Raw genomic sequence first — 56,382 nt, forward strand, 5'->3', positions numbered from 1 at the left:
CTATGTCGGCACGTTTTCCAAAGCCATGACCTCGGACATCCGCCTCGGCTATCTCGTCGTTCCGCCGGCCCTGGTCAACACCTTGGAGATCGCACAACGGCACATCGGGCTGATCGCCCCGAGCCACGTCCAGGACGCGCTGGCCGAGTTCATTGCCGATGGGCATTTCCTGGCGCATCTGCGCCGGGTGCGCCGGATCTATCATGCCCGCCGCGATCACCTCGTGGAGGGACTAGAGCGTCATTTGGGCGACGTGCTCTCTGCCGAAGTGCCCCCCGGTGGCATTCAGCTCGTCGCTCGCCTCAAGCGTGGCCGCGCCGATCGGGCGGCGGTCAAGCGGGCTGGTCGAAGCGGGCGTCGAAACGCGCGCCCTGTCCGGCTTGGCACTGGGCAGGCCGCGCGATCGCGGCCTGCTGCTCGGCTTCGCGGCCTGGCGCGAGAGCGAGATCACCGCGGCGTTGCGGACGATGGCGTCCTGCTTCTAGCGCAAGCGCGCTAATCCACGGCCCTGGTCACGATCCGGATTTCCGAGGTCAGCGTCCGGTGCACCGGGCATTTGTCGGCGATCTCCATCAGTTTCTTGCGCTGCTCGGCATCGAGCGCGCCGTCCATCGCGATGTCGCGCTCGATCTGGTCGAGCATGCCGTCGCGCGTCTCGCATTCCGCGCAGTCTTTTGCATAGATCTTGGAATGCTTCAGTGAGACGGTGACACGATCGAGCGGCAGCGACTTGCGGTCGGCATAGAGGCGCATGGTCATCGAGGTACAGGCCCCGAGGCCAGCGAGCAGGAGATCGTAGGGACCAGGGCCGGCATCCTCGCCGCCGGCGGCGACCGGCTCGTCTGCGATGAGGCGATGCGGACCGACGGAGATGACTTGGTTGAACTTGCTCTTGCGGGTCTCCTGCACCACGACCCGGCGCGGCGCCTCGGGGAGATCCAACGCCTTCGCAGGTTTTGCCGTGTCGATGTACCGGCTCGCCCAGGCCGCGATCACGTCGGCTGCGTAGAGCGCGTCGGCCGGCTGGGTCAGGAGATGATCGGCATGATCGAGCGAAACGAAGCTCTTGGGATGCCGGGCGGAGACGAAGAGCTTCGTCGCATTGTCGATGCCGACAGTATCGTCGACTGGAGAATGCATGACCAACAGCGCCTTGTGCAGGCCCGTGACGTCCTTCATCAGCTCGTGCTCGGCGATGTCGTCGAGGAATTCGCGCTTGATCCGGAACGGGCGTCCCGCAAGCGAGACTTCGACCTCACCTTGGGTGCGAATGTCGTCGAGATGCTCTTTGAACAGGCCGGTGACGTGGGCGGGATCGGATGGTGCCGCAATGGTCACAACCGCCTTGGCTTCCGGGATTTGTCCGGCTGCCGCAAGGATCGCGGCGCCGCCGAGGCTGTGACCGATCAGGATCGACGGCGCCTTGCGGACGCTACGCAGATGATCGGCAGCGCGTACGAGATCGGCGACGTTGGAGGAAAACGTCGAATTGGCGAAATCTCCTTCACTGGAGCCGAGCCCCGTGAAGTCGAAGCGCAGCACGGCGATGCCTTTGGCGGCGAGCGCGACCGAGATGCGCTTGGCGGCCAGCGTGTCCTTGCCGCAAGTGAAGCAATGCGCGAACAGCGCGAAGGTCGTGGGCTCGCCGTCGGGTAGCTCCAGCGCGGCCGAGAGTTGATGACCGCCTTCGCCGGTGAATTGAAAGCGCTCTGTCGGCATGGGCTTCCCCCGTCCTTGCTTGAACCTAATCGCCCGAATAGCGCTGCTCTGCCCAGGGATCGCCGCGATTATGATAGCCGCGGACTTCCCAGAAGCCCGGCGCGTCCTCGGTCAGGAATTCGATCGACTGAACCCATTTGGCGCTCTTCCAGAAATACAGATGCGGCACCACCAGCCGCACCGGGCCGCCGTGCTCGGCCGAGAGCGGTTGGCCGGACCAGCTATGGGCGAGCAATGCGTCCTCGGCGGCAAAGTCCTCCAGCGCGAGATTGGTGGTGTAGCCGTCATGGGAATGCAGCACGACGAAGCGCGCGTCCTCGCGCGGCTGGCAGGCCGCGAGCAGCTCGCGCGTAGCGAGCCCCTCCCACTCATTGTCGTAGCGCGACCAGGTCGTGACGCAGTGAATGTCGGAGGTGAACTGCGCCTGCTTCTGGGCGGCGAACTCGGCAAAGGTCCAGAAAACCGGGTTCTCGACCGCGCCGTAGACGTCGAGCCGCCAGCGCTCGCGCGAAACCGGCGGCACGACCCCGAGATCGAGCACCGGCCAGTCTTTTGTCAGATGCTGGCCGGGCGGCAGGCGCTGGTCTTCCGGCCGCGTGATCTTGCCGGTCAAGAAGCGGCCTTCGCGCGCCCATTTTTCCTTGGTGCGCGTCAGCTTGCTGTCGGGCGGCTCGTTGTCTTCGACCATCGGCTACTCGTGGCGGTGCATCGCGGAGGCGTGCTTGGTGTCGCGCATCGTGGAATAGATGATCAGCGACAGGCAGATGATACCAGCGAGATAATAGTAGAACCACTCCTCATGCCCGATGCTCTTGAAATAGAGCGCGATCGCCAGCGCCGTGTCTCCGAACACCGAGACGTTGATCGCATAGGGCAGGCCTAGGCCGAGGTTGCCGATCGAGCCGATGAAGATCGCGTTGATCCGCGCAGGGCGCTGGCGATATCAAAATGCTCAGAGGCCGGTTTGATTGCTTGCTCAGTCACGTCCGGCCTCTCCGCATCGCTGTTTGGAGAGGTCTACATCGCCTTTCCAAGCAAAAATGGCAACTGGCGGGGACCTCTGACGGTTCCCTGTGACCAGGTCACCGTGCCCGCCGGATCGAGGGCGAAGTCCGGAATTCGCTTCAGCCATTCCTCCAGCGCAACCTGCATCTCCATGCGCGCAAGGTTCGAGCCGACACAGCGGTGGATGCCGAGGCCGAAGGCGGCGTGGCGGTTCTCACGACGGTCAATCACGACCTTGTCAGCATCCGGAAACATTTTCGGGTCACGGTTGGCGGCCGGGAAGGACAGCAGCACCATGTTGCCTGCCTTGACCGGGCAGCCGGAAATCGTGGTCTCCTTGACCACTTCGCGCGCCATCGTCACCGGCGAATAGGCGCGCAGCAGCTCCTCCACCGCGGTCGGGATCAGTCCGGGCTCGGCGACCAGGCGCTGGCGGTCGGCCGGCGTCCGGGCGAGGTGCCAGAGCGAGGAGCCGATCGCGCTCCAGGTGGTGTCGATGCCGGCGATCAGGAGCAGTCGCAGCGAGCCCAGCACATGCGAATCCTCGAGCGGATTGCCGTCCTTGTCCCGGGCATTCATCAGGTAGGAAATGAGGTCGTCGGTCGGCTTGTTCTTGCGCGCCTCGATATGGCCGCTGAAATAGACGGTCATCTCCTGCACCGCCTGGAGCAGCGTGTTTTCGTCCTTGATACCAAGTTCCAGGATCATGTGGATCCAGCGGATGAAAAGATCGCTGTCTGTCTCGGGGATGCCGAGCATGTGTGCGATCGCGCGAACCGGAATGTGCTTGGTGTAGCGCTCTGCCGCGTCCAGTCGGTCTTCAGCGATGAAGCCGTCGATCAACTCGTTGCAGATCGCGCGCACCCGCGGTTCCAGCTTCTTCATCGCGTCCGGCGTGAACGGCGGCAGCAGCAATTGCTTGGCTGGCTTGTGCACCGGCGGATCGGACGTGATCGGCGGGGCGGAGTTTCTGCTGGTGATCTCCGGCCGAACGTCGCGGACGATGATGCGGCGCGAGGAGAAATGCTCGCTGTCGTTGGCGATCTGGCGCACCGCTTCATAGGTTGTCGGCAGGTAGCAACCGAGGAAGCGGTCGGTATGCACGACCGGGCTTGCGGCGCGCAGCTCGTCCCAGATCGGGAAGGGATCTTCCGTCCATTGCGGATCGGTGTGGTCGAAATCATGGACCCAGTCGGTCACGGGCGGATGGGCGGCGGGCTGGCTGACGTCGGACATCTCGAAATCCCTTGAAATCCCTTGGGGCTCGTGTGCGCGGAAGGCTCGCGGGCAGCGGCTGCGCTACTCCTCGATCACGTCGATCGCGATTTCCGGACAATTGGATTTGGCGAGCCAGGCCTTGTCTTCGAGGCCGGATGGGACGGTGCCGTCGCCGGCTTCGTGGGCGTTGCCGTATTCGTCCAGCTCGAACAGCTCCGGCGCCAGCGCCTTGCAGCGCGCGTGCCCCTGGCATTTGTCCGGATCGACGCGAACCCTCAGTCGCTCTGTCATGGCGGCTTCCTCGGTCGTATGCGCTCCGGCCCGAAGGCGGCGCGCGCTCCCATCTGAGTTCTTGTTCAAGTTATATGATATTACATTCGCGGCAAGCTTCCCCTGTCAAGCGCAAACTTATAGGCTCTGCGCAACATGCGTTCACAATTTGCCCGCAAGCCCGAGAATACCTACCACCATGGCGATCTCCGCGACGCCTTGATCAAGGCCGCGCTGCGCGAAGCCGAGCAGGGCGGGACGGAGGCGATCAGCATCAAGGCGTTGGCAAAGCAGCTGGGCGTCTCGCAGCCGGCGCCCTACCGGCATTTTGCCGATCGCGAGGCGCTGCTTGCGGCGGTGACGGCGGAGGCGTTCCGGCAGCTCAGCGCGCTTCTGCGGGCGGCGATGGCAAAGCCGTCGAAGCGGTCGAAGCTGTCGCTGCTGGCGCAGGCGACGCTGGATTTCGGCTTACGTCGCAACGGTGTCTATCGCTTGATGTTCGCCTCGCGCACGGTGTCGTGTGCGGCGAAAGGCAGCGAGCTGCACGAAGCAACCCGCGAGACCTTTGCGCTCGTGATCGAGGCGCTGGAAGCTCCGGCAGTTGATTACTTGCGCGAGCGGCAGGCGCTCAAGATCTGGGCGGCAGTGCACGGCGTGGTGATGCTGGCTGAGCAGGGACTGTTCACCGGCGAGGCGGCCCATGCCACGCGCGAAGACCTGGTCGAGGACTTTGTCAGCGAAACCAAGGCGGCGCTTGCGGCGGCGATCAAGGGCGCACGGCGGTCGAAAAAGCCTGGCGCTTAAGCCTTTGCCGCCAACAACTTCCTCAGCTTCTCGACGGCGCTGTCAGGCGTGGTCACGACGGGGCGGCCGGTAGCTTCTGCCACGACGGGCGCCGTTGCCGCGATGCTGAACTGCGCGAGCGCGATGACGTCGCAATCGCGCAAATCGCGTGAGGCTTCCACGATCAGCCGGTCATGCGTAGCGCGGTCGCCGCGGTCCAGCGCGGCAAGCGCGCCTTCGGCTAGTTTCGGCACGACCTGGACGGAGGAAGGAAACTCCGGCGGCATCGAGGCCAGCGTCGGCGCGAAGGTCGAGAGCAGGCCGATGCGCCGGCCCATCGTCACTGCCCGTTCGATCATGGCTTCGTTCGGCTTCAGCACCGGCATCGGCGCATGCGTGCGCGCGACCGCCTCGATGCAGGGACCGAAGGCCGAACAGGTGAACAGGATCGCATCCGCGCCCGTCGTCGCGGCGTAGCGGCCGAGCGCAAGAAAGCGCTCGGTCATGGCATCATCGAGCTTGCCGTCACGCGCCAGATCCGCCGACAGGCTATCATCGAGCAGGTTCATCAGCCGCACTTCCGGCCACGCCTTCGCGAACGCAGCTTCGATCGGGGCGACGGAATGCTTGAGGGCGTGGATCAGGGCGATACGCATGGTGTCTCCTCTCCCTCGCCCCGCTTGCGGGGAGAGGGTTGGGGTGAGGGGGAGTCTCCACGGGGGTGGTGAGAGTTGAACTTGCGGAAGCTCCCCCTCACCCGGATTGCTGCGCAATCCGACCTCTCCCCGCAAGCGGGGAGAGGTGAAGCATCGTCTACTTGAACGGCACCGCGTACATCAAGCCGCCCTTGCTCCAGAGGCCGTTGAGGCCGCGCTCGAGCTTGAGCGGGCTCGCCTTGCCGACATTGCGCTCGTAGATCTCGCCGTAATTGCCGGTGGCCTTGATCGCCGTGACCAGCCATTTGTTGTCGAGCCCGAGCCGCGAGCCGAGATCGCCGGAGGCACCGAGCAGGCGCTGGATCGCGGGCGTCTGCGACTTCGCCATCTCGTCGACATTGCCTTGTGTGACGCCAAGCTCTTCGGCCTCGATCAAGCCGTAGTGCAGCCAGGTGATGATGTCGCTCCAGACTTCATCGCCATTGCGGGTGAACGGGCCGAGCGGCTCCTTGCTGATGGTCTGCGGCAGCACGACGTAGTCGGCCGCGTTCGGCGCCGCGGTCGTCACGGCGCCTGCGAGCGCGGAAGCGTCCTGGGTCATGGCATCGCAACGCCCGCCGAAGAAGGTCTGGTACATGGTGTCGATGCGGTCGAACACCAGCGGCTTCCAGTCGATGCCATTGGCGCGGCCGTAATCTCCGAGCGTGACCTCATGCGTGGTCCCCTGCGCGACGCAGACGGTAGCGCCCTTGAGATCCTTAATCTCCTTCACGCCGAGGTCTTTCTTTACCACAAAGCCCTGACCGTCGTAGAAGTTGACCGGTCCCTGCCGCAGGCCCAGCGTGACACCGCGCAGATAGGTCTGCGTCGAGTTGCGGTAGAGCACGTCGATCTCGCCGGACTGCAGCGCGGTGAAGCGGTTCTGCGCGGTCAGCGAGACGTAACGCACCTTGTTGGCATCGCCGAGCACACCGGCGGCGAGCGCGCGGCAATAATCGACGTCGAGACCCTTGTAGTTGCCTTGCGAGTCCGGCGCAGAGAAGCCGGCAAAACCGGCGCTGACGCCGCATATCAGCGTGCCGCGGCTCTTCACCGTGTCGAGCGTTGCCGCCGACGCGACCACCGTCGATGCCGCGAGCACGCCGGCTACGATAACCACTTTCCTCATCATGCTATTCTCCCCTCAGTGATTGACACGACGCAATACGTTGTCGACGGCCGTGCCGAGCTTGTCGACGATCAGCTCGATCTCCTCCGGCGAAGCGATATAGGGCGGCGCCAGCAGTACGTGGTCGCCACGGATGCCGTCCACGGTGCCGCCGCCGGGATAGCAGCCGAGACCGTTGGCGAAGGCCTCCGCCTTGATCTTCTGGTTCAGCTTCAGCGCGGGATCGAACGAGGTCCGGCTGGCGCGATCGGCGACGAGCTCGATCGCCCAGAACAGGCCGCGGCCTCTGATGTCGCCGACATGGCGGTGATTGCCGAATCGCTCGGTGAGCCGCTGCTCGAGCTGCTTGCCGCGCTCCTTGACCCGGTCGAGCAGGCCGTCCTCGCGGATCACGTCCTGCACTGCGAGTGCAGCAGCGCAAGCGAGGGGATGCGCGAGATAAGTGTGGCCGTGCAGGAAGGCGCCCGAACCTGAGCGGATTGTGTCGATAATCCTGCCGCTCGCGAGCATCGCGCCGATCGGCTGGTAGCCGCCGCCGAGACCCTTGGCGATCGCCTGGATGTCGGGCGCGATGCCTTCCTGCTCCCATGCATGCGTGGTGCCGGTCCGGCCCATGCCGCACATGACCTCGTCGAGGATGAGCAGGGCGCCGTGTCGGTCGCAGATCTCGCGCACCGCCTTGAAGTAGCCGTTCGGCGCCGTCACAGCACCAGCGGTGGCGCCGACGACGGGCTCTGCGAGGAACGCGGCGACCGTATTGGGACCGAGGCGCTGAAACTCGGTTTCGAGCTCGGCCGCAAGCCGGACGACGAATTGCGTATCGGATTCGCCATCGTGCTTCTCGTGATAAGCGAAGGCCGGGGTCACATGGCTGAAGGCGTCGGAGAGCAGCGGCGCATAGGGCGCACGCCGCCAGGCATTGCCGCCCGCCGCGAGCGCGCCGAGCGTATTGCCGTGATAGCTCTGCCGCCGCGCGATGAAGTGCTGCCGCTCCGGCTCGCCGCGTTCGATGAAATATTGCCGGGCGAGCTTGATGCTGGCTTCGATTGCTTCCGATCCGCCGCTGACGAAATAGGCGTAGGCGAGGCCGCCGGGTTCATGGCCGACCAGCCTCTCGGCCAGCGCCTCGGCCGGCTCGGACGAGAAGAAGGATGTGTGGGCGTAGGCCAGCGTCGAGGCTTGCTTCGTCAGCGCCGCGATGACGCGTGGATGCTGGTGGCCGAGACAGGAGACCGCAGCTCCGCCGGAGGCGTCAATGATGCGCTGCCCGTCCTCAGCGAAGAGGTAGACGCCTTCGCCGCCGATCGCCTTGGGCGGCGTTTCACGCAGCGAGCGATGCAGCACGCGGCTGATGCGAGCGGCCATGGGTCAACCTTTCTCTGAAACGTAAGTTGAGGCCGCGGCGAGCCGCGCCTCGGTATTCTCCAGGCGCTTCTTCGCGGGCGTGCCGCCGAGCGAAAACGTCACGGCGGCGAGCGATTGGGCGATCGCAATGGCGCCGGTGAGGCTGGGGAAAAAGCCGGGAGAGGAGGCCGCCTCGAACAGCAGCACGTGGTCGGCGCCTTCGGCCATCGGCGCCGAAGGGCTATCGGCGACCGCGATCAGGGTGGCGCCAGCACGATAGGCGGCCTGCGCCGCCCGGACGCTCGCGTGTGTGTAGGGCATGAAGCCGATGACGATGACGGCTTCGCCGGGCCGGAACGCGCCGAGGTCGAGATCGTCGGGGCCGGACGCACCGACGAGTTGCACCTGTTCGGGACGAAACAGCCGGAGCTCGTAGTTCAGCAGTTCCGCGACGCTGCGGCAGCTTCGGTAGCCGGTGATCCAGATCCGCTTGGCATCGTGGAGCGCGCGGGCCGCTTCCGCAATCGGCTGGGCCGGGATGCGCGGAAGGCCGGCGGCCTCGGCCTCGAGCTTTTCGGTGACGAGCGCGACATCGGCATTCGGGCCATGGCGGCGGCTCCTGGCGCGGCCGGAGAAGGGCGCTATCTGCGAGGGCCGTCGCGCCTCCGTCAGTGCCGCGCGCAATTCATCCCAGCCCGAATAGCCGATCGCTTTGGCAAGCCGCGTGAACGCGGCGGGATCGGCGCCGGCAACCGCTGCGAGATCGCGCATCGAACGCGTGGTGGCGTCGTAATCGTTTGCCGCGACGAAACGCCCGACCTCCTGCAACCGCATCGGAAGCGAGGGCAATGCAATGCGCAGTTCGCTCAGGGGCGAGGATTTGGCGGGCTCGGCCATGAAACATTTGTTGCACGAAGTAGAGCTTGGTGCAACGCTTGACGTACGCCGCCGGAAATCGCCGTCTTGAGAAGGATTTTTGTGCTGTGACGTCAGACGCTCCGAGACCGCCGCCGCGCCGCCGCTTCTTCGGCGCTTTCGGACAACGCGAGCTGAAAGGCCTGTTCTGGCAGGCCCTGGTGGTGGGGATTGCGGTCGCCGTCATCGTCTTCCTCTGGTCCAACACGGTCACCAATCTCTCCGCGCGCCGCATCACGACCGGTTTTGCCTTCCTCGGCCGAGAGGCCGGCATGCCCATCGCCGATAGCCTGCTCGCCTATAATCCGAGAGACTCATATCTCTGGGCATTCGTCGTCGGCATCGCCAACACCCTGCGCGTCGCCGTGATCGGAGTCGTGCTTGCAACCATCCTGGGCACGGTGATCGGCATCTCGCGCCTGTCGGCCAACTGGCTGCTGTCGCGGCTCGCCGCGGTGTATGTCGAAACGCTCCGCGACATCCCGCTGCTGCTCCAGCTCCTGTTCTGGTACGTGCTGATGCAAGCGCTGCCGGCCGCGCGCGCGGCATGGCGGCCGATCGAGGGCGTGTTCCTGTCCAATCGCGGATTGATCCTGCCGGCGATTCCGATCGGGACGCCGCAACTTTGTGTGCTCGGCACGGCAGTGCTCGGGCTTGTCGTGTTCTATGTCATCCAGCGGAGGCTCATCGCGCAGCAAATGCGCGACGGCAAGCCGCGGCCGGCTTGGCCTTTTGGACTCGGGTTGCTCGTTGTGCTGCCTGCGGCGGTGTCCGTGCTGCTCGGCGTGCCCTGGACGGTCGAATGGCCTCAGTTGCGCGGCTTCAACTTCGTCGGCGGGCTCACGCTCGCGCCGGAATATTTCGCGCTGCTGATCGCGCTCGTCACCTACACCTCGGCCTTCATCGCGGAGATCGTGCGCAGCGGCATCCAGTCGGTGCCGCGCGGCCAGTGGGATGCAGCCAATGCGCTCGGACTGCGCCGCAGCTTCATGCTGCGGCAGATCATCCTGCCACAGGCGCTACGCGTCATCGTGCCACCGATGACGAGCCAATACCTCAACCTGACCAAGAACTCTTCGCTCGCCGTGGCGATCGGATATCAGGACGTGGTCTCGATCGCCAACACGACGCTGAATCAGACCGGACAGGCGATCGAGGCCATCGCTTTGATCATGGCGGTGTTTCTCACCATCAGCCTCGGCATCAGCTTTTTCATGAACTGGTACAATTCGCGCATCGCGCTGGTGGAGCGCTGACCATGACGGCGATCGCCGATATTCCGGAAGCACCGCGCGCCGCCCGCCGCCCGCAGATTGGCAACCCGGTGCTGCGCTGGCTGCGCACCAATTTGTTCTCGTCGATCCCGAACGGCATCCTCTCGGTCGTGTTGCTGGCGGTGCTTGCAAAGGGCCTCTTCAGCTTCGCGCAATGGGGCATCGCCAATGCGGTCTGGCTCACCCCGGCGAACGATTCCAGTGCCTGCCGCGCGGTACGCGGCGTCGGTGCATGCTGGGCGATCATCCCCGAAAAATATCGCTTCATCCTGTTTGGCACCTATCCATTCGACGAGCAATGGCGGCCGGCGCTGGCGGTACTGCTGTTCATCGCCCTGTTCTATCTCTCCACCCGCCGCGCCTTATGGCGGCGCGAACTGGCCTATCTCTGGATCGGAGCGCTCGCGCTGATCAGCATGCTGATGTGGGGCGGCATACTCGGCCTGTCGTTCGTCTCGCAGGACCGCTGGGGCGGCTTGCCCGTGACGCTGATCCTGGCGACCTTTGGTCTGGCCTTCGGCTTCCCGCTCGGCATCCTGGTCGCACTCGGCCGGCGCTCAAAGCTGCCGGCGATCCGCTCGCTCAGCGTGCTCTATGTCGAACTGATCCGCGGCGTGCCGCTGGTCAGTCTGCTGTTCATGGCCAGCGTGATGTTTCCGCTGTTCATGCCGAACGGATTCAACATCGACAAGCTCCTGCGCGCGCAGGTCGCGATCATTCTGTTCGCGGGTGCTTATCTTGCCGAAGTCATTCGCGGCGGCCTCCAGGCCGTGCCGCGCGGGCAATACGAGGCCGCCGACGCGCTCGGCCTGTCCTACTGGCGCAAGAATCGGCTGATTGTCCTGCCGCAGGCGATCCGCCACGTCATCCCGCCGCTGGTCAACACCTTCATCGCCTTCTTCAAGGACACCAGCCTCGTCTTGATCATCGGTATCTTCGACTTGCTGACGACGGCCAAGACCGCGATCATCGATCCGGCGTGGCAGCAATTCTCCGTCGAAGTCTACATCTTCGTCGCCGCGATCTATTTTGTCTTCTGCTTCGCGATGTCGCGGTATAGCCGCAGCTTGGAGGCGACGAGCGGAAGGTGAGGATTCTTCACCTCGCCCCGCTTGCGGGGGAGAGGTCGATCGCGAAGCGATCGGGTGAGGGGGAATCTCCGCGAGTTGAACTGTCACCGTCTTCGCGGAAGCAGCCCCTCACCCCAGCCCTCTCCCCGCAAGAGCGGGGCGAGGGAGTCTACCGAGCCCGCTGCGTCTTCCCCGTTCTAGTTCTTCACGCGCGGATCAATCGGCGTCGTGCCGCGCACGCCCAAAATATCCTCCAGCACCTTGGCGCCGGCGATCACATGCGCATCCGCGCGCGGAGCCCCGACGACCTGCAGGCCGACCGGAAGTCCCGATGCCGTGAAGCCGCACGGCAGCGACAGCGCGGGACAGCAGGCGAGCGTGATGGCATAGACGATGCCGAGCCACTCGACGTAATTTTCAAACGTCTTACCGGCGCATTCGGCGACATAGCGATGCTCGATCGGGAAGGGCGGCACGATCGTGGTCGGTACCAGCAGCAGATCGTAGCTCTTGAAGAACTCGACCGCACGCGCGGTCATGCCGACGCGCTGCGCCTCGGCGCGTTCGAGCTGCTCGATCGTGAGCTTGAGGCCTTGCTCGATGTTCCAGATCACTTCGGGCTTGAGCAGGTCGCGCTTGGTGCGCAACAGATTGGCCTTGCTGATCGCAAAATCGAACGCGCGCAACGTGTGGAAGCACTCGTGCGCCTCGCGCCAGTCCGGGTGCGCCTCCTCGACGATGGCGCCGGCTTCGGCAAAGCGTTCAGCCGCCTTGCGTGTGATCGCTTTGACTTCGGGATCGACCGGCGTGATGCCGAGATCGGCCGAATAGGCGATGCGCTTCGGTTTGCTGCCTGACTGCGCCGCCGAGAGAAACGACGTCAAGGGCGCCGGCAGCGACAGCGGGTCGGCGGCATAATCGCCGCTCATGGCATCCAGCAGCAGCGCGAGATCTTCGACGTTGCGGGCCATGGGGCCAACAACACCGAGATTGCGGTCGATGGCTGCTTTCGGTGTGTGCGCGACGCGGCCGATGCTCGGCCGCATGCCGACGACGCCACAGAACGCTGCCGGGCTGCGCAGACTGCCGCCCATATCGGAGCCCTGCGCGAGCCAGGCCATGCCGGTCGCGAGCGCCACCGCCGCTCCGCCCGAGGAGCCCGCGGCGGATTTGGATGTATCCCAGGGATTGAGAGTCGCGCCGAACACCTCGTTGAACGTGTTGGCGCCTGCACCGAACTCCGGCGTGTTGGATTTGGCGTAGACGACCGCGCCGTTACCTTCGAGGTTCTCCACCATGAGGTCGGACTGCTTGGGCACATTGTCCTTGAAGATCGGCGAGCCCTGGGTGTTCAGCACGCCAGCAACATCGGTCAGGTCCTTGATTGGCACCGGCAGGCCCGCGAGCAATCCGCGCGCACCGGCCGGCTGCCGCATCAGCGCCTTTGCGTTATCCCGCGCGCGATCGAAGCACAGCGTCGGCAGCGCGTTGACCTTGCCATCGACTTGGCCGATGCGCTTCTCCAGCACATCCAAGAGCTCCAGCGGCGAGACGTCGCCGGACCGCAGCTTGTCGACGACGGTGCACGCGGTTTCGCGGATCAGGTCTTGAGACAACTATTTTACTCCTGTGCTTGTTCTAGGCTCCGTCATTGCGAGGAGCGAAGCGACGAAGCAATCCAGACTTTTGCCGCAGATACATTTCTGGATTGCATCGCTTCGCTCGCAATGACGTGGACAGACTTAACTTAACCCCATCCCGCGCTGATTCCGCCATCCACCGTGTAAATCACGCCCGACGTATACCCCGCGCGATCGGACGCGAGGAACGCCATAAGATCTCCGATCTCGCGGGCGTGCGCAGGCCTGCCGAGCGGCAGGCTCTTCTGGAATTCCTTGTAGCGGCTCTCGTCGCCGAACTGGTGCTTTGCCCGGGTCTTCAGCAAGGTGACGTGACGGTCGGTGCCCACAGGGCCGGGATTGATTCCGACCACGCGGATGTTGTCCGCGAGGCTCTTGCCCCCGAGCGCGCGGGTGAAGGCCATCAGCGCGGCATTGCCGGCGCTGCCGCAAATGTAGTTGGCGTCGAATTTTTCGCCGGCGGCACCGATGTCGTTGACGATCACGCCGCCGCCCTTCGCCTTCATCTGCGCATAGATCTGTCGCGTGAGGTTGATGTAGCCGAACACTTTCAATTCCCAGGCATGGCGCCAGGTCGCCTCGTCGATCTTGTCGATGGAGCCGCCGGGAATGTCGCCGGCATTGTTGACGAGCACGTCGATGTCGGCGGCTTCCTTGGCGAGCCGCGTCAAATCCTCGCTCTTACGCAAATCGACGATGCTCGTGGCGGCATCGATCTGGTGCGCCGAGCGCAACCGCTCGGCCAGAGCCTTGAGCTGATCGCCGTTGCGGGCGGCGAGGAGGAGATGGCAGCCTTCCTCGGCAAAGGCCTCGGCGGCAGCTGCGCCGATGCCCTTGGACGCGCCCGTGATCAGGACGCGCTTGCCACGCAGATGCAGATCCATGGGAGTTACTCGCAGGAGAGGAACGGGAATAAAATCAGTAGGCGGTCGGCCGCGCCATGGTCAACATTGCAGTGCAGCGTTGCACTGCCGCCGCGTTTGGTCCATTGCAGTGCGGTCAAAAAGGCGGCGGCTGCCGGAGCAATCAAGGACGTTCTCGATGAGCAAGAAACAATACCGGATCGCGGTCATTCCTGGGGACGGCATCGGCAAGGAAGTGATGCCGGAGGGTCTGCGCGTTCTGGAGACCGCGGCGAAGAAGCACGGGGTGTCCCTTCATTTCGATCATTTCGACTTCTCGTCCTGGGACTATTACGAGAAGCACGGCCAGATGATGCCGGACGATTGGAAGGATAAGATCGGCAAGCACGATGCGATCTATTTCGGCGCGGTCGGCTGGCCGGCCAAGATTCCGGATCACGTCTCGCTCTGGGGCTCGTTGATCAAGTTCCGCCGCGAGTTCGATCAGTATGTGAATCTGCGCCCGGTACGGCTGATGCCGGGCGTTCCGTCCCCGCTGGCAAACCGCAAGCCCGGCGACATCGATTTCTGGGTGGTGCGCGAGAACACCGAGGGCGAATATTCCTCCGTCGGCGGCCGCATGTTCCCGGACACCGACCGTGAGTTCGTGACGCAGCAGACCGTGATGACCCGCATCGGCGTCGATCGCATCCTGAAGTTCGCGTTCGAACTCGCGCAGTCGCGGCCGAAGAAGCACCTGACCTCGGCGACCAAGTCGAACGGCATCTCCATCACCATGCCCTATTGGGACGAGCGCGTGGAGGCGATGGCGAAAAAGTTTCCGGGCGTGAAGTGGGACAAGTACCACATCGACATCCTGACCGCGAATTTCGTGCTGCATCCGGACTGGTTCGACGTCGTGGTCGGCTCCAATTTGTTCGGTGACATCCTGTCCGATCTCGGCCCGGCCTGCACCGGCACCATCGGCATCGCGCCGTCGGGCAACATCAATCCCGAGGGCAATTTCCCGTCGGTGTTCGAGCCGGTGCACGGCTCGGCGCCCGACATCGCGGGGCAGGGCATCGCCAATCCGATCGGCGCAATCTGGTCCGGCGCGATGATGCTCGAACATCTCGGCGAGAAGCAAGCCGGCAAGTCGATCGTCGAAGCGATCGAGCGCACGCTGGCCGAGCGCACGCTGCGCACCAAGGATCTCGGCGGCAATGCCGACACCACGGCTTGCGGCAAGGCGGTTGCGGATATGGTGGATTAGGCAAGCGATCAACCACGGTGTCGTCCCGGCGAAGGCCGGGACCCATTACCCCAGGGAGTAGTTGCGGTACTCGCTGGTAACCGCGAGTCTTCGCCAAACCACTTCCTGTGGTTATGGGTCCCGGATCTGCGCTGCGCTTGTCCGGGACGACACCGGTTTATAGTGGCTCAGCCCGCGATTTTCTCGATCGTCGCCTCATCGAGCCCGAATGTTTTTCCAGCCAGCAAAATATCCCGCCAGGTGGTCGGATCGACCGGGATGCCTTCCGCCAGCCGCTTCTTCTTCGTCTCGCGCTCGGGCTCGCCGGCGATCTTCACCTTGTCGACGCCTGGGGCCGGAGGTGAGCCGGTGTGCCAGGCGATGAAGCTCTCGACTTCGCGCGCGAGATTCTCCGCGGTGCCGAGCTTGGTCGGATCGATGATGATCGAGAGCATGCCGTTGAGGACGTTGTACTTGCCATCGGACGGGCCCTTGACCACCTGCCCGCCGGAGAGCGCGCCGCCGAGGATTTCGCACACCAGCGCGAGCCCTGACCCCTTGTGCTCGCCGAACGGCAGGATGGCGCCGTGCGGCGGGATCACGGTGTAGCGCGGGTTGGTGGTCGGCTTGCCCTCATTGTCGATGATGGTGCCGGGCTCGAGCTCGACGCCCTTGTTGTGAGCGACGCGGGTTTTGCCCTGCGCGATCCTGCTGGTGGCGAAGTCGAGCACGATGGGGTCCTTGCCCGCGCGCGGGACGCCGACGCAGAAAGGGTTGGTGCCGTGGCGCCCATCGCTGCCGCCCCACGGCGCCACGATCGGGCGCGAGATTACGTTGACGAAGTGAATCGAGACCAGTCCGTGGTCGATGCACTGCTCGGCCCAGTGGCCGATCCGGCCGATATGGTGCGAGTTGGAGAGGCCGACGAGGCACACGCCGTTGCGCTTGGCCCGCTCGGCAGCCAGCTCCATCGCTTCATGGCCGATGACCTGGCCGTAGCCGGTGAGGCCGTCGAGGGTGAGCAGCGGACCGGTGTCGAGCACGATCTTGACGTGCTGGTTCACGGCGAGGCCGCCCGTGGTGACGCTCTGGACATAGCGCGGGATCATGCCGACGCCGTGGGAGTCGTGTCCCTTGAGATTGGCCTCGACCAGATTGGTGGATACGAGCTCGGCCTCGCGGTCCGTGGAGCCGCCGGCCTTGACGATGGCACTGATGGCTTCGATGAGCGGCTGTGCCTTGATGGTGCGATAGTCGGCCATTGTTGGTGCTCTTATCCCTTTACGATTCTGCGGCAGTGCTCCCACGCCGCATGAATGAGGTTCTCGCTCGCCTCCGGGGTCCGGAACGCCGAATGCGCCGACAACGTCACGTTCGGCAGTTTTGTCAGCGGATGATCGCCGGGCAGGGGCTCGATGTTGAAGACGTCGAGGCCGGCATGGCGGATGTGGCCCGACTTCAGCGCGTCGATCATGGCGGCCTCGTCGACGACGGCGGCGCGGGCGGTGTTGATGAGAATGACGCCTGGCTTCATCTTCGCGATCATCTCGCGGGTGATCATGCCGCGCGTTTCGTCGTTGAGCAGCAGATGCAGCGATACGACATCTGCTCTCGCCAACACCGTGTCGAGATCGGCGAATTCCACGCCCGGATAGCTCTTCGGCGAGCGGTTCCAGGCGATCACCTTCATGCCGCTGCCCGAGGCAATGCGCGCGACCTCCGCGGCAATACCGCCGAAGCCGATCAGGCCGAGCGTCTTGCCGGTGAGCTGCATGCCGTCTTCGCGCAGCCAGTTTCCGCCGCGCATCTCCCGGTCCATCATCGCGATGACGCGGGCCGAAGCCCACATCAGCGCGATCGCGCATTCCGCGACCGCAGTGTCGCCATAGCCCTTGATCAGGTGCACGGAGATGCCGAGCTCGGCGAGCTCCTCCGGGTTCATGTAGCTGCGCGCGCCGGTGCCGAGGAACACGACATGTTTCAGGCCTGTGCACTTTTTTGCGACATCGGTCGGCAGCGCGGTGTGGTCGACGATCGCGATCTCGGCGCCGTCGAGGATTTCAGGATATTGCTCGGGCTTGATGTCGGGATCCCTGTGGATCCGCACCTTGGGATCGCCTGATAGCTCCAGCCGCTCCATGATCACGGCCAGGGCTTCGTTGGCGTCGACGAAAACTCCGCGCATGACTCTCTCTCCGATCAGGATGCGACGCCGGCGATCGCCAGCACCGTGTGCATGAGGACATTGGTGCCCGCGGCGCAATCGGGCTGCGTGGCGTCTTCCAGCTCATTGTGGCTGATGCCGTCCTTGCAGGGTACGAAAACCATTGCGGCCGGCATGATCGTATTGAGGTTGCAGGCGTCATGGCCGGCGCCGGAGGTGATGCGGCGAGAGGAGTAGCCGAGCGTCTTCGCCGCGTTCTCGACGGCCGCAATCAGCTTGGGATCGAAATGCGTCGGCGGCTTGCGCCAGACCAGGTCGATCTTCACCTCGACCTTGCGGCGTGCGGCGATCTCGGCAATCGCGCTGCGCAGATCGCGATCGAGCGCATCCATGATCGCGCCGTCCGCGCTGCGGCAATCCATCGTGAAGGCGATCTCGCCGGGGATGACATTGCGCGAGGGGTTTGCGATCACGGCTTCGCCGATGGTGCCGACTGCCTTCGGTCCGTGCTTGCTCGCGATGGCTTCCATCGCCAGCACGATCTCGGACAGCGTCGCCAGCGCATCGCGCCGCAGCGGCATTGGCGTCGACCCGGCATGGCTCTCGAAGCCGGAAATCTTGCCGTCGTACCAGAGCACGCCCTGGCCGGAATCGACCACGCCGATGGTCTTGCCTTCGGCTTCCAGGATCGGGCCCTGCTCGATGTGCAATTCGACGAAGCAGCCGAGCTTCTGGAAGCCGACCGGCTTGTCGCCGCGATAGCCGATGCCGTCGAGCGCCTGGCCGACGGTGGTGCCGTCGGCGTCCTTGCGCGACAGGATGTCGTCGGTGGTGAAGTCGCCGACATAGGCGGCGGAGGCCATCATCGCGGGAGCGAAGCGCGAACCCTCTTCGTTGGTCCAGTTGACGACGCAGATCGGCGCCTCGGTCTCAATGCCGGCGTCGTTCAACGTGCGGATCACTTCGAGCGCACCGAGCGTTCCCAGAATGCCGTCATACTTGCCGCCCGTGGGTTGCGTGTCGAGATGAGAGCCGATGCCGACCGGCGGCTTCGACATGTCGCGTCCCTTGCGCAGGCCGAACTGCGAACCGAGCGCATCGGTGTGCACCTCCAAGCCGGCGTCCTCGCAGGCCTCGCGGAACCAGTCGCGCACCAGCTTATCCTCCGCGCTCAGCGTCAGCCGCCGCACGCCGCCCTTGGCCGTCGCGCCGAACTGCGCGGTCTCGTGGATGGAGCCCCAAAGGCGGGCGGAATCGATTTGCAAATTGGTGGCGGCTCGGCTCATGCGGTCAGTCTCTCAATTGTCCGGCGCCTGTTTCAATGACGCGCCGGCGCGGGCGCGTCAACTGTAAGGCTGCCCTGCGCAATCTGACATGCAAGCTCTGCGACCCGCTCCACCGCCACGACGTCGGGCGAGGCGAGCCAGCTGGCGGTGAATGTCAGCGGCGCGATTTTGAGATCGGTGTCGAGCAGTTGCAGCCGCCCGTCTGCAAGCTCGTTCTCGACGATCGCGTCGGGGATCACGGCGATGCCGAGGCCCTCGACCGCCATGTGAATCACGGTCGCAAGCGAGGCGGAGGCGTGCAGCCGGATCGGCGGCAGCTCCGGCCGGTCGAACACTTCGCGCACGACCTCGTAGGGCCGCGTCTTCCGCGGGAAGGTAATGATCGGAAACCGCGCGAGCTCGGCCCGCGTGACCGGTCCATGGCCGAGGCCGAGCGAGGGGCTGGCGAGAAAGCCGATCGGATAGTCGGCGAGAACGCGATTGTGCACCCCGGAGGCCGAGAGCGGACCGACGACGAAAGCAAGCTCGATCTCCTGCGCGAGCAGGCGCGCGGTCAGGTTCGGCGTGATGTCGACCTCGATCTCCAGCGACAGGTTCGGGTAGACTTGGTTCATGCTCTTCACGAGCCGCGGCAGCCAGGTGTGCACGATGGTTTCGGCGACGCCGAGCCGCATCACGCCGCGCATCGCGGAGCGATCGCCGATCTCGGCGATCATCGCGGCGCGCAGGCCAATCAGCTTCTCCACGTAGACCATCATCTGCCGGCCGCTCGGCGTCGGCGAGGCCACGCGATGGTCGCGATTCAGGAGCTTCACCCCCATCTCGCGCTCGAGCTGGGCGATGCGCTGGGAGATCGCCGGCTGGGTCGTGTTGAGGCGTGCTGCGGCGCCGCGAAAGCTGCCCAGCTTCACAACCCAAAGGAACGTCTCGATTGATCTGAAGTCCAGCATTGGAAGGATTTTCCCGTCCGATAAATAAAATTTATCGATATTGATTAGAAAGGAAGATTAGACTTTATAGCACGCGTGGTGTTGGCTTGTCTTTGTCGAGTTTATAGGCAGGTCGATCCCATGACTGTTTTGGTGGCAGTGCAGCAAACTGAAACGCCCGACACGCTCCCGAGCCGCAAGGCGCGGCTTGCCTACCGCGAGGGGCTGGTCGCCTCCACCGCCGGCGTCGCCCCCGGCTTCGTCCAGGGCAATCTGGCGATCCTGCCGGCGGAACATGCGGGCGCCTTTCACCGCTTCTGCCAGCTCAACCCCAAGCCGTGCCCGATCATCGGCATGTCCGATGTCGGCAGTCCGCATATCCCGGCGCTGGGCGCCGATCTCGACATCCGCACCGACGTGCCGCGCTACCGCGTCTGGCGCGACGGCGAGGTCGTGGACGAGCCGACCGACGTGACAAAGCATTGGCGCGACGATCTCGTGACCTTCGTGCTCGGCTGCTCGTTCTCGTTCGAAGAGGCGCTGCTCGACGAGGGCATGCCGATCCGCCACATCGAGCACAATGTGCGCGTGCCGATGTATCGCACCAACATCGCCTGCGGCGAGTCCGGTCCCTTCGCCGGTCCCATGGTGGTATCGATGCGTCCGTTCAAGCCCGCCGATGCGATCCGCGCGGTGCAGATCACTTCGCGCTATCCGGCCGTGCACGGCGCGCCCGTGCATCTCGGTCATCCGCATCTGATCGGCATCAAGGACATCGCCAAGCCCGATTACGGCGATCCGGTGCCGGTCGCCGACGACGAGATCCCGGTGTTCTGGGCCTGCGGCGTGACGCCGCAATCGGTCATCAATGCCGCAAAGCTGCCGTTCGCGATCACGCATTCGCCGGGTCTGATGCTGGTGACGGATCTCAAGAACAGGACCATGGCCGTGATTTAGTGGGCAGCGTTTGCTGCTTCTTCGAGCTTTACCGCATCCATCAATCGCTTCATTCGATCAGCCGAAATTCAGTAACAGGGGACTTTGCCATGACGATCACTCGCCGCGACGTATTGTTGGGAGCCACCGCTACGGCCGCGCTGGTGCCGCTGGCAGCGCGCGCACAGACTTCGGAAGTCGTGATCGGCGTGATCTATCCGTTCTCCGGCGGCAGCGCACAGCAGGGCGTCGACGCGCAAAAGGCCTACGAGACCGCGCTCGAGGTCATCAACAAGGACACCGATTTCGACCTGCCGCTAGCGAAGGGCGAGGGCCTGCCGGGTCTCGGCGGCGCAAAGGTCCGTCTCGTTTTCGCCGACCACCAGGCCGATCCGCAGAAGGGCCGCGCCGAGGCCGAGCGCCTGATCACGCAGGAAAAGGTCTGCGCCATCATCGGCACCTATCAGAGCGCGGTCGCCGTCACCGTCAGCCAGATCTGCGAGCGCTATCAGATCCCGTTCGTCTCCGCCGACAACTCCTCGCCGAGCCTGCACCGTCGCGGCCTGAAATATTACTTCCGCGCCGCGCCGCACGACGAGATGTACTCGGCCGCGATGTTCGACTTTTTCGATGCCTTGAAGAAGAAGGGCACCAAGATCGAGACGCTGTCGCTGTTCCACGAGGACACCATCTTCGGCACCGATTCCGGCAACGCCCAGGCCAAGATCGCCGGCGAGCGCGGCTACAAGATCGTTTCCGACATCAAGTATCGCGCCAACTCGCCCTCGCTCTCGGCCGAGGTGCAGCAGCTCAAGAGCGCGAACGCCGACGTGCTGATGCCCTCGAGCTATACCACCGATGGCATCCTGCTGGTGAAGACCATGGGCGAGCTCGGTTACAAGCCGAACGCGATCGTGGCGCAGGACGCCGGCTTCTCCGAGAAGGCGCTCTACGACGCCGTCGGCGACAAGCTCGAAGGCGTGATCTCGCGCGGCACCTTCTCGCTCGATCTCGCGCAGAAGCGCCCGATGGTCGGCAAGATCAACGAGATGTTCAAGACGCGGTCGGGCAAGGATTTCAACGATCTGACCTCGCGTCAGTTCATGGGCCTGATCATCCTCGCCGACGCCATCAGCCGCGCCAAGTCGACCGACGGCGAGAAGATCCGCGACGCGCTGGCCGCCACCGACATCCCGGGCGAGCAGACCATCATGCCCTGGAAGCGCGTCAAGTTCGACGAGATGGGCCAGAACAACGACGCCGATCCGGTGCTGCTGCAATATGTCGGCGGCAAGTTCGTCACCATCTTCCCGCCGCAGGCCGCGATCGCCGAGGCGATCTGGCCGATGAAGTAAGCGCTGCGGGAGCAGGGAAGCAAATCGAGATCGTCGCAAGAGCCTCGTCATTGCGAGGAGCGAAGCGACGAAGCAATCCAGACTGTCTCCGCGACGAGATTCTGGATTGCTTCGTTTCGCTCGCAATGACGGAGCAAACGATGATATTTCGAGCGGGGGACCACCGGTGACAGCCCAAACCATTATCCAAAGTCTCGCGAGCGGCCTTCTCATGGGCCTGCTCTACGGACTGATCGCCGTCGGCCTCGCGCTGATCTTCGGCCTGATGGACGTCGTGAACTTCGCCCATGGCGAGTTCCTGATGATCGCGATGTATGTGAGCTTCTTCCTGTTCACGTTCTTCGCCATCGACCCCTTGCTGTCGGCGCCGCTGGTGGCCGCCGCGCTGTTCGTATTCGGCGCGGTCGTCTATTTGTTGATCGTACGCTTCGCGATGCGGGCCAAGGCTAATGCGGGCATGGTGCAGATCTTCTCCACCTTCGGCCTCGCCATCGTGATGCGCGGTCTCGCGCAGTTCTTCTTCACGCCGGATTATCGCAGCGTTCCGCATTCCTGGCTCGGCGGCAAGACGATCTCGATCGCCGGCGTCTTCCTGCCGGAGCCGCAGCTCATGGGCGCGCTGGTGTCGATCCTGGCCTTTGCCGGCCTCTACTTCTTCATCCATCGCACCGATTTCGGTCGCGCGCTGGAGGCCACCCGTGAAGATCCCGGCGCGGTGGCTCTCGTCGGCATCGACAAGAATCGCGTGTTCGCGCTCGGCTGGGGGCTTGGTGCCGCGCTGGTCGGCCTCGCCGGAGCGATCATGGCAAGCTTCTTCTACATCTATCCCGACGTCGGCGCGTCCTTCGCGCTGATCGCCTACGTCACGGTCGCGCTCGGCGGCTTCGGCAGCGTCTTCGGGGCTTTCGCCGGCGGGATCATCGTCGGCCTCGTCGAGGCCACCACCGCGCTGGTGCTGCCGCCGTCGCTGAAATCGGTCGGCATCTACGCCGTCTACCTGCTGGTCGTCTTCATCCGGCCGCGCGGCCTGTTCGGATCGATGTGATGGACAAGGATTTTGCCGCGCGGCGCCGCCGCGACCTCATCATCGCCGCGGTGCTGACCGCCCTGGCGGCGCTCGCTCCCCTGTTCATCAAGGACGTCTACGTTCAGAACATCCTGATCCTGACCTTGATGTATGCGGCGCTGTCGCAGAGCTGGAATATTCTCTCCGGCTATTGCGGGCAGATCTCGCTCGGACACGCGCTCTATTTCGGCATCGGCGCCTACACCACCGAGCTGCTGTTCACCAAGTTCGGCGTGCTGCCCTGGTTCGGCATGCTCGCAGGCGGCACAGTCGCGGCCGCGATCGCGATGGGGCTCGGCTATCCCTTCTTCCGCCTGCGCGGCCATTACTTCGTGATCGCGACCATCGTCATCGCCGAGATCGGGCTGCTGCTGTTCCAGAACTGGGAATGGGCGGGGGCCGCAATGGGAATCACCATTCCGGTGCGCGGCGACAGCTGGCTGAAGTTCCAGTTCATGCGCAGCAAGCTGCCGTACTTCTATTTCGCACTGGTGCTGTGCAGCCTCGCCTGGTTCGTCACCTGGTGGTTGGAGGACTCCAAATGGGGCTTCTGGTGGCGCGCGGTGAAGGACAATCCGGAAGCGGCCGAGAGCCTCGGCGTCGTCGTGTTCAACTCCAAGATGGGCGCGGCCGCCGTCTCCGCTTTCCTCGTTGCCATTGGCGGCGCCTTCTATGCGCAGTTTCTGGCCTATATCGATCCTGAAAGCGTCATGGGCTTCCAGTTCTCGCTGCTGATGGCGTTGCCGGCCGTGCTTGGCGGCATCGGCACCCTCTGGGGCCCCGTGTTAGGGGCGGCCATCCTGATCCCGATGACGGAGCTGACGCGCTCCTATATCGGCGGCTCCGGCCGCGGCGTCGACCTCATCGTCTACGGCACCCTGATCGTGCTGATTTCGCTCGCCCTGCCACAGGGGCTGGTGAGCCTGTTCTCTCGTGCGAAGCGGAAGGGAGCCACGCGATGACCCCGCTGCTTGAAACCCGCGGCGTCTGGCAGCGTTTCGGCGGCCTCGTCGCCAACAGCGACGTCTCGATCTCGGTCGGCCGCGGCGAGATCGTCGGCCTGATCGGCCCGAATGGTGCCGGCAAGTCGACGTTGTTCAATCTCATCGCCGGCGTGCTCCCGCCGACGCAAGGCTCGATCTGGTTCGACGGCGAGGATGTCACCAGCATGCCGGCCGCCGAGCGCTGCCAGCGCGGCGTCGGTCGCACCTTCCAGGTCGTCAAGAGCTTCGAGACCATGACCGTTATCGACAATGTCATCGTCGGTGCGCTGGTGCGCAACACCGTGATGCACGAGGCACGCCGCAAGGCGCATGAGGTGCTGGAGTTCACCGGCCTTGCCGCGCGCGCTAACGTGCTCGCGAGCGACCTCGTGCCGGCCGAAAAGCGCCGCCTCGAAGTCGCGCGTGCGCTTGCGACAGAACCGAAATTGCTGCTGCTCGACGAAGTCCTCACTGGTCTGACGCCGACCGAGGCGCAGACCGGTGTGGCGCTGGTGCGCAAGGTGCGTGACGCCGGCATTACCGTCCTGATGGTCGAGCATGTCATGGAGATCGTGATGCCGCTGGTCGATCGTGCCATCGTGCTCGACCTCGGCAAGGTGCTGGTCGAGGGCAAGCCCGCTGAAATCGTCCGCGATCCCAAGGTGATCAGCGCATATCTGGGAGATCGTCATGCTGTCGGTGCGTGAAGTCACGACCGCCTATCAGGGCCTGGTCGCGATCTCCGCGGTCAGCATTGAGGTCGCCAAGGGCGAGATCGTCTGCGTCGCCGGCGCCAACGGCGCGGGCAAGTCGACGCTGCTGAAATCCATCGCCGGCGCCGAGCGCCCGCGCTCGGGCGCGGTGACGTTCGACGGCAAGCGCCTCGACGGCATGGCGCAGCACCACATCACCGCCACCGGCATCGCCTATGTGCCGGAGAACCGCCGCCTGTTTCCGCGCCTCTCTGTGCGCGACAATCTGCGCCTCGGCAGCTATCTCTACCGCGGCGAGGCCGATCGCGAGAGCCCGCTCGATCTCGTGTTCCAGCTGTTTCCGCGTCTCTCGGAACGGCTCGAACAGCGCGCCGAGACGCTATCCGGCGGCGAACAGCAGATGCTCGCGATCGGCCGTGCGCTGATGACGCGCCCGCGGCTGTTGATGCTGGACGAGCCCTCGCAGGGCATCATGCCGAAGCTGGTCGACGAGATCTTCCAGGCCGTGAAGCGCATCCGCGATGCCGGCATGACCGTGCTGATCGTGGAGCAACGCATGGCGGAGTGCCTGGAAATCGCAGACCGCGCCTACATCCTGCAAACCGGCCGCGTGCTGATGCAGGGCGCGGCAAGCGAGATCAAGGGCAATCCCGACGTGCGCAAGGCGTATCTGGGACTGTAGCCGCGGAGTGTTGGGCACGTCGCGCAACACACTCGGCGTCATCGCCCGCGAAGGCGGGCGATCCAGTATTCCAGAGGCCGTTGTGATTGAGCCAAGAAGCCGCGGCGTACTGGATTGCCCGCCTTCGCGGGGAATGACAGCGGTGAGTAAGGCGGTGTTAGTTCGCCCACGGCTGCACGAGGCTCAATGCTCGTGCCCGTGCTCCGGCAGCGATACCCCGAACACCCTCACCAGATCCGTCACCTGCTCCGGCGACAGATAGCGCGGGTTCATCCCGCGCAGCAGCAGATACAGCTTCGCCGTCTCCTCCAACTCCTCCGTCGCGAACACCGCTGCTTCCAGCGTGCCCCCAGCGACGACCGGGCCGTGATTGGCGAGCAGCACGGATGAGTATTTTCCCGCCAGCCCCTTGATCGCATCGGCGACGGCGGGATCGCCTGGGCGGTAATAGGGCACGAGCGCGGTGGCGCCGCATTTCATCAGATAATAGGCCGTCATCGGCGGCAGCGCGGCGCGCGGGTCGATCTCCGGCAGCATCGACAGCGCAACCGAATGGGTGGAGTGCAGATGCACGATCGCCCTTGCGCTCCCGCGCGTGGCGTAGAGTGCATTGTGCAGCGGAACTTCCTTGGTCGGCGCATCGCCCGAAACCAGTCGGCCCTGATCGTCCAGCCGCGACAGTTTTGCGGGATCGAGGAAGCCGAGCGAGGCATTGGTGGGCGTCACCAGCCAGCCGCCGCCGTCCAGGCTGACGCTGATATTGCCGGAGGAGCCGGGCGTCAGCCCACGCTCGAACAGGGACCGTCCGAAGCGGCAAATGTCTTCGCGCAGCAATGTCTCGTTGCTCATGGCCGTCATGTCCGTTTGTCTCACGCTTTGGCAGCGCGGCCAAGCCGTGTTATTCGGTTGGCAAGCTGCCGCAAAGGGCGGCCCTCCGGGAAACGTCGCAAGGATCAGTTGTATGTCCGCCTCCACGTCACAGAATCAGCGCATCGCCGTCATCGGGCTCGGCTCGATGGGGTTTGGCATGGCGACCTCGCTGAAGCGCGCCGGTCATGTCGTCACTGGCTGCGACGTCTCCGCTGATGCGGTCGCGCGGTTCGTGACGGAGGGCGGCGCCGGCGCCAAGACGCCGGCCGAAGCTGCCAAGGGCGCCGACATCGTCGTCAGCGTCGTCGTCAATGCCGCGCAGACCGAGACGATCCTGTTCGGCAAGGATGGCGTCGCGGAAACCATGGCCAAGGACAGCGTCTTCTTGTCGTCGGCGACCATGGATCCCGACGTGGCGCGGCGTCTCGCAAAACAGTTGGAGGCGACCGGCCGGCACTATCTGGATGCGCCGATCTCCGGCGGGGCACAGCGCGCAGCGCAGGGCGAGTTGACGATTCTCGCTTCCGGCAGCCCGGCTGCGTTTGAGAAAGCACGGCCCGCGCTCGATGCCATGGCCGCAAAACTCTACGAGCTTGGCGATGCCGCCGGCCAGGGCGCCGCCTTCAAGATGATCAACCAGTTGCTCGCCGGCGTGCATATCGCCGCTGCCAGCGAGGCGATCGCGTTCGCGGCCAAGCAGGGTCTCGACATCCGCAAGGTCTATGAGGTGATCACGGCGTCCGCCGGAAACTCCTGGATGTTCGAGAACCGCATGCCGCACGTGCTCGACGGCGATTACACGCCGCGCAGTGCGGTCGAGATCTTCGTCAAGGACCTCGGCATCATCCAGGACATGGCGCGCAGTGCCAGATTCCCGGTTCCGGTCTCCGCCGCAGCGCTTCAGATGTTCTTGATGACGTCAGCCGCCGGCATGGGCCGCGACGACGATGCCTCGGTGGCGCGGATGTATGCGCAGGTCACCGGCGTCAAGCTGCCCGGCGACAAATAGACAAGAGGATTCCCATGCCCCGTTTTGCCGCCAATCTCTCGATGATGTTCACCGAGGTGCCGTTCCTCGACCGCTTCGACGCCGCTGCGGCAGCCGGCTTCACCGCCGTCGAGTTTCTCTTTCCCTACGAGCATCCGGCCGAGGCGGTCGGCGAGCGGCTCAAGCGCAACGGCTTGACTCAGGCGCTGTTCAACCTGCCGCCGGGCGATTGGAATGCCGGCGAGAAGGGCTTTGCGGCACTCCCGTCGCGATTCCCCGAGCTCAAGGCGAGCCTGGAGACCGCGCTGCCCTACGCCAAGGCGACCGGCGTCAAGCGGCTGCATTTGATGGCGGGCATCGCCAACCGCGGCGAGCGCGTCGCCATCGAGGCGTTCTACAAATCGGTGGCGTGGGCCGCCGAGTTCTTTGCGCCGCACGGCATCGACATCGTGCTCGAGCCGATCAATGCGCGCAACGTGCCGGGCTATTTCCTAAACGATTTCGGCTTCGCGCGCGACCTGATCCAGGAGCTGCGGCTTCCGAACCTCAAGCTCCAGTTCGACATCTATCACTGCCAGATCATCCATGGCGACGTCACGATGCGGCTGCGTGAGATGATGCCGGTCATCGGCCACATCCAGATCGCCAGCATCCCCTCGCGCAACGAGCCTGATGGCGAGGAGCTGAACTATCCGTTCCTGTTCGACGAACTCGACCGGCTCGGTTATGCCGGCTTCGTCGGCTGCGAATATAATCCGCGCGGCAAAACCACCGACGGCCTTGCCTGGTTCAAGCCTTATGCGGGAGTGAAGCCGTGACAGTTGGAGCGAAAATATCTCTTGGCTGCATCGCCGACGACTACACCGGCGCCTCCGACCTCGCCAACACGTTGACGCGCGCGGGCCTGCGCACGGTGCAGACCATCGGCGTGCCCGCGGACGATCTCGCGCTGCCCGAGGTCGACGCCGTCGTGGTGTCCTTGAAGAGCCGCTCGATCGAGGCCGGCCTTGCCGTATCGCGCTCGCGCGCGGCCGAGACATGGCTTCGCGGCCGCGGCGCCGGCCACGTGCTGTTCAAGATCTGCTCCACCTTCGATTCCACCGATGCCGGCAATATCGGCCCGGTGATGGACGCGCTGCGCTCCGATTGCGGCGAGGCGGCCGTGCTGGTGACACCGGCCTTTCCGGAGACCGGCCGCACCGTCTATCAGGGCAATCTGTTCGTCGGCACCGTGCCGCTGAACGAGAGCCCGCTGAAGGACCATCCGCTCAACCCGATGCACGATTCCAACCTGGTGCGCGTGCTGGCGCGCCAGAGCAAGACGCAAATCGGCCTCGTCGGCCTCGCCACTGTCACGGGCGGCGCGGATGCCGTGCGGGCGCGGCTGGCCGAACTCGCGGGCAAGGGCATTGGCGCGGCGATCATCGACGCCGTGTTCGATCGGGACCTCGAAACCATCGGCCTCGTCGCTGTCCAGCATCGGCTGTCGGTCGGCGCCTCCGGCATGGGTCTTGGGCTGGCGCGGGCGCTGGTCTCGACAGGCAAGGTCACATCGACAGCGGCGAGCAGCGAGGTGGGGGCAGCGGTCGGCGGACCGGCGGCGTGCCTGGCCGGAAGCTGCTCGCAGGCGACGCTTCAGCAGATTGCGAATGCCGAGCGCGTCATGCCGGTGCTGCATCTCGATCCGGATCGTATTACTACGGGCGAGGACGAGGCGCAGCGCGCACTGGCTTGGGCGAAACCGCGACTGGCCGACGGTCCGGTCCTGATCGCATCGAGTTCGACGCCGGATCAGGTCGCCGCGCTCCAGGCGCGCCACGGCCGCGACGCGGCCGGTCACGCCATCGAGCAGGCGATGGCCAATATCGCCGAGGGTCTGGTCCAGGCCGGCGTCAAGCGCCTGGTCGTTGCCGGCGGGGAGACATCCGGCGCCGTGGTCGACCGGTTGAAGATTCCCGGATTTCTCGTGGGAGCAGAGATCGCAGCCGGCGTCCCGGTGCTGCGTGCGGTCGGTGCTGAAAAAGGCGACATGCTGCTCGCCTTGAAGTCCGGAAATTTCGGCGGCGCGGAGTTTTTCTCCGACGCGCTTGGGCTCATGCACTGAGCGCAGGGCATTTTTAGCACCCTGTTCATTTGTTTCGGGCTTCGTACTCGTACGGAGTCGTCGTTAACATCTGCTCAGGTGCTCTCGTGTTGGATGTCGGTGCTGCTCCCTTAGGTTGATTCGTAAAACTCCCGGACGCGCCGCCGCGCCAGCACAAAGAGACTCCATAATGCTCGCCACCATTTCCATTCGCGCCAAGATCATCAGTGTCGTGGCGTTCCTGCTGGTCGCGATGGCTGGCATGGGCCTGCTCGCCGTCATGAAGATGCGGGCCATCAACGCCAACACCGTCGACATCACCACGAACTGGATGCCCAGCGTGCGCGTGCTCGGTGACCTGCGTGCCGGCGTGATCACTTACCGCAACGTCATCCGAGAGCATATGCTGTCGGAAACGCTGGACGAGAAGCTCGCGATGGAAAAGACCCTCGCGACTGTGATCGAGGCCAACACCAAGTTTCGCAAAACTTACGAGGACATGATCACCTCGCCTGAAGAACGGGTACTCTACGGTGAATGGTCGAAGCTCTGGGAGGAGTACAAGAAGGGTACCCAGGAGGTCATGGCGCTGTCGCGCAAGGACGCCAACAAGGTCCCGCACGAAGCGCATGAGCTGAACACGAAGACGGTCAACAAGATCGGGCTTCAGGCCGACGAGGTCCTGCGCAAGGACATCGAGCTCAACACCAAGGGCGGCGACCAGGCCGCTGCGGATGGCGCCGACAGCTATTATCACGCGTTCATGCTCGTCGCGATCATTCTCGCCGCCGCTGTCATTATCGGCATCGGCGTCGGCTTCTACCTCGTCCGGGACGTCTCCAGCGGCATCAATTCGATCATCGAGCCGATGCAGGCGCTGGGCAAGGGCGAGCTTTCCGCCGAAGTCCCTCATCGCGGCGAGAAGACCGAGATCGGCGCGATGGCCGACGTGCTCCAGATCTTCAAGGAAGCGCTGATCGCCAAGAAGGCCGCCGACGAGGCTGCCGCGGCCGATGCGGAAGCCAAGATCGAGCGCGGCCGCCGCGTCGACAACATCACCCGCGAATTCGAAACGATGATCGGCGAGATCGTCCAGACCGTGTCGTCGGCCTCAACCCAACTCGAAGCCTCCGCCTCGACGCTGACCTCGACCGCCGACCGCTCGCAGCGGCTGGCGACCACCGTTGCAGGAGCGTCGGAGGAAGCCTCGACCAACGTGCAGTCGGTGGCCTCGGCCACCGAGGAGATGGCCTCATCGGTCGGCGAGATCAGCCGCCAGGTCCAGGAATCGGCCCGCATGGCGGGCGATGCCGTCGGCCAGGCGCGCACCACCACCGAGCGCGTCAGCGAGCTCTCCAAGGCAGCGTCGCGCATCGGCGACGTCGTCGAGCTCATCAACACCATCGCAGGCCAGACCAACCTGTTGGCGCTGAACGCGACCATTGAAGCCGCACGCGCCGGCGAAGCCGGCCGCGGCTTTGCGGTTGTCGCCTCCGAGGTGAAGGCGCTCGCCGAGCAGACCGCGAAGGCGACCGGTGAGATCGGCCAGCAGATCTCCGGCATCCAGGCGGCGACCAACGACTCGGTCGGCGCGATCAAGGAGATCTCGTCGACCATCGAGCGTCTGTCGGAGATCTCGTCGGCGATCGCGGCGGCCGTGGAAGAGCAGGGCGCGGCGACCCAGGAGATCGCCCGCAACGTCCAGCAGGCAGCGCAGGGCACCCAGCAGGTTTCCTCCAACATCACCGACGTGCAGCGCGGCGCGACCGAGACCGGTACGGCCTTCTCGCAGGTGCTGTCGGCGGCACAGATGCTGTCGAAAGACTCGAACCGGCTCAAGACCGAAGTCAGCAAGTTCCTGACCAACGTCCGCGCGGCGTAACGACGGACGCGCGCGGCGTAAACCCCCGCGTCAACATCCATTGACGAAAGAGCGGCGCCGCAAGCGCCGCTCTTTTTTTTCGAACGCCGGTAGCCTGATGTCGGTAGCAGGTACCATCATGGTGGTTCCGCGGAAGTGGGCGGGTGGTCTCCTTCATTGATAGTTAAATTCGGCTTACGAGAATGGTCTCAAGGACCGCCGGTTGCAGCCCTGATTGGAATAGCCGCTTATTTCATCCAACTTTTGGGGCTCACATGCGCAAGAATTTACCCGTCACCGATGTCGAATATCCCGTCAGCGACGAGACGCTGATCGTCTCCCGGACCGACCTCAAGGGCAAGCTCACTTACTTCAACGACGATTTCCTTGCCGCTGCGGGCTTCACGTCCGCGGAGCTGATGGGCCAGCCGCACAATATCGTCCGTCACCCCGACATGCCCCCGGAGGCGTTCGACAATCTCTGGGACACGCTGAAGGCCAGCAAGCCCTGGCTCGGCGCGGTGAAGAACCGCCGCAAGAACGGCGATTTCTACTGGGTGCTGGCGACGGCATCGCCGATTCGCGCGGACGGCCAGGTCACGGGATTTACGTCGATCCGCACCAAGCTGCCAGCCGACCAGCGCAAACTGGCCGAAGAGGTCTACGCGGCGATCCGCGAGAAGAAGCCGCATGGTTATCGCGTTGACGCCGGCATCATCCGCCGCCGCTCGCTGCTCGACCATTTTGCGATCTTCACCAGGACGCTGAAGGCGCGCCTGGTCACCACGATGGCGCTCCAGTTGCTGTTCGTGCTCGCGCTTGGCATCGGCGGAGCGCTCTCGACCGGCGGTACGACCAGCCTGAGCCTGGCGCTGCTGGCCGTCGCCGGCGCTGCCGTCCTCGGCTTCGCCGGCCTCACGACCATGCGCGCTGTCCAGGGCCCTATGCAGCAGCTCAACGAGACCTTGGTCAACCTCGTCCAGGATAAGCTGGACAACCGCATCGTGATCCAGCGCGACGACGAGATCGGCGAAGCGCTGCGCAACCTCCAGACCGTGCAGACCATCATCCGCTTCAGCCGCGACGAGGTGCAGGCGGTGCAGCGCCGCGCCGCGGGACAGCGCAAGGCCGACATGACAAAGCTTGCCGACGGCTTCGAGGCCGCGGTCAGCGAAATCGTCGAGACCGTGTCCTCGGCGGCGACCGAACTCGAGGCCTCGGCCTCGACGCTGACCTCGACCGCCGGTCGGGCGCAGGAATTGGCGACGGTGGTCGCGTCCGCCTCGGAAGAAGCTTCCACCAATGTCCATTCAGTGGCGTCCGCGGCCGAAGAGATGTCCTCCTCGGTGCGTGAGATCAGCCGGCAGGTGCAGGAATCCGCCCGGATCGCAGGGGAGGCCGTCAGCCAGGCGCAATCCACCACCGAACGTGTCAGCGAATTGTCGCGGGCGGCGTCGCGGATCGGCGACGTCGTCGAGCTCATCAACGCCATTGCAGGCCAGACAAATCTGCTGGCGCTGAATGCGACGATCGAGGCGGCTCGTGCCGGCGAGGCCGGCCGCGGCTTTGCGGTGGTTGCCTCGGAGGTGAAGGCGCTTGCCGAGCAGACGGCCAAGGCCACCGGCGAAATCGGCCAGCAGATCGGCGGCATTCAGACGGCGACGCAGGAATCGGTCGGTGCCATCGGCGAGATCAGCGGCACGATCGCCCGCTTGTCGGAGATCTCCTCGGCGATCGCGGCGGCGGTGGAGGAGCAGGGCGCGGCGACCCAGGAGATCGCTCGCAACGTGCAGCAGGCGGCCCAAGGCACCCAGCAGGTGTCGGCCAATGTCGGCGAGGTTCAGCACGGTGCTTCCGAAACCGGCTCGGCGTCCTCGCAAGTGTTGTCGGCCGCGCAGATGCTGTCGCGCGACTCGAGCCGCCTCAAGCTCGAAGTCGGCAAGTTCCTGGACTCGGTCCGCGCCGCATGAGGCGGCCGCATGGCCGCAGTGCGTGTTCCGCAGTGCGGTAGCACGGAAGTGAAGGCTGGAAAGTCGCCGGAGATTGGTGTTTCCGGCGGTGCTCGGGTAAAGGGAGGAAGGGATCCCCGTGGGGGCGGATTCCGCATCCTCGCTTGACCTGGAATTTTCCGGCGAATGATTGCTCTGGTCCGTATTGCCCTGAGCCGGCCCTACACGTTTGTCGTGCTCGCGCTCCTGCTCCTGATCATTGGACCGCTGGCGGCGCTGCGGACGCCGACCGACATCTTCCCGGACATCCGCATCCCCGTGATCGGGGTGGTCTGGCAATACACCGGCCTGCCGCCCGACCAGATGTCGGGTCGCATCACCACGCCGTTTCAGCGCGCGCTGACGACGACGGTCAACGACATCGAGCACATCACCGCCAATTCCTATAACGGCTTTGGCATCATCAAGATCTTCTTCCAGCCGAACGTCGACATCCGCACCGCCAACGCGCAGGTCACCGCCATCTCGCAGACGCTGATCAAGCAGATGCCGCCGGGCGCGACGCCGCCTCTGATCCTGAACTACTCCGCCTCCACCGTGCCGATCGTCCAGGTGGCGCTGTCGGGCGACGGGCTGACCGAGCAGAACCTCGCCGATATCGGCATCAACCAGCTCCGTACGCCGCTGGTCACCGTGCCAGGCGCCGCGATCCCTTATCCGTTCGGCGGCAAGCAGCGCCAGATCCAGATCGACCTCGACCCGACCGCGCTCCAGGCGAGGGGCCTCTCCGGCCAGGACGTCGCCAACGCGCTCGCGGCCCAGAACCTGATCACGCCGGTCGGCACCCAGAAGATCGGGCAGTTCGAATACATCATTCAGCTCAACAACTCGCCGCTGAAGATCGACGAGCTCGGCAATCTGCCGATCAAGACCGTCAACGGCGCGATGGTCTATGTGCGCGATGTCGCGACCATCAGGGACGGCAACCCGCCGCAGACCAACATCGTCCATGTCGACGGCAACCGTTCGGTGCTGATGATGGTGCTGAAGGCGGGCGCGACCTCGACGCTCGACATCATCGCGGGCATCAAGCAGAAGGTGATCGACGTCAAGGACCAGCTGCCGGACGCGCTCAAGATCGGCTTCATCGGCGACCAGTCGGTGTTCGTCCGCGGCGCCATCGAAGGCGTCGCGTTCGAAGGCGTGATCGCGGCGCTGCTCACCAGCGTCATGATCCTGTTGTTCCTCGGCAGCTGGCGCTCGACCGTGATCATCGCGGTCTCGATTCCGCTCTCCGTGCTCGGCGCCATCATCATGCTGTCAGCGATCGGCGAGACGCTGAACATCATGACGCTCGGCGGGCTGGCGCTGGCGGTCGGCATTCTCGTCGACGACGCCACCGTCACGATCGAGAACATCAACTACCATCTGGAGCAGGGCAAGCCGGTCGAGCAGTCGATCCTCGACGGCGCCAACCAGATCGTGACGCCGGCCTTCGTCTCGCTGCTCTGCATCTGCATCGTGTTCGTGCCGATGTTCTTCCTCACCGGTGTGGCGCGCTTCCTGTTCGTGCCGATGGCGGAAGCGGTGATGTTCGCGATGATCTGGTCGTTCCTGCTGTCGCGTACGCTGGTGCCGACCATGGCGAACTATCTGTTGCAGGCGCATGTCCATCACGAGGACGGTCCGCCGAAGTCGCGCAATCCCCTGGTCTGGTTCCAGCGCGGTTTCGAGGCTCGCTTCGAGCGCATTCGCGGCGGCTACCACAATTTCCTCGGGCTCGCGCTGGCGCACCGTCCGGTGTTCGTGATCGGCTTCCTTTGCGTGGTCGGCGCGTCGTTCGCGCTGGTGCCGTTCCTCGGGCGCAACTTCTTCCCCGCGGTCGATGCCGGCAACATCCTGATGCATGTTCGCACCCAGGTCGGCACCCGCGTGGAGGAGACCGCGAACCAGCTCGCCGACGTGCAGAAGGCAATCCGCAAGCTGATCCCGGGCGAGATCGAAACGCTGACCGACAACATCGGCATGCCGATCTCCGGCATCAACATGACCTACAACAACACCGGCGTGATCGGCCCGCAGGATGGCGACATCCAGATCAAGCTGAAGGAAGGCCACAAGCCAACCGAGGAGCATGTGCGCGTGCTGCGTGAGCAATTGCCGCGGCTGTTCCCCGGCGTCAGCTTCGCATTCTTGCCGGCCGACATCGTCAGCCAGATCCTGAACTTCGGCGCGCCGGCGCCGATCGACCTGCAGATCCGCGGCGCCAATCTCAGTGCCAACTTCGCGTATGCCAACACTCTGCTGGCGAAAGTCCGCAGGATTCCCGGGGTCGCGGATGCGCGCATCCAGCAATCGCCGAACAATCCGACCTTCAACATCGATGTCGACCGCACCCGCGCGCAATATGTCGGCCTGACCGAGCGCGACGTCACCAACAGTCTCGTGGTCAATCTTGCCGGCTCCTCGCAGGTGGCGCCGACCTACTACCTCAATCCGGATAACGGCGTGTCCTATTCGATCGTGATGCAGACGCCGCAATACCAGATGGATTCGCTCAGTGCGCTTCAGACGCTGCCGATCACGGCTGCCGGCAATACGCAGTCGCCGATCCTCGGCGGCATCGCCGACATCAGGCGCTCGACCTCGAGCGCGGTGGTCTCGCAATACGACATCCAGTCGATGGTGCAGATTTTCGCCACGACCTCGGGCCGCGATCTCGGTGCGGTCGCGACCGACATCCGCCAGGTGATCGCCGACACCGCCAAGGAGGTGCCGAAAGGCTCTTCGGTGGTGCTGCTCGGCCAGGTGCAGACCATGAACAGTGCCTTCACGGGCCTGCTGTTCGGCCTGCTCGGAGCGGTCGTCCTGATCTATTTCCTGATCGTCGTGAACTTCCAGTCCTGGTCCGATCCCTTCGTGATCATCACGGCGCTGCCGGCCGCACTCGCCGGCATCGTCTGGATGCTGTTCGCCACCGAGACGACGCTGTCGGTGCCGGCGCTGACCGGCGCCATCATGTGCATGGGCGTTGCCACCGCCAACAGCGTGCTCGTGATCTCGTTCGCCCGCGAGCGCTACGAAGAGCTCGGCGATCCCATCGCCGCGGCGCTCGAAGCCGGCTTCGTCCGGTTCCGCCCGGTGCTGATGACCGCGCTCGCCATGATCATCGGCATGGCGCCCATGGCGCTGGGGCTCGGCGAGGGCGGCGAGCAGAATGCGCCGCTCGGCCGCGCCGTGATCGGCGGCCTGATCTTTGCAACCTTCGCCACGCTGATGTTTGTTCCCGTGGTGTTCAGCATGGTACACAAGAAGCAAGGCGCCAAAGCCGCCGCCCTCCAGGAGACCCCGCATGTCGCCCACTGAATCCCGCTCCCCGGTGTCGCACCGGAAACTGGGCCTTTTCGGCGTGGTGGCGCTGATCGCGGCGGGACTGGTCGTTGGCACCGGCATCCGTGCCCGCGAGGAGCAGGGCTCCAAACTGAAGGCATGGACCGATGACCAGGCCGTTCCCAGCGTCGCGGTGACGCTGCCCAATGCCAAGGCTCTCAACGCGACCATCGACTTGCCGGGCCGTCTCGAAGCCTATTATCGCGCGCCGATCTTTGCCCGCGTTCCCGGCTATCTCAAAAGCTGGAGCGCCGATATCGGTGCGCGGGTGAAGGCCGGTCAGGTGATCGCCGAGATCGAGGCGCCCGACCTCGATCAGCAATTGCTTCAGGCCCGCGCCGACCTCGCCAGCCAGCAGTCCAGCGCCAGGCTTTCGGAAGCCACCCTCAACCGCCGCAAGACGCTGGTCGCCTCCAACTTCGTCTCCGCGCAGGAGATCGACGAGCGTACCGCCGATCTCTCCAACAAGAACGCGGCGGTTCGCTCGGGCCAGGCCAACGTCGAACGCCTCGAAGCGCTGGCCGGCTACAAGAAGATCACCGCTCCGTTCGACGGTGTGGTCACGGCGCGCGACACCGACGTCGGTGCGCTGATCAATTCGGGCGGCGGCTCGGGCCCGGCGATGTTCGTGGTCTCCGACATCACCAAGCTGCGCGTCTACATCAACGTGCCCCAGAACTACGTGCCCGCGATCAAGATCGGCGCCAAGGCTGCCATCGTGCTGCCGGAGTATCCGAACCGGACCTTCCAGGCGACGGTGGAGGCTTCCTCACAGGCGGTTGACGTCGCCTCCGGCACGACACGCATGCAGCTTGGTCTCGACAATTCCTCAGGCGAGCTGATGCCCGGCGGCTACGCCAGCGTGAAGCTCAGCCTGCAGCGCGACTCCGCGCCGCTCAGCATTCCCGCCAGCGCGCTGATTTTCAACGGCAGCGGCCTGCGCGTCGCAACTGTCGGTCCGGACGACAAGGTCCTGTTCAAGCCCGTGACCATCGCGCGGGACCTCGGCCGCGAGATCGAGCTCGCCTCGGGAATTGCAGCGGATGATCGCGTCATCACGGCACCACCCGACGGCCTTTCCGACGGCGACCAGGTCCGCGTGACCGGCGCCGGCGCCAAGGGCAAGCCGGCGACCGCGTCGGAAAAGCAGGCGCCGAAGGGGTAGGCTTCTTCACCTCGCCCCGCTTGCGGGGAGAGGTCGATCGCGAAGCGATCGGGTGAGGGGACTCTCCGCGAGTCCAACTCTCACCGTCCTTGCGGAGACTCCCCCTCACCCCGACCCTCTCCCCACAAGCGGGGCGAGGGAGATTAACCGCCCCTCCACTCCGGCACGCCATCGGCGGCCGTCGCGATCTCGCCCAGCGAACCCACCGGCGTCTTATTCATGTCGAGCAGATGCGCCAGTGTCGCGGTATCGCTCGCGGGAATTCGCGCCAGTGTGCGCCTGTCATCTTCGGTCCGCAACATCACCACGCCATGCTCGACATCGCCACTCCGGCCGTAGAGCACGGTAAAGCTCTCAACCTTGCCCTTGCCTGAGACATCCGTGACGAACTCCGGCACCGCGCGCTTGTTGCTATCCGCCGAAGCCTGCACGCTGGTCTCCTGTGCCAATGCTTCACGCGGCGGCACCTTCGACACCACCAGCGCATGATGCTTGGTGACGAAGCCGCCCTGGCCGTAGAGCAGGCCGAGCTTTGCGCCGTCGCGCACACGCCGCACCATCGCGCAGGCTGCATGCGTCATGTAGGTGTTGAGCGGTGCGCCGAAGAAGGTGAGGCCGCCTGTTACGGTCGGCTGCACGTTCGCACCCAGGCCCAGCGTCCGCCGCGCCATCTTGGGCACGCACGGGAAGCAGCTATAGAGCTCGATCGCGTCGAATTTCTTGCCGTCGCCGCCGGCGAGATCCATCACGGCCCTCAAGACGGCGTTCTGCGGATGGCTCTCGTAAAACTGGTCACGCAAGAGATAGTCGCGCGGTTCTTCCGCCGAAGCGCCGCCGAGCGGGTAGACGAGCTTGTCCTCGGCGATGCCGGCCGCGCGCGCCTTGGCCAGGCTGGTCAGCAGCAGCGCGCCGCCCATGTTGACGCTCGGGTTGGCGACCATGAGCTTGTTGTAGGGCCAGGCGATCAGGCGGTTGTCCGCCGTCGGCGTCGTGATTTCGTCGGGCGTATAGCGCCGCTTCAGCCAGGCGTTGGGATTTTGCGCAGCGGCCTCGGAATAGCGTGACCAGAGTGTACCCGACTCTGCCATCGCCTCGCGCGGCGTCTGGCCCCAATGGGCGGATGATGCGGCTTCATAGAACGGATACACCGTGACCGGCCGGAACACACCCAGCTTCACGGCCAGCGGTTTCTGGAACGCTGCGCCGCGTTTCGGCTCCTCGACGTCATGGGCGAACGGCGTCCATGGCAGCTTCGCGCCGGCGCGCTCCGCCTTGGTCGCGGTCGACTGTGCCTCCGCGCCGCAAACTGCGGCAACCCTGCATTCACCGCGCGCAATGCGCTTTGCGGCTTCGTGGATGTAGCGGATCGGGCTCTCGCCGCCGACCGGGCCGTAGTGGCAACGCGCAGGCGTGATGCCGAGCCGTTGCGCCAGCAGTTGCTCCGGATCGCGATAGCGCCAGCTCAGGAAGTTGACGACGTCGAGCGACTGCACCTCGCCGAGCAGCTTTGCCCCGGCATCAGCTTCCGCGCGCAGCAAGGCCTGTTCGAGCAGGTCGAGCGGCTCGAGGCCCTCGGTGATCTCCTTGGGACGGTCGACGATCTCGCCGACGCCGACGATGACGGGGATGCGGTCTTCGGGGGTATTTTTCTGGTCTGTCATGCTTCAATTCACGATGTCAGTTGTTCGTCATTGCGAGCGCAGCGAAGCAATCCAGGATCTTTCCGCGGTGATAGTCTGGATTGCTTCGCTGCGCTCGCAATGACGGTGTGTGGCAATCACTCCGCCACCAGCGCATTCATGTGCTCGACGCCTTCGGCAAACTCTTCCTTGAATTCCTGAACCACCGCGCCGGCCGATTTCACGCTGTCGATCAGCCCGACGCCCTGGCCGACGAAGTAACTCACGAGATCGCGCGCCTTGGCGTTGCCGCCCGCCGCCGCGCGGTCGATCGCGTTGAAGGCGTCGCGGCTGACAATGCTTTGCAGCGGCATAGGCAATGCGCCGGGGCTTTCGGGTGCGCGGTCCCAGGCGTCGGTCCAGACCGAACGAAGCTGCCGTGCCGGCTTTCCGGTGCGGCCCTTCGAGCGCACCGCATCGCGCGACGATGCCGCGATCATCTTCTCGCGAAAGATCTCCGTGGTCTCGGACTCGACGGTGGCAAGCCACACCGAGCCGGTCCAGACGCCGGCCGCGCCCATCGCCATGCAGGCCGCCATCTGCCGACCCGTCATGATGCCGCCGGCGGCGAGCACCGGCACGTCGCGGATATTCTTGATCGCCTTGATCACCTCAGGCACCAGCACCATGGTCGAGACCTCGCCGCAATGGCCGCCGGCTTCGGTGCCCTGAACCACGAGGATATCGACGCCGGCCGCGACCTGGCGCAGCGCGTGCTCCTTGGCGCCGACCAGCGCCGCGACCGGCACGCCGTGCTTCCTGCCCATCTCGATCATGGCCTTCGGCGGCACGCCGAGCGCATTGGCGATCAGGCGGATCGGGTGCTTGAATGAGACCTCCAGCAGCTCCAACGCGGTCCTGCCATCGAACGGCTGCGGCTGGTTGTCGGCGACCTCGGTGGTCGTGAGTTCGATATCGTATTTCTTCAGGAGATCGCGCGTGTAGTTGCGGTGCTCCTGTGGCACGCGCGCTTCAAGGCTTTTCCAGGTGACGTTCTTCTCGCCCGCAGTCGAGATGTTTTCGGGGATCAGAACGTCGACGCCGTAAGGCTTGCCGTCAACGTGCTCGTCGATCCATCTCAACTCGCGTTCGAGGGTATCCGGCGTGTGCACGGTCGCACCCAACACGCCAAATCCGCCGGCGCGGCTGACGGCGGCGACGACATCGCGGCAATGGCTGAAGGCGAGCAGGGGGAAATCGATGCCCAGCATGTCGCAGATCGGCGATTTCATCGTTTCCTCCGGCGGCCTGCGCATCTCGTTGCTTTCGCTGGCGAAGCGGTGACGACGCTAACTCATCACTGTCGGCGATCCCATGCCGGATTCCCCCGCTGTTCTTGCGTGCAGGCGTCGTCAATCGGGAGCCCGCGAGGGTATGGTGACGGCTGATCGCATGACGCGGTCGCGAGGCCCGCGCCGGACGCAGGGCCGGCAGGGCTTGCCATCGGCCGTCCGCGGGCTAATTAATGCAGGCGCATCTTTTTCGCCGGAGCCCTCCCATGACCGACACCCCCGCCTACGTGCCCCCGAAAGTCTGGACCTGGAACAAGGAGAACGGCGGACAGTTCGCCAGCATCAACCGTCCCATCGCCGGTCCCACCCATGACAAGGAGCTGCCGGTCGGCAAGCATCCCTTCCAGCTCTATTCGCTGGCGACGCCGAACGGCGTCAAGGTCACCGTTATGCTGGAGGAGCTTCTGGCGCTCGGCCACAAGGGCGCGGAGTACGACGCCTGGCTCATCAAGATCGGCAACGGCGACCAGTTCGGCAGCGGCTTTGTCGACATCAATCCGAATTCCAAGATCCCGGCGCTGATGGACCGCTCCGGCCCGGAGCCGATCCGGGTGTTCGAGTCCGGCTCGATCCTGTTCTACCTCGCGGAAAAGTTCGGCGCGTTCCTGCCGAAGGACATCAAGAGCCGCACCGAGGCGATGTCGTGGCTATTCTGGCAGATGGGCAGCGCGCCCTATCTCGGCGGTGGCTTCGGCCATTTCTACGCCTACGCGCCGACCAAGATCGAATACGCCATCGACCGTTTCGCAATGGAGACCAAGCGCCAGCTCGACGTGCTCGACCGCCGGCTCGCCGACAACGAATATCTCGCCGGCAGCGACTACACCATCGCCGACATGGCGGTGTGGCCCTGGTACGGCGCACTCGCCAAGGGGCTGGTCTACGGCGCCGGCGAATTCCTCTCGGTGCAGGACTACAAGCACGTGCAGCGCTGGACCGACCAGATCGCCAAGCGTCCGGCCGTCAAGCGCGGCCGCATGGTCAACCGCGTCTCCGGCGATCCCGCCAGCCAGCTCCACGAGCGGCATGATGCCGGCGATTTCGAGACCAGGACGCAGGACAAGATCGGTGAGGTGGCCGCGTCGTAGGGCGGTGCTCGCTTCACCTCGCCCCGCTTGCGGGGAGAGGTCGGATTGCATCGAAGATGCAATCCGGGTGAGGGGGACTCTCCGCGAGTCCCACTGACAGCGTCCCCGCGGAGACTCCCCTCATCCCAACCTTCTCCCCGCAGGCGGGGAGAAGGGGAAGAAAGATCACGCCATGCTCAGCTCGTGGCGTCCCACCACCATCCAGTGCACCTCGTCCGGACCATCCGCGAAGCGCAGATGGCGGACGTCCTGGTACATTTCGGCGAGCGGGGTCCAGTGCGAGATGCCGGTGGCACCGTGCATCTGGATCGACTGGTCGATGATCTTGCAGGCGCGCTCCGGCACCATGGCCTTGACCATGGACACCCAGACGCGAGCCTCCTTGTTGCCGAGCACGTCCATGGCCTTGGCGGCCTTCAGCACCATTAGCCGCATCGCCTCGATCTCGCAGCGCGCCTGCGCGATGATCTGCATGTTGCCGCCGAGATGGGCGATCTTCTTGCCGAAGGCTTCGCGGGTGAGGCCACGCTGAACCATCAAATCGAGTGCCTTCTCGGCCTTGCCGATGGTGCGCATGCAGTGATGGATGCGGCCGGGGCCGAGCCGAAGCTGCGAGATCTCGAAGCCGCGGCCTTCGCCGAGCAGGATGTTCTCCTTGGGCACGCGGACATTGTTGAAGCGCATGTGCATGTGGCCACGCGGCGCATGGTCCTGGCCGAACACGTACATGGGGCCGAGCACCTCGACGCCGGGCGTGTCGCGCGGCACCAGGATCTGCGACTGCTGCTTGCTCGGCGCCGCATCCGGATTGGTCTTCACCATCACGATGAGGATCTTGCATCGGGGATCGCCGACACCCGAGATGTAATACTTCTCGCCGTTGATGACCCATTCGTCGCCGACGAGCTTCGCGCTCGTCGAGATGTTTTTGGCATCGGAGGAGGCGACGTTCGGCTCGGTCATGACATAGGCCGAGCGGATCTCGCCGTTCATCAGCGGCTTCAGCCACTTCTCCTTCTGCTCCTTGGTGCCGACGCGCTCCAGCACCTCCATGTTGCCGGTATCCGGCGCCGAGCAGTTCATGCTCTCCGACGCCAGCGGGCTCTTGCCGAGCTCGGATGCGATATAGGCGTAGTCGAGATTCTTCAGGCCCTGGCCGGTCTCGTCGTCGGGCAGGAAGAAGTTCCAGAGGCCTTCCTGCTTGGCCTTGTTCTTGGCCTTCTCCAGCACCTCGAGCTGCTTTGGCGTGAAGCTCCAGCGGTCTTCCTTGCCTTCGCCGGCCTTGGCGAATTCGATCGACATCGGCTCGACGGTATCGCGGATGAACTTCCTGACGTGATCATAGAGCGGCCGGACCTGGTCCGACATCCTGAGGTCGTTGAGCTCGTCGCCGGGATTAAGGGTGTAGTTGGTGGTGCGGGGAATATAGGTGTGTTTTGTCATTGTTCCTCCCGGGGGCGCTGAGATCGCGTTGGACGCGAGAATAGTCGCAGCGTCGCCAAAGTGCGAGCGCGCATTTTCCCGTGCGCCGTGCCACGCGATGGAATATCGCGGTCGTTTGAAATGTTGTTTGAATGGGGCCGCATTCTCGCTGTCATCGCCCGACTTGATCGGGCGATCCAGTACTCCGTGACGTCGGTGATTCATGGAGAAGCCGCGCGTACTGGATGCCCCGGTCAAGCCGGGGCATGACAGCGGTCGTTGCGGCTGGCTCAGTTCGCCATCCGATGCATCGCGCAGATCTTGTTGCCGTCGAGGTCGCGCAAATACGCAATATAGAGGTTGACGCCCGGGCCCTGGCGAATGCCGGGAGGATCTTCGCAGGGAACGCCGCCGGCGGCGATGCCGGCCGTATGCCATGCATTGACCTGCTCCGGCGAGTTGGCGGCAAAGCCGATGGTGCCGCCGTTCGCAGGCGTTGCCGCTTCGCCGTTGATCGGCTTTGTCACCGAGAACACGCCGGTCTTGGTGATGTAGAAGATGCGGTGGCCGTCAACGCGCGCCGGCCGCACCTCGAGCGTGGACAGCAAATTGTCGTAGAAGGCCTTGGCCTTGTCGAGGTCGTTGGTGCCGATCATGACGTGTGAAAACATGTGCCCGTTCCCCTCATTATGAAAATCAAAACGCCGTATAACCGCCGTCGATCACGAACGTATCCGCGGTGTGATACGACGAGGCCTTGCTCATCAGATACACCGCGATGCCGCCGAAATCGCTGGCCTCGCCGAAGCGCCGCACCGGAATGCGCGGCATCACGTTGGCGACGAATTTCTCGTTGGCCATCAGGCCGGCGGTCATGTCGCTCTTGATCCAGCCGGGCAGGATCGCATTCGCGGTGACGCCGTGGCGCGCCAGCTCGACGCCGAGCGCGCGCACCAGCGCGTTGATCGCGGCCTTGGTCGCCGCGTAGTGCTCGTTGCGGGCGGTGCCGAAGATCGAGGCAAGGCTCGAGGTCGCCACCAGCCGGCCGAAGGGATCGCCGGACTCGGCGCGCTCGGTCATGTGTTTTGCGGCCGCCTGGAACGCGTGGAATACGCCGTCGAGATTGGTCGCAAACATCGTGCGCCATTCCTCTTCGGTGCGCTCGATGAAGGAGCGCCGGCCACCGCCGCCGATGCCGGCATTGGCGAAGGAGCCGTCGACCCGGCCGAACATGTCGAGGGTAGCCTGCATCGCGGCATTGACCGAGGCCGGGTCGGTGACGTCGCAGACCCGCGCGTCGACCTTGCCGGGCAGCCCCGCCAGGCTCGCGGCAGCGCTGCTGTTCTTGTCAGGATTGCGACCCCAGATCGAGACGTTGCAGCCCTGGCCGGCAAGCGCCTGCGCGATGCCGAGTCCGATACCGCCATTGCCGCCGGTGATCACGGCGACCCGTCCCGAAAGGTCGAAAAGGTTCATGGAGCGTTTCCTGTTTTTTGGCATGCGCGCATCAGCCGCTGCGCGCAAGATTGCTTGCTATGCTCCGATCACCATGGACAAGACCGCGCCAAAAATCAAATATGCGCCCCGGCAAAAGTAATTCCGGTCTGCGAAACTGGCGCAGGCCGCAACTCACGAGGAAACCATGCAGTTCAAACACGTCACGCTCGATCTCGATGGTTCGGTCGCGATCCTCAAGCTCGACCATCAGGAGGTGATGAACGCGGTCTCTGTGGACATGCTGGGCGGTCTCGCGGAAGCGCTCGACGCGATCGAGGAGAAGAAGGACGAGGTGCGCTGCGTCGTGCTGACGGGCGCCGGGCGGGCGTTCTGCACCGGCGCCAATCTGCAGGGCCGCAACAACCAGTCGAAGAAGACCAAGGCCGGCCTGACGCTCGAGGCCGGCTTTCATCCCTTCCTGCGCCGCATCCGCAATCTGCATTGCCCGATCGTGACTGCGGTCAACGGCCCGGCGGCCGGCGCCGGCATGAGCTTCGCGCTGCTCGGCGACATGATTTTATGCGCGCGCTCGTCCTATTTCCTGCAAGCCTTCCGCCGTATCGGCCTCGTGCCGGATTGCGGCTCGACCTGGCTCTTGCCGCGGCTGATCGGCAAGGCACGCTCGATCGAATTGTCGCTGATGGGCGAGCGACTTCCCGCCGAGAAGGCGCTGGAATGGGGCCTCGTCAACCGCGTCTATGATGACGGCGTGCTGATGGAGGAGGCGATGAAGCTCGCGCGCGACCTCGCCAGCGGCCCGACGGTCGCGCTGTCGCTGATCCGCAAGCTCTACTGGGATAGCCCGGAAAATTCCTTCGAGGATCAGCTCAATCTCGAGTTCCAGTGCCAGCTCCGTGCCGGCGACACGGATGATTTCCGCGAAGGCGTCGGCGCATTCCTGGAGAAGCGCCCGGCGCAGTTCAAGGGCAAATGATCGAGGCCGAACTCTCCCGCAGCGTTGCGCGCTGGTGCCCGGGGGCGACCGGTGTCGCTGGCGTGGCAAGACTGTCCGGCGGCGCCAGCCAGGAGACCTGGCGCTTCGACATCGTGCATCCCGATGGGCCGATTGGTGCGATCCTGCGCCGCTCGCCGAAGGGGTATGGCGCGGCGCCGACGCGCGCGGCGGGCCTCGCAGCCGAAGCGCAGCTGATGCAGCTTGCCTATGAGGCCGGCGTACCGTCTCCACGCGTGATGCATGTGCTCACGCCGGACGACGATCTCGGCACCGGCTTTATCATGCAGCGGGTCGAGGGCGAGACCATCGCGCGCAAGATTCTTCGCGATGATGAATTCGCCGCGGCGCGGCCGCTTCTCGCACGGCAGATCGGCGGCGTGCTCGCGAAGCTGCACGGGCTACCAGCCGACAAATTGCCCGAGCTGCGCAGCCGGTCCGCGACCCAGGAGATCGGCGAATTCGAACGCGATTATCGCAGCCTGGACTGGCCAAAGCCGGTGTTCGAATTGGCGCTGCGCTGGCTGCGCGACCAGGACCCGGGTCCCGCCGGCGAGACGACGCTGGTGCATGGCGATTTCCGCAACGGCAATCTCATCATTGGCGCCGACGGCATCCGCGCCGTGCTGGATTGGGAGCTCGCGCATCTCGGCGATCCCATGGAGGATCTCGGCTGGGTCTGCGTCAACTCCTGGCGCTTTGGCGAGATCGACAAGCCCGTCGGCGGCTTTGGCTCGCGTGAGGAGCTGTTCGCCGGCTATGAGGCGGCTGGGCGCAAGGTCGATCCATCGCGGGTCAAATTCTGGGAAGTAATGGGCACGCTGCGCTGGGGCATCATGTGCGGCGGCATGATGCAGCGATTTCGCGAAAGTCCGGAGCATTCGATGGAACGCGCCATGATCGGCCGTCGCGCCTCCGAGACCGAGATCGATCTGTTGCGGCTGCTGGCGCCGCGGGGGAGTTGACCATGCAAGACGAGCCGACCCCGATCGAGCTGACCAAATCGGTTTCCGATTTCCTCCGCAACGACATCGCGCCGCTGGTCTCCGGCCACCAGGCCTTCAAGCTGCGCGTCGCCATCAACATCCTCGATCTCGTGACACGGCAGTTGACGCGGGAGGAGGGGAGCGATGCTGCGGAGGTGGAGCGGCTGCGCGCGTTGCTCGGCATGGAGGGCTCGGTGACCGAGCTCAACCGCGCACTCGCCGAGCGTATTGCGAGCGGCGAGGTCGATCTCGCAACGCCAGGCCTTGCCGAGCATCTGTGGGCGACCACGATGGACAAGCTCGCGGTCGACCAGCCGAGCTACGCCTCGTACAAGCGGGAGCTGTCGCGAGGCGGATAGGCGGCGCCACATTCTCCGCGGTCATCGCCCGCGAAGGCGGGCGATCCAGTATTCCAGAGACGGTAGCGATTGAGCCGAGAAGCCGCGGCGTACTGGATGCCCCGGTCAAGCCGGGGCATGACACCGGTGGTGTTGGGAGTCGTGAGGGGCGGAGAGAGACCGCCTTACTTCCCCACCCATTTCGGCGGGCGCTTCTCCGCAAACGCCTTCGGGCCCTCGATGTAGTCCTGCGAGGCCACCATCGCCTTCACCGCCGGATACTCCCGCTGCTCCTCGATCGCCTGCTCCAGCGAGACGCCGAGGCCCTTCTGGATCGCCTGCTTCGAGGCGCGGATCGACATCGGCGAATTCTTGGTGATCATCTCGGCCCAGCGCAGCGCGGCCGTCAGCGCTTCGCCCTGCGGCACCACCTCGTTGACGAAGCCGAGCTCATAGCCCTCCTTGGCGCTGACATGGCGCGCGGTGAGGATCATGCCCATGGCGCGCTTCAAGCCGATCTGCCGCGGCAGCCGGTGCAGGCCTCCGGCAAGCGCGGCCAGCCCAACGCGCGGCTCGGGCAGGGCGAAGGTCGCGTTCTCCGAGGCAATGATGAGGTCGCAGGCGAGCGCGATCTCGAAACCGCCGCCCATGGCCACGCCATTGACCGCGGCGATGATCGGCTTGTCGCAGTCGAAGCGCGCGGTGAGGCCGGCAAAGCCGCCCTTGTCCCAGCCGCGCTTGCCGCCGGCCGCCTGCCACTTCAGATCATTGCCGGCGCAGAACGCCTTGTCGCCGCTACCAGTGACGATCGCGATCCACTGCTCGGGATCGGCAGAAAAATCATCGAACACCTTTTGGAGTTCGAAATGCGCATCGGTGTGCAGCGCGTTGTAGACCTCGGGCCGCGACAGCGTCACGATCGTGATCGGCCCCTTGCGTTCCACCTTTGAGAATTTCAGCTCCATCGCGCGCTCCCGCAGTTTCTCGTGAAGGAATATTGCCGGAATACTACCGCGCCTCGGCGCTAGAGCACCATCGAATTGCGCAATGCGCCTTGCGCCTCTCACACGCCTCGCATTGCTTGACTTGGCGGCGCTCTTCTCACCTTAATCGTGCGAAGCAAAGCTGCGCCCAGCGCCTTAACGCAAAACGAAAAATCATCCGGGAGAGAGCCGTGGATTTCTCATTGCCAGCCGATCTCGTCGCCTATCTCGCAGAGCTCGACCGTTTTATCGAACGCGAGATCAAGCCGCTGGAAGAGGCCGATGATAATATCCGCTTCTTCGATCATCGTCGCGAATGGGCCCGCACCGATTTCGAGAATGGCGGCCTGCCGCGCCACGAATGGGAAGCCCTGCTGCGCAAGGCCAAGGATCTCGCAGACGCTGCCGGTCATTTGCGTTTCGCGGTGCCGAAGCAATATGGCGGCAAGGATGGCTCCAACCTCTGGATGGCCATCATCCGCGAGCACTTTGCCGCCAAGGGGCTCGGCCTGCATAACGACCTCCAGAACGAACATTCCATCGTCGGAAATTTCCCCGTCGCCACCATGCTCGATCGCTATGGACGGGACGACCAGAAGGCGATGATCGACGGCTCGATCAAGGGCAAGTATCGCATCACCTTCGGCCTGACCGAGCCGCATCACGGTTCGGATGCGACCCACATGGAAACGCGCGCGGTGCCGGCGACCCGCGACAACGTCAAGGGCTGGATCATCAACGGCGAGAAGATGTGGACCACCGGCATGCACGTCGCGACGCATTGCGCGCTGTTCGCGCGCACGTCCGGCAATGACGGCGACGCGCGCGGCATCACCTGCTTCCTGGTGCCGGCCAAGAGCCATGGCGTGAAGATCGAAGAGTACATGTGGACCTTCAACATGCCGACCGATCATCCCCGCGTCAGTTTCACGGACGTGTTCGTTCCCGAGGACGCGCTGTTCGGTGAGGTCGGCCGCGGCCTGTCGCTGGCGCAATGTTTTGTCCATCAGAACCGCATCCGGCAGGCGGCGAGTTCGTTGGGGGCAGCGGTCTACTGCATCAACGAGAGCGTCAAATATGCGCGTGAGCGCAAACCGTTCGGCAAGGCGCTGGCCGAGAACCAGGCGATCCAGTTCCCGCTGGTCGAGCTGGCAACGCAAGCCGAGATGCTGCGGCTGTTGATCCGCAAGACCGCCTGGGAGATGGACAAGCTCACCGAGGAACAGATCGAGCGCACGCTCTCTGACCGCGTCTCGATGTGCAACTACTGGGCAAACCGCCTCTGTTGCGAATCCGCCGACCGCGCCATGCAGGTTCACGGCGGCATGGGCTACTCACGCCACAAGCCGTTCGAGCACATCTACCGTCATCACCGCCGCTATCGCATCACTGAGGGCAGCGAGGAGATCCAGATCCGCAAGGTGGCGGGATTTTTGTTCGGCTATATGGGGCCGGGGAAGCATTGAGGAGTTGCACCCCGTTTATGTCTCCTCGAGTCGTCCCGGCGAAGGCCGGGACCCATTACCCCGGGGAGAAGTCGTAGCGCGAGACGGCAACTCCGAGTGTTCGCAAAACCAAATTCGGTGGTTATGGGTCCCGGCCTTCGCCGGGACGACGCTGTGGCTGGAGTGGCGCTAGTTCACCCTTCTATCCTTCCCCGCCCAGTACGGCTCCCTCAGCTGCCGCCGCAAGATCTTGCCTGACGGATTGCGCGGCAGCGCCGGCAGGAACTCCACGCTCTTGGGCGTCTTGAACCCGGCGATGCGCTCGCGGGTGAAGTTGATGATGTCGGTGGCGGTCGCCTGCTTGCCGGGCTTCATCACCACCACGGCCTTCACCGCCTCGCCCCATTTGTCGTCGGGTATGCCGATCACGGCAGCTTCCGCGACATCGGGATGATCGCACAGCGCGCTCTCGACCTCGGCCGGGTAGATGTTCTCCCCGCCGGAGATGATCATGTCCTTGATGCGGTCGTGGATGTAGAGATAGCCGTCTTCGTCCATGTAGCCGGCATCACCCGTGCGCAGCCAGCCGTCGCCGCGCAGCGTCGCGGCGGTTGCTTCCGGCAGGTTCCAGTAGCCTGCCATATTGGAGCCCGAGCGTGTCGCGATCTCGCCGACCTCGCGCGGCGGCAGCGGCTTGCCGTCCACATCGAGGATCGCGATCTCGACGCCCGGCAGCGCCTTGCCGGCCGAGCGCATCCGCTCCAGCCCCTCGATATGATCCTCCGGCGGCAGCGCGACGATGGTGCCGGTGGTCTCGGTCATGCCGTACATCTGCACGAAGCCGCATTTGAAGATCTCGATGCATTCCTTCAGCAGCGCCGCCGGGATCGGCGAGGCGCCGTACAGCATGTATTTCAACCGGGAGAAATCGACCGTCCTGGCGCGGGGCTGCCGCACCACGAACTGCATCGCGGCCGGCACCATGAACAGCTTTGTGATGCCCGACTGCTCGAAAAAATCCAGCACTTTTGTAGGATCGAACTCGCGCGCGATCACGCCGCGGGCGCCGTGGTAGAGTCCCATCACGCCCCAGCCGGAACCGCCGATGTGGAAGATCGGCATCGCGACCAGCGACACGTCGTCGGTCGACCACCGATTCCACTCGGGCTTGTCCTTGGCATTGCCGGTTTGCACGAGGTTGAGGAAGTTCGCATGCGACAGCATCGCGCCCTTCGGCTTGCCTGTCGTACCCGACGTATAGAGCTGGATCGCGATGTCCTTCGTGTCGATCGGCACCTTGGGATCATCGCCACTCTGTGCATCGCGCCAGGCTGTAAAATCCTGCCATTCCGGCGCGCCGCCTTCGGTGGTGATGACGCTGCGCACCCCCGGCAACTGGTCCTTGATCTGGCGGACCTGGGCGATGAACTCCGGTCCCACGAACAGCACCGGCGCTTTGCAGTCGCTCACGATGAAGGCGACCTCGGGCCCCGCGAGCCGCCAGTTCACCGGCGCCATCACCACGCCGGCCTTCATCGCGCCCATCAGCAGCTCGAAATAGATATCGCTGTTCTTGCCGAGATAGGCGATGCGTTCGCCGCGTTTCACACCCATTGCGATCAGCGCATTGGCGACGCGATTGGTCTTGATGTCGAACTCGGCGAAGCTGGTGACACGGCCTTCGAACTCGAAGGCGATGGCGTTGCCGCGGCTCTTGGCGCGCTCGCGCACCATGTCCGCGAGGTCAGCCAATGGCTGTGTGATGGACATGTCTCTCCCGTGACGTCTTGTTTTTATGGTGCGGAGTGTGGCGTCATCCGCGGGCGATGACAAGACGGGAGGGTCGCGCTGACGCCTCCACGCCGTCGTCCTGGCGAAAGCCAGGACCCATAGCCACAAAACGCAATTTGGCGAAGACTGGCCATGACCAATCTTCGCCAAAGAACATTCGGTGATAATGGGTCCCGGCTTTCGCCAGGACGACTACCGAGAGAGCATCACCCCCGCTTCGCCCGGTCCTTCTCGTTCTGCGCCATGATGCTCTCGCGCGCGGTTTTCCAGTCGTCGTCGCTCCAGTCGCGGAGCTGGTAGAAATTGCCGCCCATGGCCAGCGCCTGCGCGCCGTCCATGGCGATGGTCTCGCCGGAGATCCAGTCGCAGCCGCCGGAGATCAGGAACACGGCGACGTTCTGCAGTTCCTCCATGGTGCCGACGCGGCCCATCGGGTTCATCGCCTTGGTGCGCGCACCGGCTTCGTCGCCGGGCTTGATGCGCTTGCTCATGCCTTCGGTCGGGATCTCGCCCGGCGCGATCGTGTTCAGCCGGATGCCATAACGGCCCCACTCGGTGGCGAGCGACATCGTCATGGCATGGATCGCCGACTTGCTCATCGCCGACGGCACCACGTAAGGCGAGCCGTTGCGCACCCAGGTCGTGGTGATCGAGACGACGTTGCCGGGCTGCTTCAACGCGATCCAGCGCTTGCCGACCGCCTGCGTCACGTAGAACGTGCCGTGCATGACGATGTTGGCGACGGCGTCGAAGCCGCGCGGCGACAGCTCCTCGCTTCGCGAGATGAAATTCCCGGCGGCGTTGTTGATGAGATCGGTGAGGGGGCCGTCGCGAAAGATGGTCTCGATCATCTCCTCGACCGCGAGCGCGTTGCGGATATCGACGCCGTGGCTGCTCACGCGGCCGCCATACTCCGCCATCAGCTCGGTCGCGGTTTCGTCGCAGACGATCTTGCGCCGGCCGCAGATGTGCACCTCCGCGCCGAGTTGGAGGAATCGCGCCGCCATCGACTTGCCGAGCCCGGTGCCGCCGCCGGTCACGAGGATGCGTCGTCCCGCCAGAAGATTTTCCTTGAACATGGCTGTTTCCCCTGTCGCGATTGTCGGTTAATTGATCAATTGACTAAATCCGGCTGCCGTCGTCCTGTAAAGCGGCACCGAACAAGAACAGCCGGGAACCAGGGGAGAATTCATCGATGGAAGAGCGCGTCTCGATCTCGATCTCGGAAGGCATCGCCGATGTTCGGCTGGTGCGCGCGGACAAGATGAATGCGCTGGATCAAGCCATGTTCGAGGCCCTTGTCGCCGCAACCGATCGGCTTTCGAAGGAAAAAGGTGTGCGCGCCGTCGTGCTGTCCGGCGAGGGCCGCGCCTTCTGCGCCGGTCTCGACATGGGGCGTTTTGCCGCCATGAAGGAGAAGGGCGGCAACGGAATTCCGGGTGGCGAAAATCGCGACCTCACCAAGCGCACGCATGGCCAGGCGAACTTTGCGCAACAGGCGGTGTGGGGCTGGCGCCAGCTTCCAGTCCCCGTGATCGCGGCAATCCAGGGCGTCGCCTTCGGCGGCGGCTTCCAGCTCGCGCTCGGCGCCGACATGCGCTTCCTCACCCCGGATGCGCGGATGTCGGTGATGGAAATCAAATGGGGTCTGGTGCCCGACATGGCGGGCACGCCGATCCTGGCCTCGCTCGTGCGCGACGACATCTTGCGGGATCTCACCTACACCGGCCGCATCTTCTCCGCGCAGGAGGCGATGGCTTACGGTCTCGCCACGCGCATCTGCGACGACCCGCGCGCGAGCGCCCTCGACGTCGCGCGCGAGATCGCGGGAAAAAGCCCCGATGCGATCCGCGCCGCGAAACGCATGCTCAACAATCTCTCGGTCGATCCGGGCCCCGCGCTACTCGCCGAGTCCGTCGAGCAGCAGAAGTTGATCGGCAGCGCGAACCAGACCGAGGCGGTGCGTGCCAATCTGGAGAAGCGCGCGCCCAAGTTTGCGGATTAGCGCAGACCTCATCCCGAGGAGCCCCCAAGCGGCGTCTCGAGGGATGAGCCACGGGCTCTCATGCTTCGAGACGGCGCTTTGCGCCTCCTCACCATGAGGGCAACTTCAACAACAAAGAAAAACAACAATGAGCGAAACTTCAAATTTCCTCGGCATCGTCTCCGGCGGGCGCAGCCGCTCCCATGCCGAGGTCGCTGATCGTGCCGACCGCATCGCGAGCGGCCTCAGCCAGATCGGCGTCAGGCAGGGCGATTGCGTCTGCATGCTGATGCGCAACGACATCGCCTTCATCGAGGCCGCCTATGCCGCGATGCGGCTGGGCGCCTATGGCGTGCCGATCAACTGGCACTTCAAGCCGGAAGAGATCAATTACATCCTGAACGATACCGGCACCTCCGTGCTGATCGGCCATGCCGACATGCTGCATGCCTTGCGCGATGCGATCCCGAAAGGCGTCACCGTGCTCAGCGTGCCGACGCCGCCGGAGATCCTGTCCAGCTACAAGATCCATCCCGATCATCTGAAGACGCCGGATTTCGCGATCGATTTCGAGTCATGGCTCGCTTCATTCCAGCCCTATGACGGCCCGATCGTGCCGCAGCCCATGAACATGATCTACACCTCGGGCACGACCGGCCATCCCAAGGGCGTACGGCGCAACGCGCCGACGCCGGAGCAGGCGGCCGCCGGCGAGCGCATGCGCGCGATGATCTACGGGCTCAAGCCCGGCGCCCGCACGATCCTGCCGGGTCCGCTCTATCACTCCGCGCCGAACTCGTTCGGCATTCGCGCGGGAAAACTCGGCGGCGCATTGGTGCTGATGCCGCGCTTCGAGGCCGAGGAATTTCTCGAGCTGATCGAGCGCTACAAAATCGACACCATCTTCATGGTGCCGACGATGTTCATCCGCCTGATGAAGCTGCCGGAGGAGGTGCGCAAGAAATATGACGTCTCCTCGCTGCGCCATATCATCCATGCCGCGGCACCCTGTCCGGCGGGCGTCAAGCGCGCCATGATCGAATGGTGGGGGCCGGTGATCTACGAATTCTACGGCTCGACCGAATCCAGCGCCGTCACCTTCGTGACCTCCGAGGATGCGCTGAGGAAACCCGGCACCGTCGGCAGGATTTCGCCCGGCGCCGAGCTGCGCTTCATCGGCGATGACGGACGCGTGCTGGGCGTCGGCGAGATCGGCGAGATCTACTCGCGCATGGCCGGGATGGCCGATTTCACCTATCACAACAAGCCGGAGAAGCGCGCCGAGATCGATCGCGACGGCTTCATCACCTCGGGAGACGTCGGCTATATCGACGAAGAGGGCTACGTCTTCATCTGCGACCGCAAGCGCGACATGGTGATCTCGGGCGGCGTTAACATTTACCCGGCCGAGATCGAGTCCGTGCTGCACGCCGTGCCGGGCGTGCATGATTGCGCGGTGTTCGGCATCCCCGATGCCGAGTTCGGCGAAGCGCTGATGGCGGTGGTCGAGCCGCAAGCTGGCGTTACGCTGGATGCCGCCGAAATCCGCGTCCGGCTGAAGGCCTCGCTCGCCGACTACAAGGTGCCAAAACACATCGAGATCCGCGCCGGGCTGCCGCGCGAAGATTCCGGCAAGATCTTCAAGCGCCGCCTGCGCGATCCCTATTGGGAGCAGGCGGGGCGGAAGATCTAGCGGTCGGTCTACGCTTTGCGTGCGTCGACACCATCCTGGCAAGGACGGATTCCGAGCCTATATAGACGGGATCATGCACCTTCGGATCATCCCATGGCTCCCGTTTCCATCCTGCTCAACCTGCTCTGGATTCTCATTGGCGGCGCCTGGATGGCGCTCGGCTGGCTGGTCGCCGCGGTCATCATGGCGATCACGATCATCGGCCTGCCCTGGGCGCGGGCCGCGTTCAACATCGCGGTCTACACGCTGATGCCGTTCGGCTCGCGGGCGGTCAACCGCTATGACGTCACCGGTGTCGAAGATATCGGCACCGGCCCGCTCGGGGTGATCGGCAACATCATCTGGTTCGTGCTGGCCGGCTGGTGGCTGGCGCTCGGCCATCTCCTCACCGCCCTGGCCCTCGCGATCACCATCATCGGCATTCCCTTCGCTTGGGCCCACCTCAAGCTCGCGGGCATCGCGCTCTGGCCGATCGGCAAGGTGATCGTGCCGGCTTAGGGCGCGAACTCGCAGGATGGGTAGAGCGCCAGCGAAACGGCGCTTCCGGTGCTGAGGGCCTGCGCGATTTGGGGGACTTGCTCGGAGCGCTTCCTGCCGATCTGCCCGCCGTCGTGCTTGTGGTCCTGCATCGCCCCAGCGACCGCATCAGTTATCTGCGTGAGGTGCTGGCGCGCCGGTCGATGCTGCCCGTGACGATACCGGACGAGGATCAGGAGTTCCAGGTTGGCGTCTGCTACGTCGGTGAACCTGCAGCGCACCTTTCTCTGGCGGCGCGAAGCCGCGTTCACCTGATTGAGGGCCCGCAAGACCTGTATCGCAACCGGACGGTTGACCTGTTGTTCACGTCTGTCGCAGCTCACGCCAGAAGGCGCGCGATCGGAGTTGTATTGCGCGGTGAGCTAAGCGATGGATCACGTGGTTTGGAGGCGATACATTTCGCCGGCGGCGTCACGATGGTGCTGGGGACGCACGGCGCCGCAGCGCGCGGTATGCCTTTGAATGCGACGGAATATGACGGGCCTGTCGACTTCATCGGCTCGATCAGCGACATCGCTGCGGAAATCGTCCGCCGGATCGCGATCATGGCCGTCAAGGCAGCCTAGAACTCGTAAGATGGGTGGAGCGCCAGCGAACCCAATCAAACCGTCCGCCGATGACGAAGCACGTTGGATTTCGCAAGGGCTCACACATCCTAGGCGTGCTGCGCCCGTTGCAATGTCAGCTTTGGCCCGTTGCCGACCTAACCGAGCGGGGAGTGCGTGAAGGCAGCTTCTGATTCGAAGGGGACCACGACTGCTTTCAACCAGGCATAGGTATCTTACGCCTCCGCAATGCGTCAGATTTCATTGCAACTTTTTCCCGGCTTCATTGTTGAAGAACGGGAGCGAACGCGGCTGCAATGTGCCGCGGCTGGCTGGCCCTTGGTCTCATTCCTATCGGGAGGCGATTGCATGAAGTGGCTTTGCTTGATCGGCTTTGTGGCGGGGACCGTTGCTTTAATACCTTCACCTTCTGCTTCGGCGATGCCCGTTGCCAAGCCGGACGCACTGGGCGCGTCTCAGACTGCCACTATCGAGGTCAAGGGCGGCCACGGACATGGTGGTGGCCACGGCTGGGGTCATCACGGTGGCCGTGGTCATCATTACGGTTGGGGCA

General features: G+C 64.5%; 50 protein-coding genes and 2 pseudogenes (1 of these 52 only partly in view). 28 read left to right on the plus strand and 24 right to left on the minus strand.

Features of this window, described 5'->3' with window-relative positions; genetic code table 11:
• Positions 1–485 (plus strand): annotated as a pseudogene (locus tag BRA1417_RS40545) (PLP-dependent aminotransferase family protein) (it extends 947 nt beyond the left edge of the window).
• Positions 486–495: 10 nt separating this feature from the next.
• Here the strand turns inward: BRA1417_RS40545 and BRA1417_RS0116850 are convergent.
• The 5 genes and pseudogenes from BRA1417_RS0116850 to BRA1417_RS0116870 form a co-directional block, all read right to left on the minus strand.
• Entirely contained in the window at positions 496–1,719 is a 1,224-nt protein-coding gene (locus BRA1417_RS0116850; RefSeq protein ID WP_027516763.1) for a bifunctional alpha/beta hydrolase/OsmC family protein, read from the minus strand.
• Positions 1,720–1,744: 25 nt separating this feature from the next.
• Positions 1,745–2,407 (minus strand): sulfite oxidase-like oxidoreductase, encoded by a 663-nt coding sequence (locus BRA1417_RS0116855; RefSeq protein ID WP_027516764.1) that lies wholly within the window; start codon positions 2,405–2,407, stop codon positions 1,745–1,747.
• A gap of 3 nt (positions 2,408–2,410) precedes the next feature.
• Positions 2,411–2,608, minus strand: a pseudogene (locus BRA1417_RS42840) (alpha-ketoglutarate permease); the annotation flags it as partial.
• Between the two features lie 128 nt (positions 2,609–2,736).
• Entirely contained in the window at positions 2,737–3,960 is a 1,224-nt protein-coding gene (locus BRA1417_RS0116865) for a cytochrome P450 (protein ID WP_027516765.1), read from the minus strand.
• Positions 3,961–4,023: 63 nt separating this feature from the next.
• The gene (locus tag BRA1417_RS0116870; RefSeq protein WP_027516766.1) at positions 4,024–4,233 is read right to left on the minus strand and encodes a ferredoxin; all 210 of its coding nucleotides are present in this window, start codon (positions 4,231–4,233) and stop codon (positions 4,024–4,026) included.
• Positions 4,234–4,368: 135 nt separating this feature from the next.
• Between BRA1417_RS0116870 and BRA1417_RS0116875 the strand changes: the two genes are divergently transcribed.
• Positions 4,369–5,016, plus strand: coding sequence for a TetR/AcrR family transcriptional regulator (locus BRA1417_RS0116875; protein WP_027516767.1), 648 nt, complete (start codon positions 4,369–4,371; stop codon positions 5,014–5,016).
• Here the strand turns inward: BRA1417_RS0116875 and BRA1417_RS0116880 are convergent.
• The 4 genes from BRA1417_RS0116880 to BRA1417_RS0116895 form a co-directional block, all read right to left on the minus strand.
• Positions 5,013–5,651, minus strand: a complete 639-nt coding sequence (locus BRA1417_RS0116880; RefSeq protein ID WP_027516768.1) for an aspartate/glutamate racemase family protein — start codon at positions 5,649–5,651, stop codon at positions 5,013–5,015. The two genes, BRA1417_RS0116875 and BRA1417_RS0116880, sit on opposite strands and share 4 nt — an antisense overlap.
• 157 nt (positions 5,652–5,808) lie before the next feature.
• Positions 5,809–6,822, minus strand: a complete 1,014-nt coding sequence (locus BRA1417_RS0116885) for an amino acid ABC transporter substrate-binding protein (protein WP_027516769.1) — start codon at positions 6,820–6,822, stop codon at positions 5,809–5,811.
• A 12-nt stretch (positions 6,823–6,834) separates the two neighbouring features.
• Positions 6,835–8,184 (minus strand): aspartate aminotransferase family protein, encoded by a 1,350-nt coding sequence (locus tag BRA1417_RS0116890; protein ID WP_027516770.1) that lies wholly within the window; start codon positions 8,182–8,184, stop codon positions 6,835–6,837.
• Between the two features lie 3 nt (positions 8,185–8,187).
• Positions 8,188–9,060 carry a MurR/RpiR family transcriptional regulator gene (locus BRA1417_RS0116895; RefSeq protein WP_027516771.1) on the minus strand — a complete coding sequence of 291 codons (873 nt, stop codon included), beginning with the start codon at positions 9,058–9,060 and terminating at the stop codon, positions 8,188–8,190.
• Positions 9,061–9,146: 86 nt separating this feature from the next.
• Here BRA1417_RS0116895 and BRA1417_RS0116900 point away from each other — a divergent pair, with 86 nt between their 5' ends.
• Complete coding sequence (locus tag BRA1417_RS0116900) at positions 9,147–10,334, plus strand: amino acid ABC transporter permease (RefSeq protein WP_027516772.1); 1,188 nt, start codon at positions 9,147–9,149, stop codon at positions 10,332–10,334.
• A 2-nt stretch (positions 10,335–10,336) separates the two neighbouring features.
• On the plus strand, positions 10,337–11,443 hold the full coding sequence (locus BRA1417_RS0116905) for an amino acid ABC transporter permease (RefSeq protein WP_027516773.1): 1,107 nt from the start codon (positions 10,337–10,339) through the stop codon (positions 11,441–11,443).
• A gap of 176 nt (positions 11,444–11,619) precedes the next feature.
• Here BRA1417_RS0116905 and BRA1417_RS0116910 read toward each other — a convergent pair whose 3' ends face one another.
• A complete protein-coding gene (locus BRA1417_RS0116910) occupies positions 11,620–13,038 on the minus strand; it encodes an amidase (RefSeq protein WP_027516774.1) in 1,419 nt (472 codons plus the stop codon).
• Positions 13,039–13,169: 131 nt separating this feature from the next.
• Complete coding sequence (locus tag BRA1417_RS0116915; protein WP_027516775.1) at positions 13,170–13,946, minus strand: SDR family oxidoreductase; 777 nt, start codon at positions 13,944–13,946, stop codon at positions 13,170–13,172.
• 157 nt (positions 13,947–14,103) lie between these two features.
• On the opposite strand from BRA1417_RS0116915, the gene BRA1417_RS0116920 reads away from it, so the two are divergent.
• Positions 14,104–15,177: a tartrate dehydrogenase gene (locus tag BRA1417_RS0116920; protein WP_027516776.1), complete on the plus strand. Its 1,074-nt coding sequence runs from the start codon at positions 14,104–14,106 to the stop codon at positions 15,175–15,177.
• Positions 15,178–15,344: 167 nt separating this feature from the next.
• On the opposite strand, the gene BRA1417_RS0116925 is transcribed toward BRA1417_RS0116920, so the two are convergent.
• Genes BRA1417_RS0116925 through BRA1417_RS0116940 form a run of 4 tightly spaced genes read right to left on the minus strand, consistent with a single transcriptional unit; the run spans position 15,345 to position 19,556 of the window.
• A complete protein-coding gene (locus BRA1417_RS0116925) occupies positions 15,345–16,418 on the minus strand; it encodes a malate/lactate/ureidoglycolate dehydrogenase (RefSeq protein WP_027516777.1) in 1,074 nt (357 codons plus the stop codon).
• An 11-nt stretch (positions 16,419–16,429) separates the two neighbouring features.
• On the minus strand, positions 16,430–17,341 hold the full coding sequence (locus BRA1417_RS0116930) for an NAD(P)-dependent oxidoreductase (protein WP_027516778.1): 912 nt from the start codon (positions 17,339–17,341) through the stop codon (positions 16,430–16,432).
• 14 nt (positions 17,342–17,355) lie between these two features.
• A complete protein-coding gene (locus tag BRA1417_RS0116935) occupies positions 17,356–18,606 on the minus strand; it encodes a Zn-dependent hydrolase (protein WP_027516779.1) in 1,251 nt (416 codons plus the stop codon).
• A 32-nt stretch (positions 18,607–18,638) separates the two neighbouring features.
• Positions 18,639–19,556, minus strand: a complete 918-nt coding sequence (locus BRA1417_RS0116940) for a LysR family transcriptional regulator (RefSeq protein ID WP_027516780.1) — start codon at positions 19,554–19,556, stop codon at positions 18,639–18,641.
• Between the two features lie 120 nt (positions 19,557–19,676).
• On the opposite strand from BRA1417_RS0116940, the gene BRA1417_RS0116945 reads away from it, so the two are divergent.
• From BRA1417_RS0116945 to BRA1417_RS0116970, 6 genes are all read left to right on the plus strand, one after another.
• Positions 19,677–20,492 carry a putative hydro-lyase gene (locus BRA1417_RS0116945; protein ID WP_027516781.1) on the plus strand — a complete coding sequence of 272 codons (816 nt, stop codon included), beginning with the start codon at positions 19,677–19,679 and terminating at the stop codon, positions 20,490–20,492.
• An 89-nt stretch (positions 20,493–20,581) separates the two neighbouring features.
• On the plus strand, positions 20,582–21,826 hold the full coding sequence (locus BRA1417_RS0116950) for an ABC transporter substrate-binding protein (protein ID WP_027516782.1): 1,245 nt from the start codon (positions 20,582–20,584) through the stop codon (positions 21,824–21,826).
• 166 nt (positions 21,827–21,992) lie between these two features.
• On the plus strand, positions 21,993–22,871 hold the full coding sequence (locus tag BRA1417_RS0116955) for a branched-chain amino acid ABC transporter permease (RefSeq protein WP_027516783.1): 879 nt from the start codon (positions 21,993–21,995) through the stop codon (positions 22,869–22,871).
• Complete coding sequence (locus BRA1417_RS0116960; RefSeq protein ID WP_027516784.1) at positions 22,871–23,854, plus strand: branched-chain amino acid ABC transporter permease; 984 nt, start codon at positions 22,871–22,873, stop codon at positions 23,852–23,854. Before BRA1417_RS0116955 ends, BRA1417_RS0116960 begins: the two co-directional genes overlap by 1 nt.
• A complete protein-coding gene (locus BRA1417_RS0116965) occupies positions 23,851–24,582 on the plus strand; it encodes an ABC transporter ATP-binding protein (RefSeq protein ID WP_027516785.1) in 732 nt (243 codons plus the stop codon). Before BRA1417_RS0116960 ends, BRA1417_RS0116965 begins: the two co-directional genes overlap by 4 nt.
• Positions 24,566–25,270 (plus strand): ABC transporter ATP-binding protein, encoded by a 705-nt coding sequence (locus BRA1417_RS0116970; RefSeq protein WP_027516786.1) that lies wholly within the window; start codon positions 24,566–24,568, stop codon positions 25,268–25,270. Before BRA1417_RS0116965 ends, BRA1417_RS0116970 begins: the two co-directional genes overlap by 17 nt.
• 183 nt (positions 25,271–25,453) lie before the next feature.
• On the opposite strand, the gene BRA1417_RS0116975 is transcribed toward BRA1417_RS0116970, so the two are convergent.
• Positions 25,454–26,128: an aldolase gene (locus tag BRA1417_RS0116975; protein ID WP_027516787.1), complete on the minus strand. Its 675-nt coding sequence runs from the start codon at positions 26,126–26,128 to the stop codon at positions 25,454–25,456.
• 103 nt (positions 26,129–26,231) lie between these two features.
• Between BRA1417_RS0116975 and ltnD the strand changes: the two genes are divergently transcribed.
• The 7 genes from ltnD to BRA1417_RS0117010 all read left to right on the plus strand — a co-directional run bounded on the left by ltnD (position 26,232) and on the right by BRA1417_RS0117010 (position 37,576).
• Positions 26,232–27,149 (plus strand): L-threonate dehydrogenase, encoded by a 918-nt coding sequence (gene ltnD / locus BRA1417_RS0116980; RefSeq protein ID WP_007593728.1) that lies wholly within the window; start codon positions 26,232–26,234, stop codon positions 27,147–27,149.
• Positions 27,150–27,163: 14 nt separating this feature from the next.
• Positions 27,164–27,946: a 2-oxo-tetronate isomerase gene (gene otnI, locus BRA1417_RS0116985; RefSeq protein ID WP_027516788.1), complete on the plus strand. Its 783-nt coding sequence runs from the start codon at positions 27,164–27,166 to the stop codon at positions 27,944–27,946.
• A complete protein-coding gene (otnK, locus tag BRA1417_RS0116990) occupies positions 27,943–29,232 on the plus strand; it encodes a 3-oxo-tetronate kinase (RefSeq protein ID WP_027516789.1) in 1,290 nt (429 codons plus the stop codon). The genes otnI and otnK overlap by 4 nt, the downstream gene beginning before the upstream one ends.
• Positions 29,233–29,401: 169 nt before the next feature.
• Complete coding sequence (locus BRA1417_RS0116995; RefSeq protein WP_027516790.1) at positions 29,402–31,093, plus strand: methyl-accepting chemotaxis protein; 1,692 nt, start codon at positions 29,402–29,404, stop codon at positions 31,091–31,093.
• Positions 31,094–31,347: 254 nt separating this feature from the next.
• Complete coding sequence (locus tag BRA1417_RS0117000; protein ID WP_027516791.1) at positions 31,348–33,042, plus strand: methyl-accepting chemotaxis protein; 1,695 nt, start codon at positions 31,348–31,350, stop codon at positions 33,040–33,042.
• Between the two features lie 165 nt (positions 33,043–33,207).
• Positions 33,208–36,387 (plus strand): efflux RND transporter permease subunit, encoded by a 3,180-nt coding sequence (locus BRA1417_RS0117005; RefSeq protein WP_027516792.1) that lies wholly within the window; start codon positions 33,208–33,210, stop codon positions 36,385–36,387.
• Complete coding sequence (locus BRA1417_RS0117010) at positions 36,374–37,576, plus strand: efflux RND transporter periplasmic adaptor subunit (RefSeq protein ID WP_027516793.1); 1,203 nt, start codon at positions 36,374–36,376, stop codon at positions 37,574–37,576. The genes BRA1417_RS0117005 and BRA1417_RS0117010 overlap by 14 nt, the downstream gene beginning before the upstream one ends.
• 143 nt (positions 37,577–37,719) lie before the next feature.
• On the opposite strand, the gene BRA1417_RS0117015 is transcribed toward BRA1417_RS0117010, so the two are convergent.
• Both BRA1417_RS0117015 and BRA1417_RS0117020 read right to left on the minus strand, forming a co-directional pair.
• Positions 37,720–39,237, minus strand: a complete 1,518-nt coding sequence (locus BRA1417_RS0117015) for an acetyl-CoA acetyltransferase (protein ID WP_027516794.1) — start codon at positions 39,235–39,237, stop codon at positions 37,720–37,722.
• Positions 39,238–39,353: 116 nt separating this feature from the next.
• A complete protein-coding gene (locus BRA1417_RS0117020) occupies positions 39,354–40,487 on the minus strand; it encodes a nitronate monooxygenase (RefSeq protein WP_027516795.1) in 1,134 nt (377 codons plus the stop codon).
• 266 nt (positions 40,488–40,753) lie between these two features.
• Between BRA1417_RS0117020 and yghU the strand changes: the two genes are divergently transcribed.
• A complete protein-coding gene (gene yghU / locus BRA1417_RS0117030) occupies positions 40,754–41,635 on the plus strand; it encodes a glutathione-dependent disulfide-bond oxidoreductase (RefSeq protein ID WP_027516796.1) in 882 nt (293 codons plus the stop codon).
• 165 nt (positions 41,636–41,800) lie between these two features.
• Here the strand turns inward: yghU and BRA1417_RS0117035 are convergent, their stop codons facing one another.
• From BRA1417_RS0117035 to BRA1417_RS0117045, 3 genes are all read right to left on the minus strand, one after another.
• Positions 41,801–43,078 carry an acyl-CoA dehydrogenase family protein gene (locus tag BRA1417_RS0117035; RefSeq protein ID WP_027516797.1) on the minus strand — a complete coding sequence of 426 codons (1,278 nt, stop codon included), beginning with the start codon at positions 43,076–43,078 and terminating at the stop codon, positions 41,801–41,803.
• Positions 43,079–43,347: 269 nt separating this feature from the next.
• On the minus strand, positions 43,348–43,728 hold the full coding sequence (locus BRA1417_RS0117040; protein WP_027516798.1) for a VOC family protein: 381 nt from the start codon (positions 43,726–43,728) through the stop codon (positions 43,348–43,350).
• Between the two features lie 25 nt (positions 43,729–43,753).
• A complete protein-coding gene (locus BRA1417_RS0117045) occupies positions 43,754–44,533 on the minus strand; it encodes an SDR family NAD(P)-dependent oxidoreductase (protein WP_027516799.1) in 780 nt (259 codons plus the stop codon).
• Between BRA1417_RS0117045 and BRA1417_RS46015 the strand changes: the two genes are divergently transcribed.
• From BRA1417_RS46015 to BRA1417_RS0117065, 4 genes are read left to right on the plus strand one after another with little or no spacing between them, the layout of a single operon-like run.
• Complete coding sequence (locus BRA1417_RS46015) at positions 44,532–44,654, plus strand: hypothetical protein (protein ID WP_256379171.1); 123 nt, start codon at positions 44,532–44,534, stop codon at positions 44,652–44,654. The genes BRA1417_RS0117045 and BRA1417_RS46015 overlap by 2 nt on opposite strands.
• Positions 44,655–44,699: 45 nt before the next feature.
• Positions 44,700–45,488, plus strand: coding sequence for an enoyl-CoA hydratase/isomerase (locus BRA1417_RS0117055; RefSeq protein ID WP_027516800.1), 789 nt, complete (start codon positions 44,700–44,702; stop codon positions 45,486–45,488).
• Positions 45,485–46,471: a phosphotransferase family protein gene (locus BRA1417_RS0117060; RefSeq protein WP_027516801.1), complete on the plus strand. Its 987-nt coding sequence runs from the start codon at positions 45,485–45,487 to the stop codon at positions 46,469–46,471. The genes BRA1417_RS0117055 and BRA1417_RS0117060 overlap by 4 nt, the downstream gene beginning before the upstream one ends.
• A gap of 2 nt (positions 46,472–46,473) precedes the next feature.
• Positions 46,474–46,851, plus strand: coding sequence for a DUF6285 domain-containing protein (locus BRA1417_RS0117065; RefSeq protein ID WP_027516802.1), 378 nt, complete (start codon positions 46,474–46,476; stop codon positions 46,849–46,851).
• Between the two features lie 164 nt (positions 46,852–47,015).
• Here the strand turns inward: BRA1417_RS0117065 and BRA1417_RS0117070 are convergent, their stop codons facing one another.
• A complete protein-coding gene (locus BRA1417_RS0117070; RefSeq protein WP_027516803.1) occupies positions 47,016–47,795 on the minus strand; it encodes an enoyl-CoA hydratase-related protein in 780 nt (259 codons plus the stop codon).
• 209 nt (positions 47,796–48,004) lie between these two features.
• Between BRA1417_RS0117070 and BRA1417_RS0117075 the strand changes: the two genes are divergently transcribed.
• Positions 48,005–49,279 carry an acyl-CoA dehydrogenase family protein gene (locus tag BRA1417_RS0117075; RefSeq protein WP_027516804.1) on the plus strand — a complete coding sequence of 425 codons (1,275 nt, stop codon included), beginning with the start codon at positions 48,005–48,007 and terminating at the stop codon, positions 49,277–49,279.
• 168 nt (positions 49,280–49,447) lie between these two features.
• Here BRA1417_RS0117075 and BRA1417_RS0117080 read toward each other — a convergent pair whose 3' ends face one another.
• Both BRA1417_RS0117080 and BRA1417_RS0117085 read right to left on the minus strand, forming a co-directional pair.
• Positions 49,448–51,028: a fatty acid--CoA ligase gene (locus BRA1417_RS0117080; RefSeq protein ID WP_027516805.1), complete on the minus strand. Its 1,581-nt coding sequence runs from the start codon at positions 51,026–51,028 to the stop codon at positions 49,448–49,450.
• A 227-nt stretch (positions 51,029–51,255) separates the two neighbouring features.
• On the minus strand, positions 51,256–52,128 hold the full coding sequence (locus BRA1417_RS0117085) for an SDR family oxidoreductase (protein WP_027516806.1): 873 nt from the start codon (positions 52,126–52,128) through the stop codon (positions 51,256–51,258).
• Positions 52,129–52,244: 116 nt separating this feature from the next.
• Between BRA1417_RS0117085 and BRA1417_RS0117090 the strand changes: the two genes are divergently transcribed.
• From BRA1417_RS0117090 to BRA1417_RS40550, 4 genes are all read left to right on the plus strand, one after another.
• The gene (locus BRA1417_RS0117090) at positions 52,245–53,054 is read left to right on the plus strand and encodes a crotonase/enoyl-CoA hydratase family protein (RefSeq protein WP_027516807.1); all 810 of its coding nucleotides are present in this window, start codon (positions 52,245–52,247) and stop codon (positions 53,052–53,054) included.
• Between the two features lie 127 nt (positions 53,055–53,181).
• Positions 53,182–54,726: an acyl-CoA synthetase gene (locus BRA1417_RS0117095; RefSeq protein WP_027516808.1), complete on the plus strand. Its 1,545-nt coding sequence runs from the start codon at positions 53,182–53,184 to the stop codon at positions 54,724–54,726.
• A 93-nt stretch (positions 54,727–54,819) separates the two neighbouring features.
• Positions 54,820–55,224 (plus strand): YccF domain-containing protein, encoded by a 405-nt coding sequence (locus BRA1417_RS0117100; protein WP_027516809.1) that lies wholly within the window; start codon positions 54,820–54,822, stop codon positions 55,222–55,224.
• Positions 55,225–55,283: 59 nt separating this feature from the next.
• On the plus strand, positions 55,284–55,829 hold the full coding sequence (locus BRA1417_RS40550; RefSeq protein ID WP_051448487.1) for a chemotaxis protein CheB: 546 nt from the start codon (positions 55,284–55,286) through the stop codon (positions 55,827–55,829).
• The last annotated feature ends 553 nt before the right edge of the window (positions 55,830–56,382 follow it).

This window comes from Bradyrhizobium sp. WSM1417 (assembly GCF_000515415.1).
GTDB lineage: Bacteria > Pseudomonadota > Alphaproteobacteria > Rhizobiales > Xanthobacteraceae > Bradyrhizobium.

Coding starts and splice junctions, on each gene's coding strand:
- BRA1417_RS0116850 (WP_027516763.1), bottom strand. CDS start 1,719: ATGCCGACAGAGCGCTTTCAATTCACCGGCGAAGGCGGTCATCAACTC.
- BRA1417_RS0116855 (WP_027516764.1), bottom strand. CDS start 2,407: ATGGTCGAAGACAACGAGCCGCCCGACAGCAAGCTGACGCGCACCAAG.
- BRA1417_RS0116865 (WP_027516765.1), bottom strand. CDS start 3,960: ATGTCCGACGTCAGCCAGCCCGCCGCCCATCCGCCCGTGACCGACTGG.
- BRA1417_RS0116870 (WP_027516766.1), bottom strand. CDS start 4,233: ATGACAGAGCGACTGAGGGTTCGCGTCGATCCGGACAAATGCCAGGGG.
- BRA1417_RS0116875 (WP_027516767.1), top strand. CDS start 4,369: ATGCGTTCACAATTTGCCCGCAAGCCCGAGAATACCTACCACCATGGC.
- BRA1417_RS0116880 (WP_027516768.1), bottom strand. CDS start 5,651: ATGCGTATCGCCCTGATCCACGCCCTCAAGCATTCCGTCGCCCCGATC.
- BRA1417_RS0116885 (WP_027516769.1), bottom strand. CDS start 6,822: ATGATGAGGAAAGTGGTTATCGTAGCCGGCGTGCTCGCGGCATCGACG.
- BRA1417_RS0116890 (WP_027516770.1), bottom strand. CDS start 8,184: ATGGCCGCTCGCATCAGCCGCGTGCTGCATCGCTCGCTGCGTGAAACG.
- BRA1417_RS0116895 (WP_027516771.1), bottom strand. CDS start 9,060: ATGGCCGAGCCCGCCAAATCCTCGCCCCTGAGCGAACTGCGCATTGCA.
- BRA1417_RS0116905 (WP_027516773.1), top strand. CDS start 10,337: ATGACGGCGATCGCCGATATTCCGGAAGCACCGCGCGCCGCCCGCCGC.
- BRA1417_RS0116915 (WP_027516775.1), bottom strand. CDS start 13,946: ATGGATCTGCATCTGCGTGGCAAGCGCGTCCTGATCACGGGCGCGTCC.
- BRA1417_RS0116920 (WP_027516776.1), top strand. CDS start 14,104: ATGAGCAAGAAACAATACCGGATCGCGGTCATTCCTGGGGACGGCATC.
- BRA1417_RS0116925 (WP_027516777.1), bottom strand. CDS start 16,418: ATGGCCGACTATCGCACCATCAAGGCACAGCCGCTCATCGAAGCCATC.
- BRA1417_RS0116930 (WP_027516778.1), bottom strand. CDS start 17,341: ATGCGCGGAGTTTTCGTCGACGCCAACGAAGCCCTGGCCGTGATCATG.
- BRA1417_RS0116935 (WP_027516779.1), bottom strand. CDS start 18,606: ATGAGCCGAGCCGCCACCAATTTGCAAATCGATTCCGCCCGCCTTTGG.
- BRA1417_RS0116940 (WP_027516780.1), bottom strand. CDS start 19,556: ATGCTGGACTTCAGATCAATCGAGACGTTCCTTTGGGTTGTGAAGCTG.
- BRA1417_RS0116945 (WP_027516781.1), top strand. CDS start 19,677: ATGACTGTTTTGGTGGCAGTGCAGCAAACTGAAACGCCCGACACGCTC.
- BRA1417_RS0116950 (WP_027516782.1), top strand. CDS start 20,582: ATGACGATCACTCGCCGCGACGTATTGTTGGGAGCCACCGCTACGGCC.
- BRA1417_RS0116960 (WP_027516784.1), top strand. CDS start 22,871: ATGGACAAGGATTTTGCCGCGCGGCGCCGCCGCGACCTCATCATCGCC.
- BRA1417_RS0116965 (WP_027516785.1), top strand. CDS start 23,851: ATGACCCCGCTGCTTGAAACCCGCGGCGTCTGGCAGCGTTTCGGCGGC.
- BRA1417_RS0116970 (WP_027516786.1), top strand. CDS start 24,566: ATGCTGTCGGTGCGTGAAGTCACGACCGCCTATCAGGGCCTGGTCGCG.
- BRA1417_RS0116975 (WP_027516787.1), bottom strand. CDS start 26,128: ATGACGGCCATGAGCAACGAGACATTGCTGCGCGAAGACATTTGCCGC.
- ltnD (WP_007593728.1), top strand. CDS start 26,232: ATGTCCGCCTCCACGTCACAGAATCAGCGCATCGCCGTCATCGGGCTC.
- otnI (WP_027516788.1), top strand. CDS start 27,164: ATGCCCCGTTTTGCCGCCAATCTCTCGATGATGTTCACCGAGGTGCCG.
- BRA1417_RS0116995 (WP_027516790.1), top strand. CDS start 29,402: ATGCTCGCCACCATTTCCATTCGCGCCAAGATCATCAGTGTCGTGGCG.
- BRA1417_RS0117000 (WP_027516791.1), top strand. CDS start 31,348: ATGCGCAAGAATTTACCCGTCACCGATGTCGAATATCCCGTCAGCGAC.
- BRA1417_RS0117005 (WP_027516792.1), top strand. CDS start 33,208: ATGATTGCTCTGGTCCGTATTGCCCTGAGCCGGCCCTACACGTTTGTC.
- BRA1417_RS0117010 (WP_027516793.1), top strand. CDS start 36,374: ATGTCGCCCACTGAATCCCGCTCCCCGGTGTCGCACCGGAAACTGGGC.
- BRA1417_RS0117015 (WP_027516794.1), bottom strand. CDS start 39,237: ATGACAGACCAGAAAAATACCCCCGAAGACCGCATCCCCGTCATCGTC.
- BRA1417_RS0117020 (WP_027516795.1), bottom strand. CDS start 40,487: ATGAAATCGCCGATCTGCGACATGCTGGGCATCGATTTCCCCCTGCTC.
- yghU (WP_027516796.1), top strand. CDS start 40,754: ATGACCGACACCCCCGCCTACGTGCCCCCGAAAGTCTGGACCTGGAAC.
- BRA1417_RS0117035 (WP_027516797.1), bottom strand. CDS start 43,078: ATGACAAAACACACCTATATTCCCCGCACCACCAACTACACCCTTAAT.
- BRA1417_RS0117040 (WP_027516798.1), bottom strand. CDS start 43,728: ATGTTTTCACACGTCATGATCGGCACCAACGACCTCGACAAGGCCAAG.
- BRA1417_RS46015 (WP_256379171.1), top strand. CDS start 44,532: ATGGAGCGTTTCCTGTTTTTTGGCATGCGCGCATCAGCCGCTGCGCGC.
- BRA1417_RS0117045 (WP_027516799.1), bottom strand. CDS start 44,533: ATGAACCTTTTCGACCTTTCGGGACGGGTCGCCGTGATCACCGGCGGC.
- BRA1417_RS0117055 (WP_027516800.1), top strand. CDS start 44,700: ATGCAGTTCAAACACGTCACGCTCGATCTCGATGGTTCGGTCGCGATC.
- BRA1417_RS0117060 (WP_027516801.1), top strand. CDS start 45,485: ATGATCGAGGCCGAACTCTCCCGCAGCGTTGCGCGCTGGTGCCCGGGG.
- BRA1417_RS0117065 (WP_027516802.1), top strand. CDS start 46,474: ATGCAAGACGAGCCGACCCCGATCGAGCTGACCAAATCGGTTTCCGAT.
- BRA1417_RS0117070 (WP_027516803.1), bottom strand. CDS start 47,795: ATGGAGCTGAAATTCTCAAAGGTGGAACGCAAGGGGCCGATCACGATC.
- BRA1417_RS0117080 (WP_027516805.1), bottom strand. CDS start 51,028: ATGTCCATCACACAGCCATTGGCTGACCTCGCGGACATGGTGCGCGAG.
- BRA1417_RS0117085 (WP_027516806.1), bottom strand. CDS start 52,128: ATGTTCAAGGAAAATCTTCTGGCGGGACGACGCATCCTCGTGACCGGC.
- BRA1417_RS0117090 (WP_027516807.1), top strand. CDS start 52,245: ATGGAAGAGCGCGTCTCGATCTCGATCTCGGAAGGCATCGCCGATGTT.
- BRA1417_RS0117095 (WP_027516808.1), top strand. CDS start 53,182: ATGAGCGAAACTTCAAATTTCCTCGGCATCGTCTCCGGCGGGCGCAGC.
- BRA1417_RS0117100 (WP_027516809.1), top strand. CDS start 54,820: ATGGCTCCCGTTTCCATCCTGCTCAACCTGCTCTGGATTCTCATTGGC.